Here is a 57,671-nt window from a genome sequence, read left to right as displayed (position 1 = left end):
TGGTTATCACCTTTGGCGCATGATTGGTGAAGGGGCTCACCTGGCGGTGGGTATCGATCCGATGCAACTGTTTTTGTGCCAGTTCGAAGCCATTCGTAAGTTGCTAGGCGGCGATCAACGCGCACACTTACTGCCTCTGGGCATTGAGCAACTGCCTGAACTGGCAGCCTTTGATACCGTGTTTTCCATGGGCGTGCTCTATCACCGCCGCTCACCGCTGGATCACCTCTATCAGTTGAAAAATCAGTTGGTCAGTGAGGGTGAGTTAGTACTTGAAACGCTGGTGGTTGAGGGTGATAACCGCCAAGTATTGGTGCCCGGTGACCGTTATGCTCAAATGCGCAATGTCTATTTCATTCCTTCCGCACCGGCATTGAAAGAGTGGCTAGAAAAGTGTGGGTTTGTCGATGTCAGAATCGCGGATATGGCGGTGACCACCACTGATGAACAGCGCCGTACCGACTGGATGACCAGTGAGTCGTTAGCTGAGTTTCTTGATCCGCAAGACGCGAGCAAAACAATTGAAGGCTATCCTGCGCCGCTTCGTGCTGTACTGATCGCACGCAAACCATAACATCAGCTTATAAAAAACGGCCTCAGGTTGATCACCGAGGCCGCTAATATCGAGGTAGTTTCAAGTACGCAGGATCTAAGCACTCTGTGAAAGCGGTGCACCCATCACCAACAAACTCTTCATCGCCTCCACCACTTCGCCATCAACACAATAATGTGCAAACTCATCCACATCACTGTCGGCGCACATAGTCACACCGGCCTTGCGATACTTCATGCTAGATGGCATTGAACGGCCTGCCGAACTGTGCAACTCTTGAATGCCTGCATCAATAAACTTCTGCATATTGGTCAGGCGAACCCCCGCTCCTGCCATGATAACAGGCCCATGAGACTGAGTGGCGGTCACTAAATCTTTCAGCAAGGCCAGTCCCAACTCAGCATTTTGCTGCTGACCCGAAGTTAGAATTCGTGCCACATGCAAATCGGTGAGTTGCTGTAAGGCCACCATCGGATTCTGGCACATATCAAATGCGCGATGGAAGGTGACGGCTAAGTTACCACTGATAGACATGATTTCCCGCATTCGTGGCATATCAATATGTCCGTCAGTATCAAGCACCCCCACCACAACACCGGCGAAGCCCATATCGCGGATACGTGCAATATCATTTTTGATGATAGCGAAATCATTGTTGCTATAGCAGAAATCACCACCTCGAGGGCGTACGATCGGATGTACCGGGATCGTAACGGTTTCTCTGGCTTGCATTAATGCGCCAACACTCGGTGTTAACCCTCCCTCGGACTGACCGCAGCATAATTCAATCCGGTCGGCTCCTGCCTTTTCTGCTACTTGTGCGCAATCGACGCTATAGCAACAAATTTCCAATGTCGTCATTCTCTCCCCCGTTTGATGGATGCCACTGCGGCAGTTATTTTCACCCGTATTTTTGGGACATATATCGCTCACATAGATAGCGAGGCACAGCTATCACCGTAGAATTTAAAAATTCCATTATTCAATAATTGGGATGCTTAATATATCAATCACAGCAAAACAAAATCGAATCAGCGATACAATTCACTTACTATGGCACTCATTTTGAGTCCATGAGTAGATGTTAGTCACAGCGATAACCATAAGTGATCATCAAGGATGAAATAAATAACCTATTGACGTTAGTTGTTGTGCTCACTCTCTATTATTTGTCGCAAAGTATAAGGGTGAAATTTAATCGTTATCTCACCATCACTCACGGCGAGAGTGGGATTGGCTAAACGCTCATGCTCCCCTTGCGGCGAACTAAATTTTTCCGTCATCCCCACCGGTAACTCAGCAGGTAATAAAGCTCTGGCTCGCTGCCTCAGGGTTTGTGGGCCGCCAGGTATCACCAATTCGACATGCTCCCAGCCCTGATGGGGGTAATGGGTTTTCCCCGGATACGGCAGTTCAATGCAATCTATCTGCCATGGCCCAATGGATAAGGGATGGACTAAATCGAACAGGCAAATTGGCCGACCATTAATTTGCGTCTCGGACATTAAATAACCGCATTGCAATAGTCCACTGCGCCAGCGCTCAGCCGTTTCGGTTTGATAGCAGCGTAATGAAATATGATCAGCACTGAACTGTGTTAAATCCAAATTTAATTTGGCGGAGAAATTAGCGAGTTTTTGCTCAAAAATCGGTAAGTCGATAATTAAGTCCTGCAATTGAGCAATATCTTTCAGGCTGCGCATCTGGCTCTCCGTTTAAGCAATGATTTCAGTCAAGCGGCCATAATCTACCGTTATTAGTCCATAACAGCCATATTTTATCCGCTCAATTAATAATGTTTTTCTCATCATTGCTAATAAAATAATCAGTTGATCTATTTGTAGGTATTCTTCACCGCAACCGCCGCCCTGATGCTGACGTCGGAGGGCAAATATGATATAAATCCTGCCATCTTGCGACTAACTCGCTGTCAGCCCGCCTCACTACTGTTCATTTTTGTCGTGCTCGGCGCTGACCCCGTTTGAATTAACTGGCACAGAGATTCTTTTGTGCGTCATTAATGTCTCTTTCGTGCGTAATTAAGGTAACCCGGTGAATATTCAGGCTCTTCTCTCAGACAAAGTCAGCCAGGCGCTGATTGCAGCAGGTGCTCCAGCAGGTAGCGAAGCTCAAGTTCGCCAATCTGCTAAAGCGCAATTTGGCGATTATCAAGCGAATGGTGTTATGGCCGTCGCCAAAAAACTGGGCATGCAACCCCGACAACTGGCAGAAAAAGTCATTGAACTGCTCGATCTTGCAGGTATTGCCAGCAAAGTTGAAATTGCCGGCCCTGGGTTTATTAATATCTTCCTCGATCGTCAATGGGTGGCCAGTCAAGCGGAACACGCGCTCACTGCCCCTAAATTAGGTGTTTCACCGGTAGAACCGCAAACAATTGTGGTTGATTATTCTGCACCCAACGTGGCCAAGCAAATGCATGTCGGTCACTTACGCTCAACCATTATTGGTGATGCCGCAGTGCGAACATTGGAGTTCTTAGGACACAATGTTATTCGTGCCAACCACGTCGGTGACTGGGGTACGCAGTTCGGTATGCTGATCGCCTATCTAGAAAAAATGCAGAATGAAAGTGCCAGTGATATGGACTTATCGGATCTTGAGCTTTTCTATCAGCAAGCCAAGAAAACCTATGATGAAGATGAAGCCTTCGCCCTACGCGCTCGTGCTTACGTGGTTAAATTGCAAAGTGGCGACGAGTATTGCCGCCAAATGTGGCGCAAGTTGGTGGATATCACCATGGCGCAAAACCAAATTGCTTATGATCGCCTCAACGTCACGTTGACCAAAGACGATGTCATGGGTGAGAGCCTGTACAACGCCATGTTGCCCGGCATTGTGGCTGACCTGAAAGCCAAAGGTCTGGCAGTAGAAAGCGATGGCGCTACCGTGGTCTATCTGGATGAGTATAAAAATAAAGATGGCGAGCCCATGGGCGTCATTATCCAGAAAAAAGATGGTGGCTACCTCTACACCACCACAGACATTGCCTGTGCCAAGTATCGCTATGAGACGCTGGGTGCAGATCGCGTACTGTATTACATCGATACCCGCCAGCATCAACATCTGATGCAAGCTTGGACTATCGTGCGTAAAGCCGGTTATGTGCCAGAATCTGTGCCGCTAGAACACCATATGTTCGGCATGATGCTCGGCAAAGATGGTAAGCCATTTAAAACCCGCTCAGGTGGCACCGTTAAGCTCTCCGATTTGCTGGATGAAGCGATTGAACGCGCCGGTAAACTGATCGCCGAGAAAAATCCAGACATGCCTGCCGATGAACTGCAGCAAGTGGTGGAAGCCGTGGGTATTGGTGCGGTGAAATACGCTGACTTATCTAAGAGCCGCACTACTGACTATATCTTCGATTGGGATAACATGCTGGCACTGGATGGCAACACGGCACCTTATATGCAATATGCCTATACCCGCGTCGTTTCAGTGTTTAAACGTGCTGGTATAGATGAAGATAGCCTGACATTGCCGCTGGTGATCACTGAAGATCGCGAAGCTGCACTGGCCACGCGTCTGCTGCAATTTGAAGAAGTGATTACGATGGTCGCCCGTGAAGGAACGCCTCATGTGATGTGTTCTTATCTGTATGACGTAGCGGGCTTATTCTCCAGTTTCTACGAACATTGCCAGATATTGAATGCTGAAAGTGAAGAAATTCGTCAAAGTCGCCTGAAACTGGCGATGTTGACAGCAAAAACCCTCAAGCAAGGTTTAGATACTCTGGGTATCCGCACGGTAGAACGGATGTAATTGCTCTACCTGCTGTCGTGAACGGTGAGGAGGACAGGTAGAAGAGTAAAGCGTCCGCGCCAAGGATGGCGCGGCTCGAGCCATCAAGGATGATTTTACGGCGTCTTTACGATCTGCTTGTCCTCTCCGCAATGAGTACTTTGTCAGCTATCTCAACGGCCCTAATAGGGCCTTTTCTTTTTGCGCTGTCCAGCGCTGGTATAGCGTCATCAATTCGTTCGTCGAGCAAAATCCCGCACTCTGAATCCGAGTAACGCCAACGCAGCAAAGTAGGCAATAACCCCCGCCACCACCACCGCGGATAAGCGTAGTAACCGATATGCCATCCCACCGATATCCCATGCAGGCATCACCCACAACAGCCCCAGCAACACCCCTGACATGACGATGACGCCAACAACCAATTTAGTCAGAAAAATGGCCCAACCCGGCTGCGGATGGAAAATCTGCTGCTTGCGCAATTGCCAATAAAGCAAACTGGCATTCAGGCAAGCCCCTAGCCCAATCGACAACGACAGCCCTGCATGCTTAAGCGGCCCAATGAAAATCAGGTTCATCACCTGAGTCAATATCAAGGTGATAATGGCAATTTTCACTGGCGTTTTGATGTTCTGGCGTGAGTAAAACCCCGGCGCTAAAACTTTGACCACAATCAATCCCATCAAACCCACGGAGTAAGCCACCAATGCCCGTTGGGTCATGGCAGCATCAAAGGCGCTGAATTTACCGTATTGGAACAGTGATACCACCAGCGGTTTAGCTAAGATCCCCAATGCCACTGCGCTGGGTAATGCCAGTAAGAAACATAACCGCAGACCCCAATCCATCAGTTTCGAGTACTCGTCATGGTTGCCGCTGGAGAAGCTTTTTGCCAGTGAAGGCAACAAAATAGTGCCTAACGCCACACCCAAGACACCAGAGGGGAACTCCATCAAACGGTCAGCATAGTACATCCAAGAGACGGAGCCTGACACGAGGAAAGAAGCAAAAATGGTGTTGATAATCAGCGAAATTTGGCTAACTGACACCCCGAGGATCGCGGGCCCCATTAGTCGCATCACTCGCCAAACACCCGCGTCATGCAGCGATACGCGCGGCAGAACCAGCATTCCAATCTTTTTCAGATGAGGAAGCTGATACCCTAATTGCAGCACGCCCCCTACCACTACCGCCCACGCCAGCGCCATCACTGGCGGATTAAAGTAAGGGGCGGCAAAGAGCGCAAAACCAATCATGCTGATATTCAAGAAGGTCGGCGCAAAGGCAGGAATGGAAAAGCGGTTCCACGTATTGAGGATCGCCCCCACCAGCGAAGCCAATGAAATCAGTAAAATATAAGGGAATGTCACGCGCAGCAGTGCAGAGGTTAACGCAAACTTATCGGCGTTATCGGTAAAACCGGGGGCCGTCACAAAAATCACCCAAGGCGCGGCTAGCATACCCAGCACGGTAACAACCGCCAGTATCAGGGTTAACAGACCGGAGACATAAGCCACAAATGTGCGAGTTGCTTCTTCGCCCTGTTGGCTTTTATATTCCGCCAGAATCGGCACAAAAGCCTGTGAGAATGCACCCTCAGCAAAAATACGCCGTAGGAGGTTCGGTAATTTGAATGCCACAAAGAAGGCATCCGTCGCCATACCCGCACCAAAAACTCGCGCCACAATAGCATCGCGAGCGAAGCCCAATACGCGGGAAAACATGGTCATTGAACTGACGGCTGCCAGTGATTTCAGTAAATTCATAGGTTTTCTGATCTGGGGTTGTGATCTGTTTTCCGATCAATTTTTTGATCTGTTCTTCAAATACGCCGTAAAGAGTAACGCCTGCAATCCGCAGGCGCTGCTTCTACCCAATAGTGGCCATTAAATAACCGTGGCCTTAACACGATATAGAACAGCCGCTAGTCTACGTAACCGGCCGTGAATAGCCATCGTAAAGTGTAACAACTTACTGAAGCGGCTGAATATTTACTCATGTTCACCTCACCCGCCGCTTACCTTGCGGCTTGAGGCTGCAACATCGCTTCTATCATGCGTTGTGCATAAATCGCTTTTTCGCCCGAGACTTGGGGTGCCGTTTGGTTATTCACCGCCGTGATAAAGTGACGCACAGCACCGACGAACCCTCGTTGTTCCAGCGTAGTTTGCCAACTGGGCACCGGCAAACTGATAATCTGCCCCTCAGATTCCTGTTGCCACTGGTGCATATTGTTGATCTGGTAACAGCTGCCGGGGCTGATTGCTTGCACACTTTCGCGTTGAGTACCCGCATCACGGTGCATACTGGTGGTTATTGAACACTGCCCTGCCTCGAAATGATGCTCCGCGTACAGCATTTGACCTTGAGCATTCGTCTGTAACGTGCCAGTCGTTAATTTTGCCGGCTCGCCCCCGAGCCACAGTGCCGTATCCACCACATGAAGGTAATCATCAAGTAACGTGAAACGGGCATCATTGGGGCCGATACCGTTCTGGCGATGCTTTTCCATCCGCAACGAGACTGGAGAAGCCAGTTGTTGTTTTAACTGCTGATATAACGGTGCAAAACGGCGGTTAAATCCAACCATTAACGCTAAACGTTGTTTTGCTGCCAGCGCGATCAACTGTTCAGATTGCGCCAATGTTTCGGCCAATGGTTTATCAACATAAACATGGATGCCAGCCTGTAGCAACTCACTCACCACTTGAAAATGGCTGGCAGTACTGCTGTGGACAAAAATGGCATCGCATTGTTCGGCGAGTGAATCTAAACGCGAAAAATAGCGCATACGATAGCTGTCGCACACCGGTTGCGCCTTAATTTGATTGGGTGAAAATGCCCCTATCAACTGCCAGTCCAATGCTTGGGTCAAGATAGGTAAATAGGCTTTCTGGGCAATCCCCCCGAGTCCGACGATACCCACACGCAGTTTTTTCATATCATCCTTATCAATCATCTAACTGGATCAAAACTTCATCCAAACGACGCGTCAGCGCCATCACTTGTTGCTCCAACTGCGCAACTCGCGTTTCAAGGGCGCTGGTTCCACCAACGGTGGTGTCTTCATCTGGCGTTGCTGGCGCAATATCGCCACTGAACAAATGCATGTAGCGGCTCTCACGCTTACCCGGTTCACGAGCTAAACGCACCACAAATGGTCCGTCCTCACGTAGAGAGAGTTGATTCAGAATGTCTTCTGTCTCAGCCACATCAGCAAATTCATGCATCCGATTTGTGCGAGTGCGTAACTCACCGGGAGTTTGCGGGCCGCGTAATAATAGCGTGGTGATGACCGCCAATTCCGCAGGTGAAAATTTAAGATTACCAAACTCGGAATTACAAAAACGATGTTCGTACTTCATGACCCGGTTGCCACTTTGAGTCCGGATAAGATGTTTTTTTAGCAGAAAATCCAGCGTTTGCTGCACGTCGGAATCAGATAACTCCATCACCGGCTCACGATTGGTTTTTTGATTACAAGCAACCGTCACACCATTGAGCGACATCGGATACTGCTCAGGCGTCGTGACTTGTTTTTCCAGCAAACAGCCTATCACTCGGGCTTCGAGCGCATTTAGAGTGTGTTTCATCCTAACCTCAGCGAGTGGGTGTCCATTCTTTGTTAGTCAAGGCCGTCAGCACATGATCTCGCCACTGACCGTCGATCAATAAATAATCCTTCGCGTAGCCTTCACGCTCAAAACCTAGCCGTTCAAGTAAACTGCCGCTGCGATGATTATGCGGCATATAATTAGCCATAATACGGTGCATCCGCTCCTGCCGTTGCATGTAGCGAATCAACGGTTGCAACGCTTCAAACATTAACCCCTGCCCTTGCCAGCGCTCACCTAATGAATAGCCCAAAAAACAGGCATGAAATGAGCCGCGCAGAACATTGCTAAAGTTTGCGACACCGCGTACTTCTTTCTCTTCAGGGTCTAACAAAATGAAATAGTAGGCACTGCCTTGTTTTTGCAGCTCCATGATCATTCCTAACCGCGCCTGCCAGCCTGACGGCATGCAGTGGCTTTGATCGCGCACTGGCTCCCACGGCTTGAGAAATGTCTGATTTTCAGCGTAATACTCCGCCATGCGATAAGCATCACGCTCATGGACCAGCCGCAATGACATACGATCAGTGGTCAAGCGTATTTTAGGTGTTGCTGAATGATAGCCGAACATCTGCTCCCCTTGGCGGTATGCTGCACATTACGTAGCATTTAGCGGGTTCAATATACCTGTTACGTAGGCGCTGCGTAACACTACGCTCACGATCTTTTCCTACATCAATACAGTAAAATCACACTGCTGAAATGCTAATAATTCATTTTATTATGAATCTGTTGCTGAGGTAACGCATTGACGATAAAAAAATATTATCAATCTAACCCCTATCGTTTCTGATGATTTGGGTACAAACTGTATTCGCTACAAATCATATGCGTAGTTTCTATTCCCTCCTTAGATAATTTCTGACGGTGAAGCATGGCCTTGGTATCGCAAGCTCGGAGCTTGGGTAAGTATTTTTTATTGCTTGATAACTTATTAGTGGTGTTGGGCTTCTTCGTTGTATTCCCACTCATTTCTATCCGATTTGTCGATCAAATGGGTTGGGCAGCATTGATCGTGGGTCTTGCCTTGGGTTTAAGGCAACTGGTCCAGCAAGGACTCGGTATTTTCGGTGGAGCCATCGCTGACCGTTTTGGCGCGAAGCCCATGATTGTGACTGGCATGCTAATGCGCGCGGCAGGCTTTGCGCTAATGGCCATGGCCGATGAACCTTGGATACTCTGGCTCGCCTGTGCTTTATCCGGTTTAGGTGGCACCTTATTCGACCCACCCCGTACCGCATTGGTGATTAAGCTCACTCGCCCTCATGAACGCGGCCGTTTTTACTCGCTACTGATGATGCAAGACAGTGCTGGCGCTGTTATTGGCGCACTGATCGGGAGTTGGTTGCTGCAATACGATTTCCATTTTGTTTGCTGGACCGGTGCGGCAATCTTCGTCCTAGCCGCAGGCTGGAATTTGTGGTTGCTACCAGCTTATCGTATCTCTACCGTACGTGCCCCCATGAAAGAAGGGCTGATGCGGGTACTGCGTGATCGTCGCTTCGTCACCTATGTGCTGACACTAACCGGCTATTACATGCTCGCAGTACAAGTGATGCTCATGCTGCCAATCATGGTCAATGAAGTTGCCGGCTCACCCGCCGCAGTAAAATGGATGTATGCCATTGAGGCTGCGCTTTCCTTAACATTGCTCTACCCCATTGCCCGCTGGAGCGAAAAACGTTTTAGCCTCGAGCAGCGTTTAATGGCTGGATTGCTGATCATGACACTGAGCTTGTTCCCGATCGGCCTGATTAGCCATCTACAAACACTCTTTATGTTTATTTGCTTCTTCTATATCGGCTCGATTATTGCCGAACCGGCCCGTGAAACGCTGGGGGCATCACTGGCCGACTCACGCGCTCGCGGCAGCTATATGGGCTTTAGCCGTCTTGGATTGGCGCTGGGAGGGGCATTAGGTTATACCGGTGGTGGCTGGATGTACGATACCGGTCGAACGCTTGAAATGCCGGAATTGCCGTGGTTCATGTTGGGCGTGATTGGTTTAGTGACCTTATTCGGATTGTACTGGCAATTTAATCAACGCCGGATTGAATCCGCGATGTTGAGCGGCCAATGAACCACGTGAAAACTTATTCAGGGTTATCTGATTGGCAATAGGCCAACATTGCCGCACTATCGCGGCAATTTCACATTCGGGTTGCACCTTCGCGCCCAAACAAAACGTCAATTATGAATACAAAGCGATAGATGAACCGGTTATTATCGGGAAAATTCGTTTTTTATGATGTGATTGTGCATATTGCTATGAGGCTTTGATGAAGAAAATAATGTGGGGCGCGGCGGCGCTGCTGGCAACTGCAACACTGGTCGGCTGCAACCAACTGACGCAATACACCCTAACTGAGCAGGAAGTGAATGACTACCTGCAAAAGCATAATAACTACGAGAAACAGATTGGCATTCCGGGTCTGGCTGACGCCCATATCACCCTCACGCAGTTGCAGAGCCAGATTGGCCGTGCGGAACCAGGCAAAGTCACATTAACGGGTAATGCCAAAGTGGATATCACGTCTATCCTCGGTCCACAAAGTGCCGATTTGACGCTGACATTAAAAGCGCAGCCGACGTTTGATCGTGAAAAAGGCGCTATCTTCCTCAAAGATATGGAGTTAACGGATTACACCGTTAAACCGGAGAAGATGGACTCTGTGATGAAGATGCTCACGCCTTATTTGAATCAGTCACTGAAGTCATACTTTGATCAGCAACCTGCTTATGTATTAGATGGCGATAAGAGTAAAGCAGAAGCAATGGCGAAGAAATTGGCGAAAGGGTTAGAAGTGAAACCAGGCCAATTAGTCATCCCACTGACTGATTAACCAACCCTGTTCAAGCCTATCAACTCAACGTTATTGGCCTGACAATGTGTGAGCAAATTCCGTTGAGCCGCTATTCTGGTGAGGAATCATCGCCAGAATAGCGGTAGCGCCAATAACGGAGGCCATATTACTCTTCCGAACTGCCCATTTCTGATAACTCATCCCACAAGGCCTGCAACGCCTCACGGCTCAACTGCGCCAATGTGCGATAAAAGCCCGTGGTCGCATGCGCTTCTACTTTGCCAAGAAAACGGCCACACCATGGTAGTAGAAACTCATCAAATAGTTCAGTCTGTGCGGCAACTTCATCTTCCGCTGCCTGATCTTCCAACCAAGATGCCGCTAATAATAGCCCGCCAAAATGGTCTGTCGGGGCATCACCTAATGGCATACCGCGTTGTTGCAAAAAGGCTCTGACATCGGCTTCTGGGCGCGCATCATCATAATCAGAACCATAAGGCGAGACACTGCGGTCATCACCCACGAACATTGCCTGATAGTCTGCTGCCAGCACATCAGGTTGATATTCTTGCTGCAAACGGGCCAGTAGCTCACCTTGTTCCAGCGGCCAATGTTGTTCCAATTTGCCCTGACTGATCAGCGTAAACAGCGGTTCCAGTAGCGGGTCTTGTGGCTGGCGATAGAAGAGCGACCCAAGGATCCGGCATACCAGAGAGAAATCATTCATTTACATCTTCCTGTTTTTTATCAAGCTTGAAAATCAGCAGTGACAACGTCACTAAAATATTATAAATCGGCTAATTCAGGGATGGCGGGACGGCCTCGTTGCTCAAGAAAATTCAGCAAACGGCGCGGGCTGACATTTAAAATACGCGCTTCTGGGAAATTCACATCCGCAATAATGCGTTCGCAATGCTCGAAAATACCCAATGAATAAGCGATATGAGAGTCGGAACCTAAGGCCAACCAGCCACCAGCATCACGCACAGCTTCAGCGATCGCACGGCAATTCGGCTCACTGCCTTTGCGTGAATGGCTAAATGAAGAGTTATTCAGCTCTAAGGCTACATTGTATTTAGCCGCTGCTGCTGCGATGGCGGGAATATCAACCGGGTATTTAGGATTACCTGGGTGGCTAATAATATGCACATTGCCTTGCGCCATCGTGGCAATCATCGCTTGAGTATTGGCGGCCTTATCTTGTGGCGGGAAAACAGGCTCATGGAAGCCCGCAATCAGCAGGTCAATGGCATCAAGCATCGGGCCAGTACAATCGATGTCACCATCCAAATTCTTAATATTAGCCTCGATACCGCGTAAAATACCCACCCCATCGACCAAGCGCGGCCAAACTCGCATATTCATAAAATGCCAGTAATGTGGCGCATCCGCCATGTCAGGGCCATGGTCGGTGATGGCGAACAGCTTGATGTTTTTGAGCTTAGCCTCGGCGATGTAATCGTGCAACGTACTGTAAGCATGGGTGCTAGCAATGGTATGCATATGTAAATCAACAGGATACATGACTACTCCACAAAGTCTTTTAACGCGGGGAACATTTAATTGCAGGCAAAATATAGCCCGCTAATGATAGCAGGAATTCTTCTCATCAACAGTGCTAAAAACCTTGCTTGAGAAATACCTGTCCCCGCCCTACAAACCTCAGAAATCGCCATAGCGTGCTAAATCAATCATTTCACACTCAATTAGTAGCCCCGCGCGACATCAACCAACCCAACCGGCTCCCTACCCGCTTCGATGGCTCGGATATTGGCCACGACTTGATCCATTGCGGCCTCAGGCAGAGTGACGGCGGCAATGTGTGGTGTGATAGTGATACGTGGGTGGCTCCAGAAAGGGTGCATGGAAGGCAAGGGTTCCTCAGCAAACACATCCAAGGTCGCCGCAGCAATTTTCCCTGCATTCATGGCGGCTAATAAGTCACGCTCAAGCAAATGTGCTCCGCGAGCAATATTGATGATATAGGCATTGGCATTCAGTTGTGAAAAGAGCGAGTGATTCAAAATACCGACAGTTTCAGGGGTATTCGGGAGCAAATTAATCAATAGTTGCGTCCCTTGAAGGAAAGCAGGTAACTTTTCTTTGCCGGCAAAACTGGCCACGCCATCTATCTGTTTTGGCGTGCGGCTCCAGCAGCGTACCGTGAAACCAAACTCGGCGAGCTTGTGCGCCACGCTTTTGCCTAAGACTCCCGCGCCCAGTATCCCAACGATGAATTTGTCGTGCTGATGTGGTTCCAAGGGCTGCCAGATTTTCTGTTGCTGTAACAGATGATACTCATCCATTCGGCGAAAATAGCGTAAGACGCTGGAAACAACATACTCCTGCATCTGCAAGGACATCCCCGTATCTTCCAACCGAACTAACGGCACGCCCGCAGGCAATGTCCCAGGATGGCGGCGTTCTTGATCTAAAATGGCGTCAACACCGGCTCCCAGTGCGAAAACTCCTTTCAGCTCAGTGCGTTTAGCCAGCATCTCCTGTGGTGGCTGCCAAACCAGCGCATAATCCGCGGGTTGTGTATCTCCCCGTCGCCACTGCCTGATATTGGCGGTCGGTAAGCGGGACTTAATCCCTGACAACCACTGTTTTGCTTCAAAAAACGGGTGATAAAAAATAATATTCATTATTTGCCAGCTCCTTGCGAAAGTACCTGCTAGATTTCCGCGATTAACGGCCAGATGCAAGTGCTACCCGCAAGAAATGCCGATGAAATCAGCAAACTGATGTAACTTTAGCTGATCCGTAATAAAGGCAACATAAGAGGGTTGACGCTGAACACACTTTTGCCTACATTACGCCGGTCGAGCACGTTTAACGTGGTTGATAACCTACGGTGAGGTGTCTGAGTGGCTGAAGGAGCACGCCTGGAAAGTGTGTATACGCGTAAGCGTATCGAGGGTTCGAACCCCTCCCTCACCGCCATATTAAGTCGCTACAATGTATGCAGTAAAATTGAATAGCGGCAGCAAAATTAAACGGCAATTGACACAAATCAGGCGTATCTCCCTGCATTTGAAGTTCGATTGCCGTTTTTTTATTTCTTTTGGCTCCCTTTCTGACATCCGATATTGGCGGTACATCCCTTGATTTGCCTGCGTTTCACCCTATCTGAGTGCAGAATAAGCAGATGAATGGCAACGAATAAATTCTGCTTGACCATCAAGCCGCGTATCCCTATAGTACCGCCCCGTTGCAGTGCTTAGCGCAGCAACGTACGGTGAGGTGTCTGAGTGGCTGAAGGAGCACGCCTGGAAAGTGTGTATACGCGTAAGTGTATCGAGGGTTCGAACCCCTCTCTCACCGCCATATTTGAGCGAAAGGCTCTGACGAAAGTCAGGGCCTTTTTCTTTGATGCGATATTTGGTGCGATATATTGCTACATCCTAAATCATGCTGATTTGCGGCGACGCTTTTCTCGAGTCATACGATCTCCCAGCGGCGAGAATGGCATTAATCGGCTGTAAACCACCTGATTCCTGCCCTGTTTTTTTGCCTGATAAAGGGCATCGTCAGTCATTTTCATGGCTTTTAGCATCGACATCCCGGGTAAATACAGCGAAGCACCGATGGATATCGTGGCGCAGGTTGTGCGGCCATCAGATAATTCCACGCTTAATTTCTCAACCTGTTGGCGAATGCGCTCAGCGACCCCTTTAATATCGTCTGGGTCATGGCTGTGGGTAATGATAATAAATTCCTCGCCACCAAAACGCCCCACGAAATCCTCGTCGCGAACACTGGCCGTTAATAACTGTCCTATTGCCATCAATAATAAGTCTCCGCCTTCATGTCCGTAGGAGTCATTCACAGATTTGAAATGGTCAATATCCAGAATCATCAAGCCGCAAGCTTTTCGGCTGTTATGGATCGCGGCCAAGCGATAATCCACACTTGCCCGATTATTCAGTTGAGTCAGTTTGTCGATATTCGCCCGATTCTTCATCGTGAAATAAGCGTCAATATGGCGCTCTTTAAAATTGAGTGCATGATAACAAATCGCTAAACAAAGGGCGGAAATCAGTTGATACACCACTATCGGTGTCCAGAGTAATTTATCAGGCACGATGAGAACTGCGACCACCATTCGGTAAATAGCGATTAAGATAATGGTGGTGTAAAAGACACGATTATTCTTTTTCGTCCAAACTTTTGAGAGTAACAGTGAAACAAAAATGATAGTGATTAGGCCATTATCTAATGTCAGCCATCCAGTAAAGGCAATATTGATAATTAAGGCCGTCAAACCACTCAACCAACCGCCATAAAACGTGACCAACACAATTGGGATCATTTCAAAGCTGTAGAAAAACGAACCTGAAATAGTCCACTGATCCTGATTGAGATAAAGCGAAACCAGCCCCGCAACCAAACCAAAAACGACACGTTTCCACACCTCCCCGCGATAGGAGAAGGCACTGCTTTTACTTAAAACAAAATAACTAATTGAGAGCGTTGCATAGGTTACGCAAGTATCTCGGTACAATGTAGAGAGATATTCTAATTCGTTCATGGCGTATCGTCAGTCCTTTGAATTCTCACGGTTGTTTTTAACCAACGTTGGCGTGAACGATTGCCCATTGATGTTAAGTTATATTTTAGACTGATGCTTTTCATCGGAATCCCTAAACATTTAACGTGATTATTACCCTAGTTTCTAACTTAAATAGTAGCCATGGAATAGGCTTTATTGCGGAATAATTTCATTCTGAGATCTATCCATATTTTCGGAAAACGCACCGCCACTTAGAATCACAGTTTTCCTGCCAAATAACGGCCCGTTTCGTCGATAGATTAATGTTCCATTTCCAATGTTTAGTCCAAAAAATACTGGCTAACCCCGATAAATATCATTTTCTGTTTAACCATAAGTGAAATTCACACAGCCACCATGAAACTGTCTACTTAATACCCACTTTAAAAGGGACAGTTATCTCCATTCCGGTACAGATTGATATACATCTAGATCTCAGTCACCGATTTGGCGTATCGTAGTTATCTACCACTCGAGACGGACCCTTATTGGCCCGCCATTTATTTTGTCTTTTCTTTATTTGGTTTAGACCTTAGATGAAAACGCACGGAATTAACGGCATTAGGCCGTTCAGCGCGATAATTGACGCTTGCTGGCGAGAAACCTATACATTTCAACGACTTCTCAAAGATATAATTGCCGGTGTTACTGTCGGCATTATCGCCATCCCATTGGCGATGGCACTGGCAATTGCCAGTGGTGTCCCGCCGCAGTACGGCTTATATACTTCTGCTATCGCAGGGATTGTTATTGCCGTTAGCGGGGGCTCCCGTTATAGCGTCTCTGGCCCAACAGCGGCCTTTGTCGTTATTCTCTATCCGGTATCACAGCAATTCGGGCTGGCTGGGTTGTTAGTCGCAACCTTAATATCTGGCCTATTCTTGCTTTGTATGGGCTTAGGCCGACTTGGCCGCTTGATAGAATATATCCCGCTATCAGTCACCTTGGGGTTTACTTCAGGGATCGGTATTACCATTGCCACTATGCAGGTGAAAGATTTCTTTGGTTTACACCTAAGCGAAGTACCCGAAAATTATGTCGGTAAAGTCGGTGCTTTGGCACAAGCCCTACCTACCATCAATTTCAGCGATACGTTAATTGCCACCGTCACACTAATGGTATTGATCCTTTGGCCACGGTTGAAATTAAAGTTACCGGGTCACTTACCGGCATTGGTTGCGGGGACGGCGGTCATGGGTGTGCTATCGCTATTCGACCATCAGGTCGCCACTATCGGTTCACGTTTTGGTTATTTGCTGGCCGATGGCACTCAAGGGCATGGCATCCCACCTATCTTGCCGCAGTTTGTTTTACCTTGGCACCTACCGGCCGCAAATGATCAAGACTTTGTCTTAAACTGGGCAACCCTTTCTGCGCTACTGCCAGCCGCTTTTTCGATGGCGATGCTAGGGGCGATTGAATCACTTCTCTGCGCCGTCGTGCTTGATGGTATGACGGGGCAAAAACATCATTCAAACAGTGAATTAGTCGGTCAGGGTTTAGGGAATATGGTCGCGCCTTTCTTCGGTGGGATCACGGCGACAGCGGCAATTGCCCGCTCTGCTGCAAACGTCCGTGCTGGTGCGACCTCGCCAGTATCGGCCATTGTTCATGCCCTACTGGTGCTGCTGGCTTTGTTAGTGCTAGCGCCCATGCTGTCTTATCTGCCTTTAGCAGCCATGGCCTCGCTACTGTTGATTGTGGCTTGGAACATGAGTGAGGCACACAAAGTTGTCGATTTGCTGCGCCGTGGGCCTAAAGACGACATTATTGTGATGTTGCTGTGTATGAGTTTAACGGTGTTGTTCGACATGGTGATTGCCATTACGGTAGGGATTGTCTTGGCCTCGTTGCTCTTCATGCGGCGCATTGCCCGTATGACGCGGTTAAGTGAGATACCCGCGGCGGTCAATGCGCAAACGCTGATATTGCGTGTTAACGGGCCATTGTTCTTTGCCGCTGCTGAACGAATATTTAGCGAGTTGCTGGGCCGCAGTGAGCATTATCAGACTATCATTCTGCAATGGGATGCCGTGCCCGTTCTGGATGCCGGTGGCTTGAATGCGTTTCTGCGTTTCACTGAGGCGCTGAATGAAGATCAGCAACTCATCATTACCGATATTCCTTTCCAGCCATTGAAGACGCTGGCAAGAGCGAGAGTTAAGCCTATCGAAGGTAAGCTGAGTTTTTATACCAGCCTGCCGGAAGCCTTGGAGGCGCTGTATTCAAAATAGCGGCGCTGTATTTAAAACACAGATTTCAGCGTTCTAAAAAAGGCAGCCAACAAGGCTGCCTTTTACTTTTCATGCTCAAGTTACTTTTCATGCTCAGGATAAGCGCAATAGCTAACGCCACTAGCAATACCGCATGAAATTGGATTACTTGCTAGTATCCAGCTCAGGGAAACTCTTCACCAAATCGTCGATGGCTTTCATCTGCACCAAGAATGGCTCGAGTTTCGCCAATGGCAATGCTGATGGGCCGTCACACTTGGCACTGTTAGGTTCTGGATGCGCTTCGATAAACAGTCCTGCCAGGCCCACCGCCATACCCGCGCGGGCCAGTTCAGCCACTTGAGCACGGCGACCACCGGATGCGGCACCGAACGGATCACGGCATTGCAGCGCATGGGTCACGTCGAAAATAACCGGATGCCCACCAGTTGCTTGCACCATCACGTTGATGCCCAACATATCAACCACTAAATTGTCGTAACCAAAGTTGCTGCCGCGATCGCAAAGAATCACTTGGTCGTTACCCGCTTCTTTGAACTTCTCGACGATATTGCCCATTTGACCAGGGCTAACGAATTGCGGTTTTTTCACGTTGATCACAGCGCCAGTACGGGCCATGGCTTCAACGAGATCAGTTTGACGAGCCAAGAATGCGGGTAACTGGATAACATCAACCACTTCGGATACCGGTTGCGCCTGACTGGCTTCATGCACGTCAGTGATGATTTTTACACCAAACTGCTGTTTCAAATCTTGGAAAATTCGCATCCCTTCTTCCAAACCAGGACCACGGTAAGAATGAATGGAAGAACGGTTGGCTTTGTCGAACGAGGCTTTAAAAACGTAAGGGATGCCCAATTTTTGGGTCACGGTGACGTAATGCTCACAAATACGCATCGCCAGATCGCGAGATTCAAGCACATTCATGCCGCCGAACAGCACGAAAGGCAAGTCGTTCGCGACCTTGATGTCACCAATGTTAACCACTTTCTGTTTCATACAAATACCTTTATAAAGGGTAAACCGAGATTAGTTACAGCAAATTATGTCTACAGGCACTGGCCATACAGATAATCGTTATCTTGTTGTTGCGACACAACCTTGATAGTAAAACGATCAATGCAATGTCACCCGCTGCTGCTCAATGGAGTGGATCTGCATTTTTATCATTTCAGCAATCGGGTCTTCGGGGCACTGTTCGACAAAATAGCTTAAATCAGAAATAGCAATGTGATTGCAATCTAACTGAGCATATATCAAGCCGCGATCACGGATCTCATAGGGGTCATCGGGGTCAAACGCCAATACCGCCTCGCTAGCACGCAATGCCAGCTCCATCTGTTTCTCTTCCATTAATGCCGCTTTCAGGGTATCGAGCATTTTCCGGACAATAATGGTGTTTTCTGCTTCCTCTAAATCTTCGTCTTCCAGCTCAGCGCTCAACCCTAAATTACCTTTGATCCACACTTCGAGCATGTGCTCGTTTAGTGTTTCACCATTTAACGGGTTAATCAGCCACATCTCTTCATCAAGCCAATCGGCACGAAGAATCAATTGAGTGGGGAAGATGACGGGCATCAACGGTAAATCCAATTGATGGGCAATATAGAGGAAAATGACGCCTAACGACACGGGTGTCCCTTGCCGCTTAAGCAGAACTTTATCCAACCAAATGGCATCAGAGAGGCGATAAACACCACTTGCACCACCAAATTTCCATTGGCGGTAAAACAGATCAATAAGCACTTCTAATTGCTGATCTTGATTGAGATCGGCAGGCATAGCAGCCCGCGCATCATCGACTAGCTGTTGCAGTTGGTTGCGGACATCAGCTAGTGGAAAATCTTGTCGAATCTCCTGGGTCACCAGTAACACCCCATCACACAGGGACGCATTGTTAAATTCGAAATCAGCAATACTACTCATAAATATCCCATCAGCAGTGGTAACTTAGTTGTTGCCAGTTTGATAATTAAATACAGGCAACCCAATGCGAGTATAAATGCAAGCCAGCGACGACTCTGGCTGCGGGTTCGCTTACCTAATGCGACATAGCCAAGCAGGATATAGATAATAACGCCAAACAGCTTTTCAGTCAGCCATGTTCCTTGCGGACTGAAAGGATAAAATCCGGTAATAAAGATTAAAACGATACCACTAACAAACAACAGCGTATCGTTGATATGCGGCGTTATCTTTACCCAGCGTTTGTCCAACATCGCTGAGCCTCGACATTTCCAGAAGAAACGTAATACAAACAGCATAATACTGATGACCACAGTCAGTAAATGCAAATACTTCATGGCGATATAGTCAACCCACATGGCGCTTGCTTCCTTATTATATTTTTCTTCGTTTGCATGGCTGCATGAATTTCATGTACACCGCGAACATGCTTGATTAAACAGCCCATTGCCCCAAAGTCACACGCTCATTATTACCATAATCTTTATGGGTAATTACAGCACTAAAACCCGAATTTTTAAGGTGTTTTTGTACTGCCTGCGCCTGCTGCCATCCGTGTTCCAACATCAACCACCCTCCCGTCTCCAAATAAGCAGGTGCCTGACGGATGATGTCGGCCAAATCGGCCATCCCTTCATCTGAGGCGACCAGCGCACTCTGCGGCTCATAGCGAACATCGCCTTCATTAAGATGAGGGTCATTGGCATCAATGTAAGGAGGGTTACTGGCAATCAGCGTGAATTTACCGCTCACAGATTGAAACCAACTGCCTTGTTGAAAATGAACGTTTAACAGCGCGAGTTTCTCAGCATTGTGCCGTGCCAAGGCCACAGCATCACTTTTAATATCTACGCCGATAACTGTACAGTCGGGCCGTTCGCTAGCCAGAGCCAACGCAATTGCCCCCGTTCCTGTGCCTAAATCCAAAATACGACAAGGGGTGGATGGCAGATGCGCGAGCGCCTGCTCAACGAGGCATTCTGTGTCAGGGCGAGGGATCAATGTGGCGGAAGAAACACTCAACGGCAGCGACCAAAACTCTCGCTCGCCAACCAGATAAGCTATAGGTTCGCCCTGCTCACGACGCGCGAGCAGGGGTGCTAACGCGGCTAGCTCTTCGGGGGTCAATAGGGTTTCACCGAAAGCCAGTAGATAGGTCCGCGCCCGCCCTGTGACGTAGCTCAACAAGATTTCCGCATCACGCTTCGGGCTATCGCTTTGGTTAAAACGGGCTGCCGCAAGCGACAGCCACTGCTGGTAATCCATTAATCTTGCTCAGACAATGCAGAGAGTTGGTCCGCTTGGTATTCCTGCACAATCGGCTGGATCAGCATGTCTAACTTGCCTTCCATCACTTCATCCAAACGGTACAGCGTCAGATTGATACGATGATCAGTCACGCGCCCTTGTGGGAAGTTATAGGTACGATTGCGATCAGAACGGTCGCCGGTACCGAGCAAGTTGCGCCGCTCAGAGGCTTCTGCCAGCTGGCGTTTTTGCATTTCGGCAGCACGGATACGCGCACCCAATACCGACATCGCTTTTGCTTTGTTCTTATGCTGTGAACGCTCATCCTGACATTCCACCACAATCCCCGTTGGGATGTGGGTAATACGGATAGCGGAATCGGTGGTGTTTACGTGCTGACCACCCGCACCAGAGGAGCGGAAAGTATCAATACGCAAGTCACCAGCGTTGATTTCAGGCATTTCGGCTTCAGGCACCGCAGGCATCACCGCCACCGTACACGCGGAAGTATGAATACGCCCCTGTGATTCGGTTTCTGGCACACGTTGAACACGGTGACCACCGGACTCGAATTTTAGCTGCCCAAAAACACCGTCACCGGAGATTTTAGCGATCACTTCTTTATAGCCACCATGCTCGCCGTCGCTGGCACTCATGATTTCCACTTTCCAGCGGCGAGATTCAGCATAACGGCTGTACATACGGAACATATCACCCGCAAAAATAGCCGCCTCATCACCACCGGTCCCAGCACGGATTTCCAAGAAGCAATCACGCTCATCGTCAGGGTCTTTTGGCAGCAGCAACAGTTGCAACTGTTGTTCCAACTCTTCACTGCGTGTTTTGGCTTCTTTCAGCTCTTCCTGTGCCATTTCCCGCATTTCAGGATCTTCCAGCATCATTTCTGCCGCTTCGAGATCATCTTGCACGCTACGCCACTCTTTAAAACAGCGAGTGACGTCGGTTAATTGCGCATATTCACGAGATAACGCGCGGAAACGGTCTTGGTCGGCAATAACGCTGGCATCGCCAAGGTGCGCTAGGACTTCTTCATGGCGCTCTTGTAACGCTTCCAGTTTGGCAACAATAGAAGACTTCATCCGTGGTTTTAAACCCTGTAATTAGAGGAAACTAATGCTGATCCAGCCCAAGGCTGTCGCGTAATAATTGCAACCGCTCCATATCGCCATCGCTAGCGGCTTGCTGGAGGGATTTGGTGGGTGCATGAATCAAGCGGTTGGTGAGCTTATAGGCTAGTTCATTCACCACCTGCTCGACATCCGCCCCCTGCTCAATGGCGGCTAATGCTTTCGCGGTCATCTCGCTACGCATCTGTTCGGCCTGAGAACGGTAATCACGAATCGTTTCTACCGCCCCCTGCGCACGCAGCCAGGTCATAAAATTCATGCTTTCCTGTTGGACAATCGACTCGGCCTGAACAGCGGCAGCCTGACGTTGCGCCATGTTGTGCTGAATGATCGTTTGCAAATCATCAACACTGTACAAGTAGGCGTTGGACAGTTTACCGACTTCAGGCTCAATATCGCGAGGCACGGCAATATCCACAAACAGCATTGGCTGATTGCGGCGGCTTTTCAGCGCCCGCTCGACCATCCCTTTACCAATAATCGGCAACGGGCTGGCGGTTGAGCTAATGATGATGTCAGCATCGGCCAAACGCGCGTCGATTTCTGGCAAAGTAATGACTTCCGCCCCCACTTCGGTCGCCAGCGATTGCGCTCGTTCGCGAGTACGGTTAGCGATAATCATATGTTTGACTTGGTGCTCACGTAAATGCCGTGCCACCAGCTCAATAGTTTCACCCGCACCGACGAGCAACACATTGAGCTCAGACAGTGATTCAAATATCTGCCGCGCCAGTGTACAAGCAGCAAACGCGACCGAAACGGCACTGGCACCAATTTCTGTTTCAGTGCGGACTCGTTTGGCTACCGAAAATGATTTCTGGAACAACCGTTCTAATTCACCAGACAGTGATTGACCCCGCTGAGACTCAGCGAACGCTTTTTTCACCTGCCCTAGAATTTGCGGCTCACCGAGGACCAGAGAGTCCAGACCACTCGCGACGCGCATCAAATGACTGACTGCGTCATTGCCATGATGCCAGTACAGGCTTTTCCTGACTTCTTCCTGACTGAGCTTATGGTAGTTACACAACCAAGCAATGAGTTGTTCGTGCAGATTCTCTTGCTGTTCGACGCTGAGATACAACTCAGTTCGGTTACACGTAGACAATACAACACCGCCCTGCACCAACGGCTGTTGGAGCAAGCTAGCAAGTGCCTGATCGATCGATTCCGGTGAAAAAGTCACTCGTTCACGTAACGATACAGGCGCAGTTTTGTGGTTAATGCCTAATGCAAGCAGAGTCATGGGAACGGCTTCGAGTAATACTGGTGTTAGTATGGATTCTCTTCTGAACCGCATTCTACTTGATGCGCGGGTTCAATAAAAGTCACAGTGTCATATCCTAGGTATTATCATAAATTATGATCAGAAATTGCTTATCTGCTGTACAACAAAGTTACTTACTCTCATGACAAAACAGGGCAAAATCTTGACGCGCCAGCTTCAGCCCGTTAGCGTGAGCAGCAATAAAGCCCATTATTACTACGCATCCATGGGATTTGCTTTATCATAAAGCTGCTTTATAAAAATGTACCCTCAGTGCAAACCCTGCGACCGATAGGATTTATACCCATGCCTCAGCGCAAAATCAGTTTTTATCGCCTGCTTCCTTTAGCGACTTTGCTGCTGGCAGCTTGTAGCACCACGCCGCCACGTGGCCCTGCAACTAGCCCTACGTCGCCACAGTGGCGTCAGCATGAACAACAATTACAACAATTAAGCCAATTCCAGACTCGCGGTGCTTTTGCCTATATTTCTGAAAAACAGAAAGTTTATGCCCGTTTCTTCTGGCAACAAACCGCGCCAGAGCGCTATCGCCTGCTGCTAACCAATCCATTGGGCAGTACCGAACTTGAATTGCTTGTCCAACCGGGCGTCACTCAGTTGACTGACAATCAAGGTAAACGTTACGTCAGTGATAACCCGCAAGAAATGATTCAGAAACTGACCGGCATGGCGATTCCGTTAGATAGCTTACGTCAATGGATTCTGGGCTTACCTGGAGATACTACTGATTTCACTTTGGATGATAAGTACCGCCTGAAACAGCTAACTTACACGCAAGCAGGCGTCACCTGGAAAGTGGATTATCAAGAATACAATACTCAAGTCACGCCAGCATTACCTAGCCGAATGGAATTGAGCCAAGGTGAACAACGAATCAAACTGAAAATGGATAACTGGACGGTCAAATAACATGGCTACCCTCAATCAACATGTGTGGCCGTCACCGGCAAAACTGAATTTGTTTATGTATATCACAGGGCAGCGCGCGGATGGATATCATCAACTGCAGACGCTGTTCCAGTTTCTCGATTACGGTGATGAACTGACCATTGTGCCGCGTCACGATGACCAGATACATTTACTGACACCGATCGCGGGTGTGGCAAACGAAGATAATCTGATCATTCGTGCCGCACGCTTGCTACAAAAACAACCCTGTGCGGCAAATACACCACGGGGTGCCGATATCAGTATTAACAAAATTTTGCCCATGGGGGGGGGATTGGGGGGCGGTTCGTCCAATGCCGCCACGGTGTTAGTTGCCCTCAATTCGCTCTGGCAATGTGGCCTGTCTGATGAAAAATTAGCCGCCCTTGGGTTAACATTAGGGGCCGATGTACCGGTATTCGTTCGCGGACATGCGGCTTTTGCCGAAGGGGTTGGGGAGAAATTGCAGCCGGTCACTCCTGAAGAGAAGTGGTATTTGGTCGCCAATCCAGGCGTTAGCATCCCAACACCGATTATTTTTTCTGATCCTGAATTAAAAAGAAACACGCCCATTCGCCCGCTGGCGGCGCTTTTAAGCGCTCCTTACGCAAATGATTGCGAACCGATCGCAAGAAAACGTTTTCGCGAGGTTGAACAGGTTCTTTCATGGCTGTTAGAATACGCTCCGTCACGCCTGACCGGAACAGGTGCTTGTGTGTTTGCTGAATTCGACACTGAGTCATCCGCCCGGCAGGTGTTAAGTATTGCCCCTGAGTGGTTGCACGGTTTTGTTGCTCGTGGTGTGAACGTTTCACCACTGCACCGTGCCCGCGCAGGGATTGAAAGCAGTGAGCACAGATAACGATTTACAACGTTACGGAAGGTCGAAGTAATGGCCCCACTGACCTTGGGTTCTGAAAATACCTGTCTCACTTGATTGAAAGCCGGTACATAATGCTGTTTATACCGAATACAGTTCAAAATGCAGGAAGGCGGCAGGCGAGAGCAGTCATCACCCCCGCGATTTGAAAATGACGGTTATAGTTTAACTGTGTTTTGGCTTTAAATACCCGTATGTATATTGCAATCAGTATGATTAATCGCCCCTGATTACTGATATGACAATATCTTCTCTGGACGCATGCCTGAGGTTCTTCTCGTGCCTGATATGAAGCTTTTTGCTGGTAACGCCACCCCGGAACTAGCACAACGTATTGCCAACCGTTTGTACACCAGTCTTGGTGACGCCGCTGTAGGTCGTTTTAGCGACGGCGAAGTGAGCGTGCAAATCAACGAAAATGTACGCGGTGGTGATATTTTCATCATCCAGTCCACCTGCGCACCCACGAACGATAACCTGATGGAACTGGTTGTCATGGTTGATGCCCTGCGTCGCGCCTCCGCAGGACGAATTACTGCTGTTATTCCTTACTTCGGTTACGCTCGTCAGGATCGTCGTGTGCGTTCCGCCCGTGTGCCGATCACTGCCAAAGTTGTTGCCGATTTTCTCTCAAGTGTTGGGGTTGACCGCGTATTGACAGTGGACCTTCATGCTGAACAGATTCAAGGCTTCTTTGATGTTCCGGTTGATAACGTATTTGGTAGCCCAATCCTGCTGGAAGATATGTTGCAGCAGAATTTGGAAAACCCAATCGTTGTCTCACCAGACATTGGCGGCGTCGTCCGCGCCAGAGCCATCGCAAAACTGCTGAACGATACTGATATGGCGATTATCGATAAGCGTCGTCCACGCGCAAACGTTTCACAAGTGATGCATATCATTGGTGACGTTGCGGGTCGCGACTGTGTGTTAGTTGACGATATGATCGATACCGGTGGCACTTTGTGTAAAGCGGCTGAAGCATTGAAAGAACGTGGTGCGAAACGCGTGTTTGCTTACGCGACTCACCCGATCTTCTCTGGTAATGCGGTTGAGAACATCAAACACTCTGTCATCGACGAAGTGATTGTGTGTGACACCATCCCACTATCAGCAGAAATCAAAGCATTGAAAAATGTACGTACTCTGACGCTGTCTGGCATGCTGGCTGAAGCCATCCGCCGTATCAGCAATGAAGAGTCGATCTCTGCGATGTTTGAGCATTAATCAGTATCAGGCTATGACTATTCCTGCGGTGAATTTTAGCCGCAGTTAGCCATTCAGTTTTTGCGTGATGGACCACTCTGTGGGCATTGCGTAGGATATTTGTGGCCTGCTGATATGATGCAATAAGTGAACTGAAGCAGATAAAGAAAAACCCGTTGAAGCAGTTGCGACAACGGGTTTTCTACTCTTGGTCAATATTACCTAAATCAATGGATTTTTGAGCCGTCATTTCTCCCTCCTGTATATCAGCTCAATTTAACAACTGAGAAGACAGGTTTTATTTTGGCGACAACATCTATTGGCTACCTTTCCTCACTTCATAATGAATAGCCGTTAGAAACTAATAACTGTTATAGGTGAATCACTTAACGTCACTACTCGTTATGAATGACGCTGATTACGAGTACAACGTTTATCGAAGTGTTTGACCCACCAATAGCGGTCTGCCACTTCTTCTCGTCCACCGATACGAGCACCCACTAACCACAACAATGCTCCAACAAAAATACTCATTACCGCTCCATGGGCGAAAAATTGCGGTAAACCGAGTTGCGTGACTTCAGTCAGGATTGAGTAACCGACACCGACTACCATGGTCAGCAAACCTAACCCCATCAGCGCATTACCCAGTCTTGCAGCAGTTTTACGTTTCATATACCACCTCCACTTCGGTTTCCAATAAATAATCACCCAGCCGAACGATGAAACTGCTTGCTTAATGTGATTATCTGTGTCCACTTAATAACCTAGTATAGTCAGGCTAGCGAGGATGGTATTGCGCGTGTGATCACAACTGACAAATATAATCCAACAAATCTTTACACTTTCCAGACATTTAGCACCGTAATTGAATTATAAGCTGAAGCGATTATTCACTTTGTTAACCATTATGACTAAATTACGTTCTTAATATGTCGTCTGAATATTCTTATTCAGTCAATATAACCCCTCGCGATCCTTGTCGCCAAAAAACAAACTATCCCTATGGGTTCTCGTTTACAGAACCTAAACCTTGGTTTTGTCATTACGGGCCATGACAGGTAAACTGTGGCACCTAAATTCCTTTCGTAATAGCGAATGACGACGTGAGCAGTATTAAATTAATCGTTGGGCTGGCAAATCCAGGCGCTGAATATGCCCAAACTCGCCATAATGCGGGTGCTTGGTACGTAGATTTATTGGCCGAACGCCACAACCAATCACTTAAAGAAGAAGCGAAATTCTTCGGCTATACCGCACGATTGAATCTGGCAGGTCAGGATGTTCGCTTGCTAGTACCCGCTACATTTATGAATCTCAGCGGTAAAGCTGTGGTCGCAATGGCAGGATTTTACCGAATCTTACCAGAAGAGATTTTAGTCGCACATGATGAGCTGGATATCCCTCCCGGTGTGGCAAAATTGAAGCTAGGCGGCGGCAACGGCGGTCATAACGGGTTGAAAGACATCCAAAATAAACTCGGCAATAATCCTAATTTCTACCGTCTGCGTATTGGTATTGGACATCCGGGTGATAAAAGTAAAGTTGTCGGTTTTGTGCTGGGCAAGCCCCCTGCCAGCGAACAAACCCTGATCGATGATGCCATCGATGAATCTATCCGTTGCACCGAAGTATTGATGCAAGACGGCATTACCAAAGCGATGAATCGCCTGCATTCTTTCAAGGCGACGGTATAAGACCTTATCCCACTCGCCTGAGATAACACTCCCCTGCGAATAGCATCTGCTGGGGAGTTATCCTTATAGCTGACTCTCATTCATTTTTGTTGCACAGCGCATTAATCCCCTGCTGCCCTTCGTTGGTCAATACGACACCAGAAACAATTACCCTTACCTGCCCAAGAAAATTGTTACTCTCACCGTCATATTCATCAGCAATATCGCTCAGTTTGTCAGTACAAAAAAGCGTATCCCATGCCGAGGCTTTAGTTTTATTCTCTGACAACTCATGGCTACGCTCGAATTTGTCTGTTGTGGCCGTGAATGTCAGTTGAACGCTATCGAAATCCTCATAAAGAGTCTTTTTTTTGTAGCCCACATATCTGACACTTTTACCTGAATGGTTTTCTATTTCTATGCCATATTGATCAACTAATTGCGCGAAGGTAGGACCCGTTGGCTCAATATCTGCCGTTATAAAACGCATTCCCACAATACCGACTACCCCACCCAGCAAAATTACTATTAGCCATTTATAGACGCTCATTTCCATTGGGATAATCCAGACTAAAAATTAAGAATGTCATATTTAGTTATCGGACATTGACCGGAAAACTTCAGATAGCAGAAGCGTGAGCTCGCACACAGAGTTTGCAAAATCAATTACCTACCGTCCATGACAAAGAAATTACCCGACGTAGAGAAACTGCATGATCGAGATAAATCATCAATATGTGTATAATGGCGGCATAAATTTTGATTACATCAATTTGTTAACCCTAACGGATTGATTTTTAAGTTATTTAAGGTGATATAAAACATGGGATTCAAATGCGGTATTGTGGGCCTGCCTAACGTAGGTAAATCCACCCTGTTCAACGCGTTGACACAAGCGGGCATCGAAGCAGCTAACTTCCCGTTCTGTACCATTGAGCCCAATACGGGTGTGGTGCCAATGCCGGACCCGCGTCTGGACCAACTGGCAGAGATTGTTAAACCACAACGCATTTTGCCAACAACCATGGAATTCGTTGATATCGCAGGCTTGGTGAAAGGCGCGTCTAAAGGCGAAGGTCTAGGTAACCAATTCCTGACCAATATCCGTGAGACAGAAGCGATTGGTCATGTCGTGCGTTGTTTTGAAAACGACAATATTATCCACGTCGCAGGGAAAGTCGATCCGGCTGATGATATTGATACCATCAATACTGAACTGGCACTTTCTGATCTGGAAACCTGTGAACGCGCCATACACCGTGTGCAGAAGAAAGCCAAAGGCGGCGATAAAGACGCGAAAGCTGAACTGGAAGCACTGGAAAAATGTCTGCCACATTTAGAAAACGCAGGTATGTTGCGTTCGCTGAACCTGACCGATGAAGATAAAGCTGCGATCCGTTATCTGAGCTTCCTGACGCTGAAACCGACCATGTACATTGCTAACGTCAATGAAGATGGCTTCGAAAATAACCCGTATTTGGATCAAGTCCGCGCTATTGCCGCGGCAGAAGGTTCTGTGGTCGTTGCTGTTTGCGCTGCCGTTGAATCTGATATCGCTGAGTTGGAAGATGCCGACCGCGCTGAATTTATGGCCGAGCTGGGCATTGAAGAACCGGGTCTGAACCGTGTTATCCGCGCGGGTTATGAATTGCTGAACCTGCAAACGTATTTCACTGCCGGTGTTAAAGAAGTCAGAGCTTGGACCATTCCAGTTGGCGCAACCGCCCCACAAGCCGCCGGTAAAATTCATACTGACTTCGAAAAAGGCTTTATCCGCGCCCAGACTATCGCTTTTGATGACTTCATTACCTACAAAGGTGAGCAAGGTGCAAAAGAAGCCGGAAAAATGCGTTCAGAAGGCAAAGAATACATCGTAAAAGATGGCGACGTGATGAACTTCCTATTTAACGTCTGATTCGCTTCTGTTGTTTCGTGAGATTTCAGTAAGCCTCATGAAAGCTGGCAAACACTATAAGATCCACGCGCTTGCGTGGATTTTTCATTTTATAGCGTTTTTCCGAACCCGATCACACTTTCCCACCTCGTATATATCCCTATCAAAAGTATGTGTTATCATTCGCTCCGTAAATACCTTTCAACTCAACCCGAGGCTTTGATGCTGGAGAATGTAATCATCCGATAATCAGCTTATCGACCTTTTCAGGACGGACTGATTATCAATGCGCCGAAATCGAATGCGGACACCGCTGTGTGTTTGCACGTTTTGCACATGATGATTAAACAGGTTTTCCAGTATGAATTTATCCCGTCAGGAACAACGTACCTTACACGTTCTCGCTAAAGGTGGCCGTATTGCGCACGTCCGCGATTCGTCAGGCCGCGTTACCGCCGTTGAATGTTACAGCCGCGAAGGGCTGCTGCTCACCGACTGCACGCTCGCCATCTTCAAAAAACTCAAAACCAAAAAACTGATCAAGTCAGTCAACGGTCAACCCTATCGTATCAACACCACTGGGCTGAATAACGTTCGCGCTCAGCTCGATAATCGCTAAGGAATGCATGATGGATATCAGCACCATTATTTCAACATCTCGGCACATACAACTGTCAGCAGAAGAAAGCAAAATCCCTTGGGACGAACCGGCTTTTAGCCAGCGCATGCTGGAGAACCATTTGTCGCAGGATCACGACTGGGCCAGCCGTAGGCAGGACGTCATTGAGCAGCAGGTGGCGTGGATCGCCAGCCTGTTACCCGCTGGCGCACATATCCTCGATCTCGGCTGCGGTCCTGGTTTTTATACTCACCGGTTAGCGGAAAGAGGATTTCATTGCACGGGCGTGGATTTCTCACCAGCATCGGTGAGTTGGGCCCGCCAGCAGGCGCAGAATGCGGGTTTGAATATCGACTATATTCAGCAGGATATCCGTACCTATTGCCCAAGTAAGCCGTTCGATTTCATCATGATGACATTTGGGGAACTGAATGTGTTCAGCACAATGGACGCGCACTCACTCATCAGCCTCTGCGCGCAGTGGCTGGTACCGGGCGGCAAGCTGCTCACTGAAGTACATACCTTCGAAGAAGTTAAGCGTCAGGGAATGGCCGAAGCAAGCTGGCAACGCTGCCCAGACGGGCTGTTTCTTGGTGTCCCTCACCTGCTGCTGACGGAACACGGCTGGGATGAAGAAACCCAGATCAGCTCAACGCAGTTCTGGGCAATCGAGGCAAACGGAGACACCACCCGTTTCGGCAACCAGATGACGGCTTGGCGCGATGGAGAATACGCGAGCCTGCTCGGTAATGTCGGTTTTACCGTACTGCCCTCCCCGGAACGTCACCTCTGGCCGGTCAGCGAGACATTTGAGGGAAAGCTGTTTGTTCTGCTGGCGGAGAAAGCAAAAACCGCAGAGGAACTTCCCCTTAATACTCAACACATTCAAAGGAATTCAGCATTGGATATTCCACGTATTTTTAACATCACTGAAAGCGAACACCGCATCCATAACCCCTTCACGGCAGAAAAGTACGCCACACTGGGTCGTGTGCTACGCATGAAGCCGGATACCCGTATTCTTGATCTCGGCAGCGGCTCGGGCGAGATGCTCTGTACTTGGGCGCGAGATCACGCCATCACCGGTGTCGGTATCGATATGAGCCCACTGTTCAGCGAGCAGGCCAAACTGCGCGCTGAAGAGCTTGGCGTTAGCGATCAGGTACATTTCATTCATAACGACGCCGCTGGATATGTTGCAGAACAAAAATGCGATGTGGCCGCCTGCGTCGGTGCAACATGGATTGCAGGGGGTTTTATCGGAACTGTCGAGCTGCTGGCTAAGAGCCTTAAGCCGGGTGGGATCATGCTTATCGGCGAACCCTACTGGCGTCAATTACCCGCAACGGAAGAGATAGCCAAAGCATGTGGGGCCAATGCACTGGCCGATTTTCTGACGCTCCCTGAACTTGTCAGTGTTTTCGATGAACTCGGCTACGATGTGGTGGAAATGGTGCTGGCAGATCAGGAAGGCTGGGACAGGTATGAGGCCGCGAGATGGCTGACAATGCGCCGCTGGCTGGAAGCTAATCCTGACGATGACTTCGCAGAAGAAGTCAGAGCTTTGTTAACGGTATCACCGAAACGTCACGTGATGTACACGCGGGAATACCTAGGTTGGGGCGTGTTCGCACTCATCGCTAGGTAACATCAAGTTTTCCCGGCATTTCCGATAAAAGATGCCGGGAACGCGATGCGTACTTCTTGGTATGCCAACCCACGTTGAGCATAAGCGAGAGAGTGATATGGTTGTCACTTATTCCCTATCAAAAAGGCTATAAACATGAGTAGTGTGATTCGAAAAAATTATCCTGAGCTAGGTGAAGTAAAGGCTCCTTACGTCCATTCAGTAAAGCATGGCAACACGCTCTACATTTCCGGATTGACTGCATTTGGCACTGCCGCTCAACATGGTGGTATCACCGAGCAGGCTGAAGAAATATTCAGTCAAATCAGGAAAATCGTCAGTGTAGAAAATACTGATTTTTCAGCACTTATTAAAGTGACCATATTCATTACCTCATTTGAGGAAATCAACGAGTTACGCAAAGTGCTCTACCAAAATTACGGTGATCACTTGCCTGCTAGTTCACTTGTAGAAGTCAGCCGCCTTTTTTCGCCTGATCTCTACATAGAAATTGAGGCTGTATTTGGCCTTTAATTCTTTTTTCATAGCCGGATAGTAATAGCTATTCGGCCCTAAAAGACTTGCCGTAAATGGATAAAAGTTAGGATTGGTCACTTATCAACAAAGTCGCTTATATTTATCTGCAATACCGAAAAAATAGAGAAATATACAAAGCAGTACAAACCTCATGAAATATGAGAAACCCACCAACCATCGATTACTAATACTCAATAATTTTTTATTTGAAGTAATAGCCTCGCTTTAATCTTCAAATAAAAAACTAATTAGATGTCTTTAAATCGGATGTTTCTTACAAAAATCTTATCTTACGTATGACATATCCTACGGAATATGTGAGTTATTTCTTATATTTTCTTATATTATGAAAACACATTGAAAATAACTTTCATGTGGGCATAATGCGCCGAAATATTATTTTAGCCATTATTCCTGCCCCAGCCGGGCAATATTGTGGCCGATGCCGGTGCGCCCGCCGGTCAGCAGCCGACTATCATCAGCAGTGCCAACGGCACGCCGCAGGTCAATATTCAAACGCCCAGCATTACCTTGTTGTCGCGATAGGTATAATACCAGGTGTTGGCGATGCAGCGGGCAAAGCGATTAAAGCAGCGGAAGCGGCGCTGAAGAAAGGTGATGTTACAGAAGCATCTAAGCTGATTAACAAGGCCAGCGGTGAGATATCGGCACAGAACTCAGCCAACTACTCGAAGTTGAAAGATGATTTAAGGCAACAGAACCTCAATAATATTGCGAAGCAAGATCCTAGATTGGAGATTGCACTTAAGGGTGATGGCTCAGGGAAAGTTGATTTTGGCATGGGGCAGGATCACGAGCAGAAGCTGATAGACTCGGAATGATTTGGCTGGGTGATGGAGCAAAACAAACAAGCGATGGTGGATGGATCAGTGCTGATGGCACTCGTGGTTATCGGCCGCCATCAGCTAAAGACTCATCTTTTGCGACAACGGGGACACAAGCAAACTTTGAAACCTATGAAATCACTTCATCAGGAAAAGCTGTCAAAGTGGGAAATGGGCATCTAAATATTTCGGATTAAAAATGAAAGCAAGATTAAAAAGTATTGATTGTGTTCACCATGATCTTCACTCTTATACGCCCGATAATGATGAAACAGCATTAACATTAACATTAACTATCGGTTCTGCTGATTCAGTAAGAGGAGATAACTTTGATGTGTTTATTTGCACACCTGAGTGGCTCTGTAAACATCAGTGGGTGCCTGAGTTGATGCGCCATACTTTACTGGTTCGCAAGTATGATCTTGATGAGATCACCAAAACGATTACAGATTATATTGACCAGTGTGAAGGTAATAACTGGATGGAAATAGCACAAAAACTTTCGCGCGTTTTTGCCTGGGAGTTCGAAGATTATCAGCCTTAACCATAAACAGTTTCTCCTGCCAAGGTTGAGATGACTGTATTTAGACCCTAAATACCTCCATTTCCCTACCGCTGCAACCAGATAACACCGGACGCAGCGGCCACTTTCAATACAACTGAAGACACTCGAAAGACGCCAGACAACATTGCTGGCGTTAATTATTGTTGGTAATGAGCGACTGTGATTCTCATCGAGAAAATAATCACGCAGAACAGTTTAACGTATCCGCTATCCAATAAATCCCAGTTTAAACTGTGCCTTACCTGCCAGTGACATCAATTCAGGGTTCTCTGGATAGGAGGTTAATAGCGGGAAGAATACAGAACCGCCAATAATACTCCGGCTATTGGATCCTGCTGGTCGCAACCCCCATATATTCTGATAGGTCATCGGTACATTCTGCCCGTTAATCACCGTGTTACCGATATACAACATGATATGCCCCGGAATATAGACCAGCGTGGTGAATGGCTTACCGTGCTCCGTGAGATAACGGATCCTTGCGCTGGTATCTTCGTTACTGAGGTCAACAACACGGGTTGCAGCCTTTATCTGGTTAGCCGAGTTTCTGGGAAGAAATATACCGAAAGGCATCAGTAAGCTGCGTATTTCGGCAGAACAGTCGTTATAGAAATTATAATTTCCCCAACCATAGGGTCTGCCTTTCATCGACTTCATCAACGTTGCAATATTACTGGGCGTCATATTCCAAGGCATTGCAATGAACTCACTTTCTTTCAGGTTGACCCACCGAATTTTTGCGCGGCCGTCAACGTCACTTACTGGTATTGCGGTCAGAAAAAGGTCCGACTGTTTATGCCGAAATGGCAATATGGTGCCGGGACGAGCCGTGAAATAATACTTCCCGTTTTCATGGACGGAAACCGGCTCTTTAATGAACGCGCCCAAGTTTTCTCTCGCCAGCGTCAGCCATTCGGTGACAAATTGCTGATCCACCCCTGCGATATCTTCGCTGTGAACCCATCCAGTGACCGATGGGGATATGACGTATTTCCAACTCCCGTCGCGGCTATCGGCAAGGACGTACACGGGGGCACCGGGACGGATGGACGAGTCCTGTAAATTGTCAAATGGGTATCCCTGCCCTGCTTTGAGAGGATCGTCATAAGCCGGATCGACAGTCGGGAGAATCCTGACCAGTGCCTCCTTGACGGTAATACCTCGAGCATAGGGGCGATAAACCGAGTCAATGTTGGTATTCGCGTTATCTCTTATCGCCTGTTTCCAGTCATCAGAATGGACCCTAAAGTTTTCTCCCCAAGAAACACTGCTTTTACTGAGGTACTTATTAAGGTTGGCATCTCGGGTACTTTCAGCTTCATGACTCAGAATTGAACTGATGTGATGAGGGTTCCAAGGCGATTGTTCATCTTGCCCCATACCAAAATAGTGGGATTGTAGGGCAGAAAAATGCCGTTGCTGCGTGGCGGCATCGATGACTGGAACATGCATTTCAGGGCCAGGAGGGAGCCATTTATCGACAGACTGCGAATAATTATCCAGCGGGAAAAGCGATTTGGTCGGGTCAATGTTTTCTGCTGATACAGACATCGTGTTGTGCACTTGCGATTGGAATGGAGGGGTGTGGCATGCCGATAACAGCAGAGGAATCATCAAATAAAGGGGCTTCACGCCGTCAGACAGCTGAATTCTTTTCATACCGTCTCTCCGGTAATATCCTGCTCAGTCAGCCTGCGACACAGCAATGTCCGGTATCGAATGCATGTATTATCTATGCGACCAGCGTGCAGTTTTTCTGTCCATGCCTGTATTTTCATCTTCATCTCCGTGAAAGGTAAAATTCCTTTTTACTATTACCGATGATGTATGTGATGGATACAGAAAAGCCCCAGTGGTTAATTCCCGGTTTAAGAATTGGGACGCTTATAAGGAGGAATAAGAAGGTCATCACATGACCTTCTTATTGTTATTGCGCCACCTATTAGCGCCTAAAATATTTTTGCAGTTTGCTATTGAGTATTTCGCTTTACCCCAATGGTGTAAACATCGGCAATAATAACGAAAGTTTGATGACAATCGCGTTGGCTATATCCAAGAAGAATGCACCAACCATCGGGACAATCAGAAACGCCACATGTGAAGGGCCGAAACGCTCGGTAATCGCCTGCATATTAGCAATAGCGGTTGGTGTCGCCCCTAAACCTAACCCACAATGCCCTGCAGAAAGCACTGCCGCATCGTAATTTTTACCCATCACCCGATAAGTCACGAATATGGCATACAGCGCCATCGTCAGCGTCTGCACAATTAAAATCGCCAACATGGGCAATGCCAAAGAAGCCAACTCCCATAATTTTAGACTCATCAGTGCAATGGCAAGGAAAAGTGAAAGGCTGACGTTACCCACCACCGAAACCGCGCGATCAAATACCTGATAAAATCCAGTATAAAGAAGTAAGTTACTGAGGATAACCCCAATAAAGAGCACATATACGAATACCGGCAATGCGAAAATAGTCTCTGCCAATAATCCTGCAATATAGCGCCCCGCCATCAAACAAATGGTAATCATGGCGATAGTTTCGACCAAGACCAATGCAGTAATCACTCGCCCAGACTGAGGTTTTTCGAACGTCGTCGGTTGCAAGCTATCTTCCGCCCTCCCCTCTGGCGTAGCAGAGTGCTTGATAAGATAAAGTGCGACTGGGCCAGCAATCAATCCGCCCAAGACTAAACCGAATGTTGCGCAGGCCATAGCAACTTCGGTTGCGTTACTTAAACCGTAATCATCGGCAAAAACAGCACTCCACGCCGCACCGGTTCCATGCCCACCCGAGAGGGTGATGGTGCCGACCAGCAGCCCCATCAGCGGATCCAGTCCTAGCAAGGTCGCCATACCGATACCCACCATGTTTTGCAGCAACAATAGCCCTATCACGACGACAAAAAATCGAACCAAAACCTTACCGCCCGCCCGTAAACTGGCCAAATTTGCATTCAGCCCAATGGAGGCAAAAAACGTTAGCATTAATGGGTCACGCAGCGAGGTATCAAAGTTGGCTTCCCAACCTGTGGTCTGATGAATAAACAAAAAGAGTAATGCGAGTAATAATCCCCCCGCAATGGGTTCGGGAATGGCGTATTTTTGCAAGATAGAAATGTGCTTGACGCATTGCCGTCCAAGCAATAACACCAGCGAAGCGATAACGAGCGTGCCATTGGCATCAAATTGAAACATATCTAAGCCTCACCTATTTAAAATAATGATCTGTTATTTGAGTTTTTGGATAGGTTTAACAAGTTGATATAGGAGGAATCATCGTGAGGCTCCTGAAATCCTAGGGATAGGAAACATATTCATGGCATAGCTTTATCAATAAACATTATCGCGTTTAAACGTGACTCATTAATAATAAGCGTCGAGTTATTACACTCGACGCTGACAAACAATTACTTCACAAGCAATTATTTCACAAACAATCATCTCACAAGCAATTAGCTCACAAACTCAACCGCACCGCCATTGAGGTTGTACATAGCGCCAACGATTTTAATTTTCCCTTCTTTCTCTAATCCGCTAAGGATCTCACTTTGTTTGCGTATTTCATTGATGGTATGCAGCACATTGCTTTTAGCGACAGCATCAACAAACTCAGCGTTTTTGCCGGTTCTTTCACCGCTAAATTCAGTCTTAGCAATGGCAGGTTTAATTTGGTTCAACAGCCCAGTCAAATGACCAAGCTCTACACCATCGATAGCCCCACGTACTGCGCCACACGCAGTATGCCCCATCACCAGTACAACTTTTGCTCCCGCCGCGGCACAGGCGAACTCCATGCTACCGAGTAAATCATTATTGGAAACATTACCGGCAACGCGGGCATTAAATGTTTCACCAATCCCAGTATCAAAAATAATTTCAGCCGGTGCACGTGAATCAATACAACTTAAAATGACTGCAGCCGGAAATTGACCTTCAGCACTGGCACGTTTTTGCGCCAAATAGTCATGTTGTTGCATCTTGCCACTTCTAAAACGAACGTTACCTTCCTTCATTCCGGCAATAATTTGATCCGGCGTGAGTTTATCGCGTTCCTCACGCGTTAATGCTGCCGCATAAGATATCCCAGGCACGGCTAAAGTTAACCCGCTGGCGATACCCAGTACAGACATGCCGACTGCACCTTTTAATAAGGCACGACGTTGTTTGGAATGTTTGCTATCTGTTTGACTGATTGGGGATTCTGACATTCTTATCTCCTCAAATATTATTTTTGATACATCTTTGTGTAGACACTATAGCGAATAACGAAAAGTGACTATGAAAAGTAGTCGATTATTAAGTAACGCTTATTATTTTCAGATGTTTCTTGTCTATATTAATGAGAGATCCCGCGTGTGCGGCCTGGATAAAATTCACAGAATCAGTATGTTGTGGTTGAGATTATAGTTGATAGTTTTCTTATTATTTATTCTACAAAGTCTCGGGAAAGGCAAGATTAATCTTGTTAATAGGAGGGAGGTAAGCGCTAACTACATAATAATATTAATTAAAATATCCCAGCCGCAATATCTCACATAAAAATATTTGTGATAAATATCATTTTAATTAATCTGGTCAAGCTCTGTTTTCAATTAGTGTTTCGACATCTTTTTATTGTTCTTGATTAATTGACACAATATTCCACTATGATTGTATGGTTATACCTCGTCTACACGATTTTCTTTTATCAAAAACAGAAAAAGGCGCCTTTTATCTGATACTACTGTCATCTTCGTGGCATCAGGCCGTTACACCTAACACCACAATATTGTTGATAAAACTGAGTTGTTAATAGAGCCCAGTTGTTGATAAAACCTAGCTGTTGATAAAACCTAGGCCGTCATGCTTTGTATTAGGACCCAATCGTTTTTCCGAAGAACTGATCTAACTTACCCATAGCTTGATTGACGTATTCCGGTTTCCAATAGGTTTCAATGTGAGTTGCCCCCTCAATAAGGAATAACTCTTTGTCTTTCGCATTGGCTGCATTTTTAAAGGCTTTTTCGGTCATATAGAGGGAATCAGCTTTACTGCCGGCCATCATCAGTAGTGGCTTATCAATTAAGTCCATATTACTGGCCGCATCGAATCTCATTAAGTCGAGCAAACTACTGGCGGTATATCTGAAGGTTGAATTAGGATGGGCATGCGTTTTGCCGTAGTACTCAAAACCTTGGCGATACAAATCAAATGGTAATTTGGCAATTTGCTCATCGGTCAGTTTGGCATCGCCAATGTAGATGACTTCTCCGCCCGCCGCTTCTTGCGCTCGTGCATCAGAAGCCTGTTTTAAGCGCTCTTGAATGGTAGAAATCTGTGAGTCCTGATAGCCGTTACGTCTCACTAAACCAGAATCAAACATACTTAACGTGGCAATAGCGCTAAATCGCTTGTCGGTTTGCGCCGCTTTAAGTGAATAACCGCCACCGCCACAGATACCCAATAGACCTAGGCGGTCAGGATCAACACCGGGGTATTGGGTGATAAAGTCGGCCATGCCGTGAATATCCTCAATGCGATAAGAAGGTTTGTCTACATTACGGGGCTGCCCCCCACTCGCCCCTTGATATGCCGCATCCGCCGCGATGGTGATATACCCTTTTTCGGCTAAACGCTGGGCATATAGACCCGCAACCTGTTCTTTCACGCCACCATTAGGGTGCGCCACCACGACTGCTGGGTATTTTTTGGCTGGATCATAATTCGCTGGGGTATAGACGTTAGCTGAAATATCTAAACCATTTAGTTTATAAGTGACCGGATGAATATTCACTTTGCCTTTCACATTTTCAGTAATTGCGCCGTCATAAACCAACGTGAAGGGATTTAATGTGTAATCTGCTGCCATAACGCCTCCCGATGAAAGACTCATTATCGCTGCTAATAATGTCGACTTGAAAATAGTGCATTTCATTTAAGTAGCCCTCTAAATATTTAGAATAAACAGATAATTATCTAAACATTCCGCTTAATTATATTAAGGGAACTCAGACTTTCAAATAGTCTAAGGAGGATTGACTGACATCAGCATGACCAGCGGATAACATTTCTGTCAGTTAGCTAAATAGCTTTTGTCCGTTAGCTAAATAGCTTTTTGTCAGTCAGCTAAATAACTTTCCTGACAAAATTGTCAGGAAAATGTCAGCGAGCTGTTAGGCCTGTTCCGTTAGAATGAAGGTAATAAGACGTTTATGACCCATCGTGCTATTAAAGGAGTGACAAACATGCGACTGCTCTTGGTTGAAGATGAAGAAAAAACATCTTCCTATATCAATCGCGCACTCAGCGAACTGGGGTTTACTGTCGATGTTGCTGCTAATGGTATGGACGGATTATATCTGGCCCTCGAATACGAATATGATGCAATTGTATTGGATGTGATGCTGCCCAGCATGGATGGTTACGGCGTGCTTGAGGGACTTCGAGCCAGTAAACAAACCCCCGTGTTGATGTTATCTGCTCGCGGTTCTGTCGATGAGCGCGTCAAAGGATTGCGGCTTGGTGCAGATGATTATCTGCCAAAACCCTTTTCACTGATTGAGTTAGTTGCCCGTATACAAGCGTTGCTCCGTCGCCGCCCCAGCGATGGCGCGGATGTCACTCAGTTATCGATCAGCGATCTGCATCTCGACTTATTGGCAAGACGCGTCACACGAGCAGGTGAACGTCTTGAACTCACCGCAAAAGAATTTGCTCTGCTCAGCCTGTTAGCCCGACATCAGGGCGAGATCCTGTCAAAAATGATGATTGCGGAACAGGTCTGGGACATGAATTTTGACAGTGATGCTAATGTCGTCGAGGTGGCGATAAAACGCTTACGCGCCAAAATGGATACGCCCTACCCAGTCAAGTTGCTGCATACCGTACGAGGCATGGGATATGTCTTAGAAACCCGCCCTGAGCAGCAGATTAAAGGGAGGGCAACCCCATGATCAAACGCTCTATTTCAGTACGGTTGGCACTGATGTTCGCCCTTGCTTCTGTTCTGATCATTTCAGCCGTTGGTATTGTGCTAAGAAGTTCTCTGCATGATTCATTGCAAAAGCAAATGCATAACGAATTGCGGTTCAGGGAATCGCTCATGGCTCCGTGGATCCTTTCGCGCACCACCTTGGATGGCTGGCAAACACTGTCGAGCAAATTTACCGATTTGGCGACTGCGGAAGGGGGACGAGTGCAATACTGGCTACTCAGTGATAACCCCCAGCTTCAGATTGGGGGCCCTCCCCCCATTGGCGTTCAGTGGGGTTCACTGAAAAGTGGGTTTAGCAAAGTTCCCGGTGCAACAGAGGATTCATGTTCATTATTTATCTTTGTGGCAGAAATCCCTGCCGAAGGTGAACGCCCCGCACTGCGCTACGTCGTCGCGATCGATTCCACGCCCTATATGGGGACGCTGAATGAATTTACTCGCACGCTGGTGATTATTGCCATCATTGGTGTCTTTTTGATCGCGCTGTTGGGATTTGTCATTGCTCGAATCGGTATGCGTCCGGTTAACAAACTCAGCGAGCAAGCCCACCATCTCGCACCAGGGGATCACGGGCAACGCTTGGATACCGCAACACTGCCAGATGAGTTGCAAAAACTCGCTATCGCCTTCAACGGGGTACTTGAGCGGCAAGCGATCGCCTGGCAACAACTTGAGAGCTTTAATGCCGACGTTGCACATGAATTAAGAACGCCGCTAACGAATCTGATGGGACAAACACAACTGGGTTTATCGCGAACCCGCGAGATTAGCGAGCTTGAGGATTTGTTGGCCTCAAATTTGGAGGAACTCGAGCGGATGACGTCTATCGTCAACGATATGCTGTTTCTATCTCATGCTCAGGCGGGCGATCATGCGATCCAATTAACGGAAGTTTCACTTCGAGAAGAAAGCTATAAGACTACTGAATATGTCGAACCCTCATTTGCCGAGAAAAACCTCGTTATTCAGGTGAATGGGGATATTTCTGCTCAAATTGATCGCCGATTGTTCCACCGTTCACTGGCAAATCTACTGGAGAACAGTGCCCGTCATGCGATCGATGGCAGTACCGTCACCGTGACGCTCACCCGCGAAAATAATTTCGCGTCCATTGCTGTGACTAACGTAGGCGAACCTATTGCCGCAGAGCATCTCACACGTTTATTTGAGCGTTTTTATCGCGCGGATACTGCCCGCACACACAGTGCCACTCATCATGGATTAGGGCTTTCTATCGTCAGGGCCGTGGCAATAATGCATCGAGGTGATGTGTTTGCCAGCAGCAATAACGGGATTAATACCTTTGGCTTTACCCTTGCCCTGAGCAAGCCCACCGATAACGCGCCCAGTGATGAACCTAAATGTAGCCCTCATTCTGACAGTCATGTCAGTGAGCAGTCAGCATAGTGACATCAATCATCACGTAAACTTAAGGTGATCTTCACTTCATCTCATTGATTGAGCGTACTCACATTAACGGATTGATTGAATATGAAAACATTGCTTATCGCGCTGGCGACCCTGTTGTTGCCAACAACACAAGTCACTGCTGCGACTCAGGATGATATCACCGTCACACCGTCAGGCTCACCGCCCACGACCATCGGCGCACCCAAAAACTTTACCGGTACAGCAAAAGTTGACTCGCGGTTTCAACGCAGCGCACCGGCACGTGTTGGCGGCGGTATTGTTTCATTTGATGCGGGCGCTCGGACAGCATGGCATACCCATCCTCTTGGCCAGACACTCATCGTGACATCGGGTACAGGGTGGGTACAAAAATGGGATGGTGTGGCCCAACAAATCAAAACAGGTGACGTCGTATGGATCCCGCCTCAGGTAAAACACTGGCACGGCGCATCCGCGAATGAACCCATGACCCACATTGCCGTATCAGAATCGTTAGAAGGCAATACGGTGACCTGGATGGAACACGTCACCCAAGAACAGTACCCAGATTGAGCAAAAACAGGGCGATTGATTAAAATGAGTACCATAGCCAACACCTCTCTTTTGTCGATATCGCCATGCATGACTCATTTATTTTGCATAACTGCCCCGTATTTATAACAGGAGTAACCGTTGAAAACTTCACTTAAAACATTTACCACCTGTATGTTAACTGGAGGACTATTAGCAGGTGGATTGTTCATTCAGCCTGCTGTTGCTGCCTCAACAGAACCCTTAGTCATCCAATCGCAAGGAAGTTTTGCCGCAGGTGGAACGATGACGACAGCGCCAGGGCAATTTGATCCGAAGAAACCCCTAGACCCTGCTGGTCAGACTTATCACGGCGATCACGCCGCTGTGTTTTATCAAATACCTGAAAACCCGTATCAGTATCCCATTGTGATGCTCCATGGCGCAGGACAATCATCTCGTACATGGGAAAGCACCCCCGATGGCAGGGAGGGATTTCAGAATATTTTCCTGCGCCGCGGCTACTCGACTTATCTAGTCGATCAACCCCGTCGCGGTCAAGCGGGTCGCAGTATGGTAGAGGGCACAGTCAAACCGACGCCAGATGAACAATTATGGTTTAACCAGTTCCGTCTGGGGGTTTGGCCTGACTTCTTCGATGGCGTGCAATTCTCACACAACAAGGAAGCATTAGATCAGTATTATCGCCAAATGACACCCAATACTGGTCCCTATGATATTGGTGTCATTTCGGATGCTCTCTCTGCTGTCGTAGATAAAAGCGGCCCTGCTATCCTATTTACCCATTCTCAAGGTGGAGGCCCGGGTTGGTTCACGGCGATAAAAAACGCCAATGTAAAAGGGATTGTGGCGTTTGAACCCGGTAGCAGTTTTGTCTTCCCCGAAGGTGAAGTTCCGCCACCGATGAAAAATGCTTTCGACACTGTCACAGGGGAATCAGTCCCTTTAGAGCAATTCAAAGCGCTCACTAAAATCCCCATTCTGATTATTTACGGTGACAACATCCCAGATAAGCCTGCCGCCATGCCAGCACAAGATAGCTGGCGCGCCAGACTGGCTGTTGCCCGCCAATGGCGGGATGTCGTGAATAAGCATGGCGGCGATGTTACGGTTGTTCATTTGCCGGAAATTGGCATCAAAGGAAACACTCACTTCCCGTTCTCTGATTTGAATAACGTCGAAATTGCTGATCAGGTATCAAAATTCCTAAAAGAGAAAAATCTTCAGTAATCCCTCATGAATGGCGTAATTTTTACGCCATTCATGAATTCAACTAATAAAGTCATGCCGATTATTGTGCCTAATCATATGAGTCTGTGTGCGCTATTCTTTTCCTGCTAATCAAGGTAAATCGTTAATCACGCTAAATCTTAAATCAGAGAGCATCACATGCAAAAACGTATTCTTGGTCATTCGGGGCTTGAAGTCTCAGCATTAGGATTAGGCTGTATGGGACTGAGTTTTGGTTATGGTCCTGCGACTGATACCAAGCAAGCGATAGAATTAATTCGGGCTGCTGTAGACCGTGGTGTCACCTTTTTTGATACGGCAGAAGTGTACGGCCCCTACATCAACGAAGAGGTTGTCGGTGAAGCACTGCAACCCATGCGAGATAAGGTGGTTATCGCCACTAAATTTGGTTTTACCTTTGGCGATGACAACAAACAACAGATTCTAAACAGTCATCCGGCACATATTCGGCTCGCCGTTGAAGGTTCTCTCCGACGGCTGAAAACGGATGTTATCGACCTGCTGTATCAACACCGTGTCGATCCGGATGTCCCGATTGAAGATGTTGCTGGCACGGTAAAAGACCTTATCGCGGAAGGGAAAGTGAAGCATTTTGGCCTGTCAGAGGCGGGCGCGCAGACCATCCGCCGCGCTCATGCTATTCAGCCGGTGACTGCATTACAAAGTGAATATTCGCTATGGTGGCGTGAGCCGGAACAAGAGATCCTGCCAACGCTTGAGGAACTGGGTATCGGTTTTGTGCCTTTTAGTCCATTGGGTAAAGGGTTCCTGACCGGAACAATCAAAGCAGATACCACGTTTGGTCATGATGATTTCAGAAGCAAAGTACCCCGTTTTTCACCTGAAGCGCTGGATGCAAACCAACAGTTGGTGATGCTACTCAATGGTATTGCCAGCGAAAAAGGTGCCACTCCGGCGCAGATTGCGCTTGCTTGGTTATTGGCGCAGAAACCTTGGATAGTGCCCATCCCGGGTACAACGAAACTCTCGCGACTGGAGGAAAACCTCCATGCAACTCAGATAGTATTAAGTGAAAACGACTTGCAAAGTATTGCCGCTACATTGGAAACCGTTCGTATTCAAGGGGAACGTTATCCGGCTGCATTGCAGGCGCGAGTGGGTCGTTAAGTGATGAATGCTCGACGTTAATCGCTATTATCCCAACTCAACGTTGGGATAATATTTTGGTGCGGGTGAGCATTATTATTTAGTGCATAGCATCAGCAACCTGTTCTTCTTGCTGTAATTTTAGCAACAACAGCTCGCGTAACTGGAACTTTTTGATTTTACCCGATGCAGTACGCGGTAAACTATCCACCAGCTCTAGCCGCTCTGGGTATTTATATTTAGCGACTCGTTTACTGCGGAAAAAATCGAGCATCGCAGCAAACGTCAAAGGCTGCTGCTGGTCAGCCAGTACCACATACGCGCAAGCCCTTTCCCCCAGTCTGTCATCTGGCATGGCCACGACGCCGACATCCCGCACTAAAGGATGTGAAAGCAAGATCTCCTCCAACTCTCGGCTACTGATGTTCTCACCGCCACGCACAATAATGTCTTTCTTCCGGCCCGTTATTTTAATGTATCCCTCCTCATCCATCCGGCAGAGATCGCCGCTGTAATACCAGCCCTCTTCGTCCAGTGCGCGGGCGGTTAATTCCGGTTCGCCCAAATACCCGACAAACACATTTGGACCTCGGGATGCTTCTTCGCCCTCTTCACCATAAGGCACCGTTTGGCGGTCTTTATCGACGACTTTAATTTCCACGCCAGTGACCGCCGTGCCATCCGTATTGACCACACGAGATAAGGGATCATCGAGCTTCACCACCGCGTGTGGCGAACTCTCTGTCGCCCCATAAACGCTCATCAATTTGATGCCGACTTGTAAGCAATCGCGAGTAATTTGTTTAGGAATGGTGGTGCCGCCACATAAAAAGAATCGTAATGAAGAGAGGTCAAAAGGTTGCTGCTGCACGGTACACAATAGGTCATAAACGAACGGTGTTGCCCCCATTACACAGGTGCACTTTTCTCGTTCTAACAAGGTTAGGCAATCTAGCGGATTAAAAACATCTAACAGCACACTGCGCGCACCGATGATAAACGGAGCCGTCACGCCATGAAGAAAACCGGTCGCATGCCCTAATGGTGCGGGCATCAAAATGGTATCCATCCAATTCAGATTCAGCGTTGCACAATAGGCACGTTCACTCGACAGCACATTGTTATGGGCCAGCATGACGCCTTTCGGCACCCCCTCCGTACCCGATGTAAACAGCACCACCGCCAGTGCATCACCCTGCACCTTGACGCAATTTTCCAGCGGGGAATAGTCACGCAATAGTTGGCTCAGTGACGGTGATAACGTCGCAGGAGCCAATTTATCGACTGCCACCACCTGTTGTAGATGTGGAAGTTGGCTGCGCAACGGTGTCACCATCGCTTCCGGCGACGTATTTTTAAACAGGGTCGGGACAAATAAAATCCGCGCCTGACTCTTATTCAAAGTCCAAATAAGTTCAGTTTCACGATAAGCAGGAAGCAGCGGCACCGACACGGCCCCCGTTTTCAAACAGGCCAGATAAATCAGCGTAAATTCGCACCAACCGGGCAGTTGGAAGGCCACTCTATCACCGGGTTGAATACCACAGTCCACGAGATAAGCAGCAAGACATCCCGCAGCATGATCCATCGCAGCATAGGTGTAGGAAGTGCCTCGATTATCGAGCACAGCCATTTTATCCGGTGCCACTTGGACTGAATGATGCCAATAGTCAGCCAGTGAAGCATCTCCCCAATAGCCTTGTTGCCGATACGCATCCCTGCGTGCCTCGTTAATTTTAATCGTCATCGTCATTTGTGTTATCTCACTGATTAACCGCAACTGGCTGATTAACCAAAACGGAACTCAACACCAAACGTACCCTGAGGGTATTCCCACTTTTCAAGGATCGTATCGCCACACAGCACTCGACACGTGCCGCATTCCAGACATCCGGCATAGTCAAAATGAATATTTCCAGCGTCGTCTTGTTTGTAAAGGCCCGCAGGACAAGCGTTTATCAGCTTGCGAAACTGCTCACGGTCAGGGTTTTCAACCAAAACAATGTGCGGATTACCCTCATCCACATGGAATTTATTGATGCCTAATTTGACATCAACATTGACCTTATTTGGACTGTTCATAGCGCCGTTGCCCCCTTGATACCGTCCTTCAGCAAATTGATGATCCCCACCTTCTTCGCGCGATTAAAAATCTTCTTACGTATCGGTTTGCTCGGGCTACCATCGATAATGAACATATCCACCATGATGTCAGCGATCATGCGAGGGTACTGCGTAAACATCCGTGGGTTTTCCATCATTGCAGGCATCTTACGGAAATGATGCATCTCCTGTAGCACGAAGCCTTGCTCCAGTTTTTTCTTGTAGCTCATTAGCCCGCTAGCAGAAAAATCCTGCTGCTGTTTAGCCTCAATGGCGGTTAATGCAGCCGCTTCTGCGGAGGCAATCGCCATATCCATACCGCGCACGGTATAACCGAGATTCAGGCACAGCCCTGCGGCATCGCCAACAATCATCACACCGTCGCTCACCAATGGCGGCACCATCTCCAGCCCCCCTTCTGGTACGACATGTGCTGAGTATTCCAACAAGGTTCCGCCTTGGATCAGCGGTCGGATCGCAGGGTGCTGTTTGAAATCCTCCAACATTTGTGGAACGCTTTTCGTCGCATGTTCGATATCTGCCAACCCACACACCAACCCCAAAGAAACGGAATCCTGATTGGTATATAGGAACCCGCCCCCCATCAAACCGTTGGAGGGTGAACCCGCAAACAACCATGCCGCGCCTTCACCCGCCGAGAGATTAAAACGGTCTTCTATTTGTGTGGGTGACAGTGCAATAAGCTCCTTGACCCCGACGGCATAGTGATGAGGTGATGGCGGCGGCACCATGCCAATGGAGCGCCCGAGCAGCGAGTTAACACCATCGGCCAGAATAACAATGTTGGCTTCCAACGAGTCTTCACCCGCTTGTACCCCTGTGACGCGAGTGCCCTCCCTGAGCAATGCATCGACCCGAACGCCAGAGATAAATTGCACCCCAGCTTCTTCTGCCTTCTCCATCAGCCAAGGATCGAATCGATTACGCAGGACGGTGTAAGAGGCTTTGTGCGCAATGTCGGGCTGTTCGCTATGGAAATCTAAGGTCACGGCGCTTTCATCGGTAAGAAACGAAATCTTTTCCTTGGTGACTTTGCGCTCGACTGGAGCCTCTTGCGCAAAGCCAGGCATGATTTTCTCCAGACTGTGCGCGTAAAGACGGCCACCCGTCATATTCTTACTGCCTGCGGTATTACCACGTTCAATCACCAGCACATCTAGCCCCGCTTTCGCCATGACATAGCCAGCAATGCATCCCGCTACACCCGCCCCGACGACGATGGCATCAAACTTTTCATCTGACATTGTTTTGGCTCCTTACCCGCCGCAGCACCCATGATTGTCTGCGGCGAGGTGCTCTGGCGGTTAACGATTCAATTGTTCAATCAAGGCAGGAACCACTTTGTAGATGTCTCCCACTAAGCCGTAATCGGCATACTTGAAAATAGGCGCATTCTTGTCTTTATTGATGGCAACTATCGTTTTTGCACCATTACCGCCCACCATGTGCTGAATCTGCCCCGAAATACCCAACGTCAAATAGAGATCGGACTTCAACAGTACGCCGGACACCCCGATATAGCGCTCACGCTCCATCCAATGCTCCCCTTCGGCAATCGGTCGTGAACATCCCACTTCCGCGCCCAGCAGCGTCGCCAACTCTTGCACCATATCCAGATCAGATTGAGAGACCAAACCACGCCCGACACCAACCACACGTTTCGCTTTACTCAGGTCAACGCTGCTCAGCGATTTCGCACGACGTTCCTGACATAAAATTTCCTGACGTGGCGTCACATAGCTGGCCTGATAGACGGGGCAATCATGCGCTGGATTGGCCGCTATCGGCTCAACCGCACCCGGTGCCAAGGTCACAATGGCAATAGGTGTCAGCATTTTCTCCCGACCAAACGCTAGCCCCCCGTACATCCGATGCTCGGCAAAGGTGCCTTCATCACTGACGGATAAAGACGTGACATCATTCACAATCGATGCCCCTAGCAACACGCCCAATCTGGCGGCTAAGGCTTTCGCACGTTTAGTGGCCGGCAGCAAAATCAAGGTCGTTGGCGAGGACGAAGCCGAGGGTTTTTCTATCAAAGAAACCAGTGTTTCAGCATAATTTTCAATACGCTGCAGCGCAGATTTCTCTGCCAGAACATAGAGCGTATCAGCACCCAGTGGCTTTACGGCGGCGATCGCGTCATCACTCTGTACCACGGCGTTGACCTGCGCTCCCCACTGGCGCGCACCCGCTAGCAATTCGGTGTAGCGATCAAGATTGTCGCTGAACACCCAGACATTCGTTAATTTGCTCATTGTCATTTTTCTCCGTAACGGGTTAGTTCAGCGCTTTTTTCAAGTGTTCGGCTAATTCTGCAATGGTTTCTGGTGAGTCGTTTTCAAAAATAATGTGCTTGCGCTCAGCTTGTGGCGGTACACGAATTTGGCAGAGCTCGGTATATGGTTGCGCCAATGACCAACCAATATCGCTGGCCGTCCATTGCGTGACCGGTTTTTTCCCCGCGCCAAGAATGGCTTTCATTGAAGGCACTTTGGGAACATTTATATCTGAGGTGACGCACAGTACCGCCGGAAGGGGTAATACCAACACTTCTACTTCGTCTTCCAAGGTGCGTTCAATCAATACGCCACCGTCGACAACTTGGATGCTACTGACGGCATTAAGCGCGGGAACTTGCAACATCTCGCCCACTAATAGGCCAACTTGCTGCGCATATAAATCGCCTGAACCTTCGCCAAACAACATCAGATCAAAGCCAATTTTATTCGCCGCAGCGGCAATAACCTGAGCAGTATCATTGGGCAGCGCGCGTTCTAAAGCAGCATCTTGAACTAAATAGAGTTCATGGGGGCCACGTGATAAGACATCTTTCCGTACTTTCGTATTATCTAAGAATTTCCCCCCCACACTGAGTGCCATGACTTGACCATCTTCACCCGATAATTGCACCGCCGCCTCTATCCCATTGAGATCGAATTGACTTATTTTGGCATCGGCACGTTCAAAGTTGAGTGTCTGCTCGGCAGTGACGGCAATATCTTGTTCTTCTGGCACTAGCTTGAAGCAGGTGATAATTTTCATGAGATCTCCTATCGGCAATAACAAATATACAAGGCTGATGGAGATATATTGATATTTCAGGGGTAAAAAAACGACATGATAATATGTTTTAGTTACCAACTATCTTGCAAAAAAAACATGTTCTGCCTATCACTGTGAGCATCGCTAACTTTCCCGCTAACTGCATTGATAGATAATGAAGAAAAAATAAAATAAAAACGGCGTTCAGGTGAAAAGTTTCATAACAGCAATATTCTGTGATATCCATCATCATTATAAGGTGTGATTTTTTAACAGTGGCCTTCAAGAAACATGGTACAAATAAAATTGATTTTGCAATGTAAAAAACCTGTTTTCATTTTGTATATTATCAGTCAAATGAAATGATGAAATAACATGTGTAGACGTGACATTTGGATAGTGAGTGTGGCGTTTAAGCTGCTTTTCTGCCCACATATTATCTTGCACTGGAGGCAAACAATCTTGTTTTGGCTGGCTAAATTCATGGTATACATTAATGACTGCGGGGCATCTTAGGACTAAAGCGGGGGTCACCATGTATCAGCGTTGTTTGGACAATAATACCGATACCATTTTTGAGAATGGGTTAACACCGAAGCTCGCCAGATACGTTATTAGTGATGATCCCAACTGGGAATCAGGCCATCATATACATGAGGCCGAAACTGAGCTGATCTACGTGAAACAAGGCGTCGTCAAGCTGACCATTGACTCATCAAATTATGTTGCTCAGGCTGGCGATATTATTGTTATTGAACGTGGTTGTCTGCACGCTTTGGCCTCAGATATCAGTTCTCCCGCGACAACCTATGCTTGTGCTGTATATGGCTTCAAAATAAATGGGCTGGAAGAAAACCGGATTATGCAGCCTAACTCATACCCTATCGTCTCAGCGGTTAAAAATAAAAAAGAAATTCATGAAATCAGCCTATTATTGCCCCATAAAAAAGAGAACTTTTCATCTTCCATCTATGACGCCTTTGGTTATCTTTTGACAGTGATATTTTATGAAAATTTCAAGAATGCCTATCGAACCAATGCAGGGCATATCATTAAAGACGTTTTGGTAAAAGATATTCTGATTTATTTAAACAATAATTACCGTGAAAAAATCACTTTAAGCCAATTAGCAAAAAAATTCCGCGCCAGCGTCAGTTATATCTGCCATGAGTTTACGAAAGAATATCGAATCTCACCGATCAACTATGTGATTAAGCGGCGGATAACAGAAGCAAAATTTGCGTTGACCAATACTGAACGCTGTCTAAATGAAATCTCATTCCTCGTCGGCTATGAAAATGTCGATCACTTCACGAAACTGTTTATTCGGCACGTCGGCTGTTCCCCATCGGAATACCGTAAACAGTTTAAGAGTGATCTTAATCGCGTGGAGTCTCAACCTGAATTCAGCGCAAACGCTGAGATATTGAATTAAATAACGGGTAAAACTGACTTCCACGAATAAAAAATGCTGCTTATAAAATCCATCCGTTCACATTTAAGCCTGTGAACGGATGAGTCATGACGTTATTTATTCTGGTAATCTTTCAAGATCTGACGCCCCGCAATATAAATCATAATCTCGTCAGTACCACCGCCAATACGCTCGCAGCGCACATCACGCCAGAATCGAGAAACACGCGCATCATCGGTATAACCCAATCCGCCCATAATCTGTATAGCGTCATCAATCACTTCCAACGCAGTACGAGCACAATATAACTTGCACAATGCAGCACTGGTTCTGAGTGATTCATGCATATCAGCTTGCCAAGCCACTTTTAACACCATATTGCGCATGTTTTCAATTTTGATGGCCATCAGCGCCAGTTTTTCTTGGATCATTTGGTTATGCCCAATGGGCTTACCAAACTGAATCCGCTGGTTGGCATATTTCGCCGCATCCTCAAAAGCACACTCAGCAAAACCAGTGCTACGAGCAGCGTTAATTAACCGCTCCATCTCAAAGTTATACATGACATTGAGGAAGCCCATACCTTCCTCTCCGACCATGTCGCTTTCATCCACTTCGACATTATCGAGGTAGACTTCGCAAGTGCTCAGCATGTGCCAACCGATTTTACGCAATGGGTTAATCTTGATACCAGGGCTATTAGATTCAACCCACCAAAGCGTAAATGCCTTTTTCGGATCCTTCGGTTCAGGGTCACGAGCCAGTACCAACATATACGGATACTCTTTGGCGCCCGTGATGAAGGTCTTCTGGCCATTGAGGTACACTTTGCCGTTCTTGCGCGTGTAACTGGTGGTCGCACTATTATTGTCTGAACCTGCGCCAGGTTCGGTCAGGGCTAATGCGTAGGCAGGGTCACCAGTGGCAAGTGTACTTTCTGCCGTTTTCTTTAATTGTTCTGGCGAACCGAATCGCAGCATACTGTGAATACACTGCCCATTCGTTATCAAAAATGCCGGTGCACCGCATTTTGAAACTTCCATTAAGGCCAACATTTGCGTCACGTAATCTGCTGGGATGCCATTATATTCTTCAGGAACACCCAGTAAGGAAATACCACTGTCCGATAACGCCCTCATAAATTCTTTGGGATAAGTTCCGTTTTGGTCGCAGGTCCTGAAATACTCTTCCGGGAAATCACTGGTAATCAGTTCCCGAATACTCGCGAGCAATAACTCTTGCTCTTCGGTTAAGCTAAAGTCCATATTCTTTACTCCCCTTAATTATTTTCCTTCCGGCAAAATAAATCCCATGACATCATCGTAAAACATTCTTTCATCCATTAATTTCAAGTCACTCGAAATAATGGGCGTAAAGTCCATTTGAGAGAGAATGTCCCTTTCCAGATCCACGCCAGGGGCAATTTCCACCAGATGCAATCCATCTTCTTTTAATGTAAACACGGCACGCTCAGTGATATAGCGAACATCTAAACCTCGTTCTAATGCTATTTTCCCACTGAATGTTATCTCCGGAATTTCCTTAATGAATTTTTTAACTTTACCTTCCTGAATAATTTTCAACGCGCCATCGCCAACCGTGGTTTTCAAACCTGCAGCTGTTAATGTTCCGCAAAATATAATTTTCTTTGAGGTGGCACTGATATCAATAAAGCCCCCTGTCCCCATAATTTTGCCGTTAAACTTATGGACACCCACGTTGCCTTGCTGGTCTATTTCAGCAAAACTCAAATAGCAGACATCCAAACCGCCACCATGGTAAAAATCAAACTGCGAGGTCATATCAAGAATGGCTCGGGTATTCACGTTAGCCCCGAATGCAACGCCCTGTGTTGTAATCCCGCCAATCGGGCCCGTTTCCACGGTGAGGACAAACTCATCAGCACAGCCTTCTTCCCTAGCGACCAAGCCAATTCCATCGGCAATCCCGACACCTACGTTCCCGACAGCGCCTTTGCGCATTTCAAATAGTGCGCGGCGGGCGACGAGCTTGCGTTGGTTCAGCGGAATGTCCATTTTGGTACTGTCATCCAGCACAAAATCACCGGATATAAATCGGTTGACCGGTGCGCCGCCATAAAGTTGGGTTTGCGCGGGATCCACCACTACAATATCGACAAGATAACCGGGGATCCTGACTGCTTTGGGATGAAGGGTCGCTTTCTTGACCATCTTCTGCACCTGCATCATCACAATGCCGCCATTGTTATGTACAGCTTGGGCGATCACTAAAGCATCGAGATACATCACTTCATCTTCGAAAGAGGCATAACCTTCGCTATCGCAGGTTGTGGCGCGAATAAACGCCACGGTCGGAGCAATGGCTTTGTAGAAGAGATATTCCTGATTATCAATCTCGATTAATTTAATCAGCTCTTCTTTGGTCACTTCATTGAGTTTTCCGCCTTGTTGGCGCGGGTCAACAAAGGTGCCGATACCAATGTGACTCAAGATGCCGGGCTGATGTGCGGCTGATGCTCGAATGACTTGTGTCAACACACCTTGCGGATAGTTATAGGCACTTATTTTATTTTGTTCTGCTAGCTCTGAAATACGCGGGGATTGTCCCCAATGCCCGCAAAGTGCCCATTTAATTAAACCTTCTTGTGCCAATGGGCTAATACCTCTATCCGCTCTATCACCCAATCCTGTTGGACTAATGAGTGATAAATTTTTTGGAGAGTGGATATTTTTATATTGCTCAGCTAATGCAGTAATTAAGGTCGTCGCTTCAAGAATCCCACCGCCTGCACCTAATACACACAGCGTCGCTTCATCCGGGATATATTTTACTGCATCCTCAGCGGATAAAACGGGAACCCGACCATTAATACGTTTCGGTCTTTCCAGTTTCATAGGTACTCCTAATTATGACTGAATTTATTTATATTCATTCAATAGATAAAAGGCCTTAATAGCCATTAAGGAATGTCAAATAATAACTCGGTATATTGGCTCAGAAATCAATTTAATTTCTGAGCCATGGCTTAATCAATATTGGATTAGGACTGATGTATTATTGTTAAAGCAGATCTCAAATCTTTAATATCTATCTGCCCAGGAGCAGAAGCCTTTTTCAACGCGCCAAAAGTGGCCGCTGAACCGAAGACTTCGCCCGATAAGCGAGAAATAATACCCAGCTTGGACATCGACATCGTAATAATCGGCCGGTCAGCATATTTCTCATGCATTTCCAACGTGGCGGCCAGCAGTGTCAGCACATCACTTTTGTTTTGCGGCATTAACGCAATTTTTGGAATATCAGCGCCAAGTTCTTGCATTTTACGCAAGCGCTTAACGATCTCTTCTTTCGGCGGCGTTTTATGGAAGTCGTGATTCGACATGATCACTTTGACACCTTTGCTATGAGCATGTTCTATTATGTCGCTAACGGCTTGATCACCCGTAAAAAGCTCCAAGTCAATCATATCCACCTGGCCGCTATCGATGAGTGTTTTATTCAACGTAAGATAATCTTCAGTAGATATCGCTTTTTCGCCCCCTTCTTTCGCGGTGCGGAAGGTAAAAAGGATCGGCTTATCGTGAATAATACTTCTCAGTTGTTGGGCTGCATCAAGAATAGCCGCCATATTGTTCACATCATCAAAATGGTCGATACGCCACTCTAAAATATCAAAGTCGAACGCTTGGTAATATTGCGCTTCTGAATGGATGGAGGACACCTCTTTACCCATCAATGACACGATGATTTTGGGTGCGCCTTCACCTATTTCCAGACCTTTCACTGTTACGGTTTTCATTCTTTCCCTTCCATTCATACCTGATAACGGGTGACCGTCCGTCTGATCCCGCAGAGGATAATTACGCGTTGAACCCCATCACCTTTTTAACATGCTCCAGCGGGAATTCTTTACCGGTCCACAGTTTAAACTGCTCAGCCCCCTGCCATAACAACATTCCATACCCATCAACCGTTTTACATCCAGCATCCATGGCCATTTGTAATAACTTGGTGATGTGCGGGTTGTAGACACACTCAGAAACCAGCAGCTCTGGGCGTAGCATAGCAATATCACTGACAATACTTTCATTTTCCAGTGGTTTCATTCCCACTTTTGTTCCGTTGGTCAGAATATCTGCACCGGCAATCGCATTGGCAAAGGCTTTCTGGTTCGCTAAATCGTTAACGGTCACTGTGCAATCGGTATTGTCATTGACACGTTTAGCAAAGGCGAGTGCTTCTTCGTAAAACTCATCCCGCCGATTAAATAACATGATTTCTTTGATGCCTTCAATGGCGGCCTGAGCACCAATGGCTGTCGATGCCCCACCTGCACCCACCAGCACCATTTTTTTACCTTTGATATCAAAGCCCGTTTCTTTGATGGCCCGAATATGGCCCGTCCCATCCGTGTTGTATCCCCGCAGAAAACCGTTGTCGTTGACGATGGTATTAATGGCCCCAACCAATTTTGCCGCTGGTGTTAATTCGTCAACATATTGGCAGGCCAATTGTTTATTAGGCATAGAGACACCGGTGCCGCGCATTTTTAATGCTTTTAGACCTTCAATCGCTTTACCAAAAGTCGAATTATCAACCTCAAAAGCCATATAGGTATAAGGTAAACCGGCCTCTTCCAGCGCTTTATTCTGCATTTCAGGCGATAAACTGTGTCTGATCGGATAAGCCATTAAACCGATCAGTTCATATTTTGCGGTAACATCCATTTGCAACTCCTCACTCTATTGTTATGCCTGATTGATGCCCATTAATATTCTGTGGCAGAAACGCTATTCGATAAGTAGCCAACCCTACCGTATAAAATAATGGGCATTTTTATTGAATTAAAATATTGCGGTCAGTCTTATTCATGACTGCCGTGTCTCTAATTATTGAAAGAACCGCTCACCGAAACGAAAATCAGTTTTAGGGATCTTGAAGACTTTATAGTAGCGAACGAACACAACCAGTGCGGCGATTAAGGCGACTACCGCGAATACAATATCCAGCAATATGATATATTGCAGACCAATAGTGGATAAATAACCGGTTATGAGTGGAATAATGAAGTTGGCTAATCCTCCCATCATCATATAAACACTGGTGACTTTGGCTTTGCTCTTTGGGAAAAACTCTGACATGACAGAGACACCCAGTTGTAATATCCCACCGGCGGCAGAGAAACCAATCACAAATGCACCAACATTACAAACCAGTGGCGAGGGATACAGATAAATCACCGTGGCCGCAATAACCGCCAATCCCGTATTAAATACATTAGCCCAGACGGGGCGTACCATACTTTTAAGCAGAAATGCGAAGAGGAACACGCACACTAATGAACCCAAACTGTAGTAAGAGATGGTTTTTAGCGCTTCAGCTTCGGCCATTCCGGCAAAAGCCATAGCGTATTTCGGCATCCACACCACAATGACATAGAATGTTGAAAACGCAGCAACGCCAAAGATGACTGAGGCTACACCTTCCAGCCAAGCCAAGGGTTTACTACTCATCTGAGGTAAGTCTTTGGCGATGGCAGCATCGACAATCTGACTCGGGAATTGACTTCTCATGACCAATACGGTGACCAAAATAAACAGTAGACCGGGAATGACCATGGCATAGCCGAACCAGAGTTGGCTGACCAACAAATAGCTGACTAACATCGGATAGAACATCTGCCCAAATGAAATTGTCGCCTTAAGCAGGATGACAGCCGAACCTGACGTTTTGGGGTAGCACTCCATCAATGCAGGATAGCCACCGGTATCCAATGCCGCATTCGCAGCACCGACACAAAACGCCAGTATAAAAGCAACAATCAGATTAGGGCTGGCGAGAATACCAAAGAAGAACACGATATATAATGCGATACCCATCAAA

Annotated in this window: 53 protein-coding genes, 2 tRNA genes and 1 pseudogene (2 of these 56 running past the window's edge); 24 read left to right on the top strand and 32 right to left on the bottom strand. The window is 47.4% G+C overall.

The features are described 5' to 3' along the window. A protein-coding gene (gene cmoB, locus BN68_RS03760) for a tRNA 5-methoxyuridine(34)/uridine 5-oxyacetic acid(34) synthase CmoB (RefSeq protein ID WP_019209816.1) crosses the window boundary here: on the top strand, positions 1 to 574 show its 3' portion. It extends 398 nt beyond the left edge of the window; only the last 574 of its 972 coding nucleotides appear in the window; its start codon lies off the left edge, out of view; it ends in the stop codon at positions 572 to 574. Positions 575 to 649: 75 nt separating this feature from the next. Here cmoB and cutC read toward each other — a convergent pair whose 3' ends face one another. Next, the gene (gene cutC / locus BN68_RS03755; protein WP_019209815.1) at positions 650 to 1,414 is read right to left on the bottom strand and encodes a copper homeostasis protein CutC; all 765 of its coding nucleotides are present in this window, start codon (positions 1,412 to 1,414) and stop codon (positions 650 to 652) included. A gap of 281 nt (positions 1,415 to 1,695) precedes the next feature. Beyond that, complete coding sequence (locus BN68_RS03750) at positions 1,696 to 2,256, bottom strand: VOC family protein (RefSeq protein WP_019209814.1); 561 nt, start codon at positions 2,254 to 2,256, stop codon at positions 1,696 to 1,698. A 349-nt stretch (positions 2,257 to 2,605) separates the two neighbouring features. Here BN68_RS03750 and argS point away from each other — a divergent pair, with 349 nt between their 5' ends. Continuing rightward, positions 2,606 to 4,336, top strand: a complete 1,731-nt coding sequence (gene argS / locus BN68_RS03745; protein WP_019209813.1) for an arginine--tRNA ligase — start codon at positions 2,606 to 2,608, stop codon at positions 4,334 to 4,336. A 209-nt stretch (positions 4,337 to 4,545) separates the two neighbouring features. On the opposite strand, the gene murJ is transcribed toward argS, so the two are convergent. The 4 genes from murJ to rimJ all read right to left on the bottom strand — a co-directional run bounded on the left by murJ (position 4,546) and on the right by rimJ (position 8,500). After that, positions 4,546 to 6,081: a murein biosynthesis integral membrane protein MurJ gene (murJ, locus tag BN68_RS03740; protein ID WP_019209812.1), complete on the bottom strand. Its 1,536-nt coding sequence runs from the start codon at positions 6,079 to 6,081 to the stop codon at positions 4,546 to 4,548. A gap of 251 nt (positions 6,082 to 6,332) precedes the next feature. Next, positions 6,333 to 7,274: a Gfo/Idh/MocA family protein gene (locus tag BN68_RS03735; protein WP_019209811.1), complete on the bottom strand. Its 942-nt coding sequence runs from the start codon at positions 7,272 to 7,274 to the stop codon at positions 6,333 to 6,335. Further along, entirely contained in the window at positions 7,267 to 7,908 is a 642-nt protein-coding gene (locus tag BN68_RS03730; RefSeq protein WP_019209810.1) for a YceH family protein, read from the bottom strand. Before BN68_RS03730 ends, BN68_RS03735 begins: the two co-directional genes overlap by 8 nt. A gap of 7 nt (positions 7,909 to 7,915) precedes the next feature. Next, a complete protein-coding gene (gene rimJ, locus BN68_RS03725; RefSeq protein WP_019209809.1) occupies positions 7,916 to 8,500 on the bottom strand; it encodes a ribosomal protein S5-alanine N-acetyltransferase in 585 nt (194 codons plus the stop codon). A 303-nt stretch (positions 8,501 to 8,803) separates the two neighbouring features. On the opposite strand from rimJ, the gene mdtH reads away from it, so the two are divergent. Further along, entirely contained in the window at positions 8,804 to 10,009 is a 1,206-nt protein-coding gene (gene mdtH / locus BN68_RS03720) for a multidrug efflux MFS transporter MdtH (protein ID WP_019209808.1), read from the top strand. Between the two features lie 199 nt (positions 10,010 to 10,208). Further along, on the top strand, positions 10,209 to 10,772 hold the full coding sequence (locus BN68_RS03715; RefSeq protein WP_042806389.1) for a lipoprotein: 564 nt from the start codon (positions 10,209 to 10,211) through the stop codon (positions 10,770 to 10,772). Between the two features lie 127 nt (positions 10,773 to 10,899). Here the strand turns inward: BN68_RS03715 and BN68_RS03710 are convergent, their stop codons facing one another. The 3 genes from BN68_RS03710 to ghrA form a co-directional block, all read right to left on the bottom strand. After that, the gene (locus BN68_RS03710) at positions 10,900 to 11,460 is read right to left on the bottom strand and encodes a TorD/DmsD family molecular chaperone (protein ID WP_019209805.1); all 561 of its coding nucleotides are present in this window, start codon (positions 11,458 to 11,460) and stop codon (positions 10,900 to 10,902) included. Between the two features lie 59 nt (positions 11,461 to 11,519). Then, on the bottom strand, positions 11,520 to 12,257 hold the full coding sequence (locus tag BN68_RS03705) for a phosphatase (protein WP_019209804.1): 738 nt from the start codon (positions 12,255 to 12,257) through the stop codon (positions 11,520 to 11,522). A gap of 182 nt (positions 12,258 to 12,439) precedes the next feature. Further along, positions 12,440 to 13,381 (bottom strand): glyoxylate/hydroxypyruvate reductase GhrA, encoded by a 942-nt coding sequence (gene ghrA, locus BN68_RS03700; RefSeq protein ID WP_019209803.1) that lies wholly within the window; start codon positions 13,379 to 13,381, stop codon positions 12,440 to 12,442. A gap of 208 nt (positions 13,382 to 13,589) precedes the next feature. Here ghrA and BN68_RS03695 point away from each other — a divergent pair. Together BN68_RS03695 and BN68_RS03690 are read left to right on the top strand one after the other, a co-directional pair. After that, positions 13,590 to 13,679: transfer RNA gene (locus BN68_RS03695), tRNA-Ser, on the top strand. Between the two features lie 294 nt (positions 13,680 to 13,973). Further along, positions 13,974 to 14,063, top strand: a tRNA-Ser gene (locus BN68_RS03690). Between the two features lie 82 nt (positions 14,064 to 14,145). On the opposite strand, the gene BN68_RS03685 is transcribed toward BN68_RS03690, so the two are convergent. Then, complete coding sequence (locus BN68_RS03685) at positions 14,146 to 15,267, bottom strand: GGDEF domain-containing protein (RefSeq protein WP_019209802.1); 1,122 nt, start codon at positions 15,265 to 15,267, stop codon at positions 14,146 to 14,148. Between the two features lie 557 nt (positions 15,268 to 15,824). On the opposite strand from BN68_RS03685, the gene dauA reads away from it, so the two are divergent. Then, positions 15,825 to 17,522 carry a C4-dicarboxylic acid transporter DauA gene (gene dauA, locus BN68_RS03680; RefSeq protein ID WP_019209801.1) on the top strand — a complete coding sequence of 566 codons (1,698 nt, stop codon included), beginning with the start codon at positions 15,825 to 15,827 and terminating at the stop codon, positions 17,520 to 17,522. Positions 17,523 to 17,666: 144 nt separating this feature from the next. On the opposite strand, the gene kdsA is transcribed toward dauA, so the two are convergent. The 6 genes from kdsA to hemA all read right to left on the bottom strand — a co-directional run bounded on the left by kdsA (position 17,667) and on the right by hemA (position 23,129). Next, positions 17,667 to 18,521, bottom strand: a complete 855-nt coding sequence (kdsA, locus tag BN68_RS03675) for a 3-deoxy-8-phosphooctulonate synthase (protein ID WP_019209800.1) — start codon at positions 18,519 to 18,521, stop codon at positions 17,667 to 17,669. A 117-nt stretch (positions 18,522 to 18,638) separates the two neighbouring features. Beyond that, positions 18,639 to 19,448, bottom strand: coding sequence for an invasion regulator SirB1 (sirB1, locus tag BN68_RS03670; RefSeq protein WP_019209799.1), 810 nt, complete (start codon positions 19,446 to 19,448; stop codon positions 18,639 to 18,641). Beyond that, positions 19,445 to 19,846 (bottom strand): SirB2 family protein, encoded by a 402-nt coding sequence (locus BN68_RS03665; RefSeq protein ID WP_019209798.1) that lies wholly within the window; start codon positions 19,844 to 19,846, stop codon positions 19,445 to 19,447. Before BN68_RS03665 ends, sirB1 begins: the two co-directional genes overlap by 4 nt. Before the next feature lie 76 nt (positions 19,847 to 19,922). Continuing rightward, entirely contained in the window at positions 19,923 to 20,753 is an 831-nt protein-coding gene (prmC, locus tag BN68_RS03660) for a peptide chain release factor N(5)-glutamine methyltransferase (protein WP_019209797.1), read from the bottom strand. Further along, positions 20,753 to 21,835 (bottom strand): peptide chain release factor 1, encoded by a 1,083-nt coding sequence (gene prfA, locus BN68_RS03655; RefSeq protein ID WP_019209796.1) that lies wholly within the window; start codon positions 21,833 to 21,835, stop codon positions 20,753 to 20,755. Before prfA ends, prmC begins: the two co-directional genes overlap by 1 nt. A gap of 31 nt (positions 21,836 to 21,866) precedes the next feature. Next, positions 21,867 to 23,129 carry a glutamyl-tRNA reductase gene (gene hemA / locus BN68_RS03650; protein WP_019209795.1) on the bottom strand — a complete coding sequence of 421 codons (1,263 nt, stop codon included), beginning with the start codon at positions 23,127 to 23,129 and terminating at the stop codon, positions 21,867 to 21,869. A 327-nt stretch (positions 23,130 to 23,456) separates the two neighbouring features. Between hemA and lolB the strand changes: the two genes are divergently transcribed. From lolB to prs, 3 genes are all read left to right on the top strand, one after another. Further along, the gene (lolB, locus tag BN68_RS03645; protein WP_019209794.1) at positions 23,457 to 24,080 is read left to right on the top strand and encodes a lipoprotein insertase outer membrane protein LolB; all 624 of its coding nucleotides are present in this window, start codon (positions 23,457 to 23,459) and stop codon (positions 24,078 to 24,080) included. 1 nt (position 24,081) lies between these two features. Beyond that, entirely contained in the window at positions 24,082 to 24,960 is an 879-nt protein-coding gene (ispE, locus tag BN68_RS03640) for a 4-(cytidine 5'-diphospho)-2-C-methyl-D-erythritol kinase (protein ID WP_019209793.1), read from the top strand. 297 nt (positions 24,961 to 25,257) lie between these two features. Then, a complete protein-coding gene (prs, locus tag BN68_RS03635; protein WP_004390739.1) occupies positions 25,258 to 26,205 on the top strand; it encodes a ribose-phosphate diphosphokinase in 948 nt (315 codons plus the stop codon). A 381-nt stretch (positions 26,206 to 26,586) separates the two neighbouring features. Here prs and ychH read toward each other — a convergent pair whose 3' ends face one another. Further along, positions 26,587 to 26,859 (bottom strand): stress-induced protein YchH, encoded by a 273-nt coding sequence (gene ychH, locus BN68_RS03630; protein ID WP_019209792.1) that lies wholly within the window; start codon positions 26,857 to 26,859, stop codon positions 26,587 to 26,589. A 431-nt stretch (positions 26,860 to 27,290) separates the two neighbouring features. Between ychH and pth the strand changes: the two genes are divergently transcribed. After that, positions 27,291 to 27,881, top strand: coding sequence for an aminoacyl-tRNA hydrolase (gene pth / locus BN68_RS03625; RefSeq protein ID WP_019209791.1), 591 nt, complete (start codon positions 27,291 to 27,293; stop codon positions 27,879 to 27,881). 76 nt (positions 27,882 to 27,957) lie between these two features. Here pth and BN68_RS03620 read toward each other — a convergent pair whose 3' ends face one another. Further along, positions 27,958 to 28,416, bottom strand: coding sequence for a hypothetical protein (locus BN68_RS03620; protein ID WP_019209790.1), 459 nt, complete (start codon positions 28,414 to 28,416; stop codon positions 27,958 to 27,960). 267 nt (positions 28,417 to 28,683) lie between these two features. On the opposite strand from BN68_RS03620, the gene ychF reads away from it, so the two are divergent. The 7 genes and pseudogenes from ychF (at position 28,684) to BN68_RS03585 (ending at position 33,926) form a co-directional block, all read left to right on the top strand. After that, positions 28,684 to 29,775, top strand: coding sequence for a redox-regulated ATPase YchF (gene ychF, locus BN68_RS03615; RefSeq protein WP_019209789.1), 1,092 nt, complete (start codon positions 28,684 to 28,686; stop codon positions 29,773 to 29,775). A gap of 340 nt (positions 29,776 to 30,115) precedes the next feature. Continuing rightward, positions 30,116 to 30,373, top strand: coding sequence for a YjhX family toxin (locus tag BN68_RS03610; protein WP_019209788.1), 258 nt, complete (start codon positions 30,116 to 30,118; stop codon positions 30,371 to 30,373). 7 nt (positions 30,374 to 30,380) lie between these two features. Next, positions 30,381 to 32,021: a class I SAM-dependent methyltransferase gene (locus tag BN68_RS03605; protein WP_145579388.1), complete on the top strand. Its 1,641-nt coding sequence runs from the start codon at positions 30,381 to 30,383 to the stop codon at positions 32,019 to 32,021. Positions 32,022 to 32,156: 135 nt separating this feature from the next. Continuing rightward, positions 32,157 to 32,534: a RidA family protein gene (locus BN68_RS03600; RefSeq protein ID WP_019209786.1), complete on the top strand. Its 378-nt coding sequence runs from the start codon at positions 32,157 to 32,159 to the stop codon at positions 32,532 to 32,534. Positions 32,535 to 32,969: 435 nt separating this feature from the next. After that, a pseudogene (locus BN68_RS24560) lies at positions 32,970 to 33,080 on the top strand (filamentous hemagglutinin N-terminal domain-containing protein); the annotation flags it as partial. 295 nt (positions 33,081 to 33,375) lie between these two features. Then, positions 33,376 to 33,579 carry a hypothetical protein gene (locus BN68_RS24245; protein ID WP_019209784.1) on the top strand — a complete coding sequence of 68 codons (204 nt, stop codon included), beginning with the start codon at positions 33,376 to 33,378 and terminating at the stop codon, positions 33,577 to 33,579. A gap of 2 nt (positions 33,580 to 33,581) precedes the next feature. After that, entirely contained in the window at positions 33,582 to 33,926 is a 345-nt protein-coding gene (locus BN68_RS03585; protein ID WP_019209783.1) for an immunity 8 family protein, read from the top strand. 228 nt (positions 33,927 to 34,154) lie between these two features. On the opposite strand, the gene BN68_RS03580 is transcribed toward BN68_RS03585, so the two are convergent. The 4 genes from BN68_RS03580 to BN68_RS03565 form a co-directional block, all read right to left on the bottom strand. Continuing rightward, complete coding sequence (locus BN68_RS03580) at positions 34,155 to 35,606, bottom strand: SH3 domain-containing C40 family peptidase (protein ID WP_019209782.1); 1,452 nt, start codon at positions 35,604 to 35,606, stop codon at positions 34,155 to 34,157. Between the two features lie 328 nt (positions 35,607 to 35,934). Next, positions 35,935 to 37,146: a sodium/glutamate symporter gene (gltS, locus tag BN68_RS03575; RefSeq protein ID WP_019209780.1), complete on the bottom strand. Its 1,212-nt coding sequence runs from the start codon at positions 37,144 to 37,146 to the stop codon at positions 35,935 to 35,937. A 257-nt stretch (positions 37,147 to 37,403) separates the two neighbouring features. After that, complete coding sequence (locus tag BN68_RS03570) at positions 37,404 to 38,159, bottom strand: carbonic anhydrase (RefSeq protein ID WP_019209779.1); 756 nt, start codon at positions 38,157 to 38,159, stop codon at positions 37,404 to 37,406. Positions 38,160 to 38,803: 644 nt separating this feature from the next. Beyond that, entirely contained in the window at positions 38,804 to 39,823 is a 1,020-nt protein-coding gene (locus tag BN68_RS03565) for an alpha/beta hydrolase (protein WP_391592560.1), read from the bottom strand. 352 nt (positions 39,824 to 40,175) lie between these two features. Here BN68_RS03565 and BN68_RS03560 point away from each other — a divergent pair, with 352 nt between their 5' ends. From BN68_RS03560 to BN68_RS03540, 5 genes are all read left to right on the top strand, one after another. Continuing rightward, complete coding sequence (locus BN68_RS03560) at positions 40,176 to 40,883, top strand: heavy metal response regulator transcription factor (protein WP_019209777.1); 708 nt, start codon at positions 40,176 to 40,178, stop codon at positions 40,881 to 40,883. Next, entirely contained in the window at positions 40,880 to 42,331 is a 1,452-nt protein-coding gene (locus tag BN68_RS03555; RefSeq protein WP_019209776.1) for a heavy metal sensor histidine kinase, read from the top strand. The genes BN68_RS03560 and BN68_RS03555 overlap by 4 nt, the downstream gene beginning before the upstream one ends. Before the next feature lie 84 nt (positions 42,332 to 42,415). Beyond that, positions 42,416 to 42,886 (top strand): (R)-mandelonitrile lyase, encoded by a 471-nt coding sequence (locus tag BN68_RS03550; protein WP_019209775.1) that lies wholly within the window; start codon positions 42,416 to 42,418, stop codon positions 42,884 to 42,886. Positions 42,887 to 43,006: 120 nt separating this feature from the next. Next, on the top strand, positions 43,007 to 44,095 hold the full coding sequence (locus BN68_RS03545; RefSeq protein WP_019209774.1) for an alpha/beta hydrolase: 1,089 nt from the start codon (positions 43,007 to 43,009) through the stop codon (positions 44,093 to 44,095). 159 nt (positions 44,096 to 44,254) lie between these two features. After that, the gene (locus BN68_RS03540) at positions 44,255 to 45,244 is read left to right on the top strand and encodes an aldo/keto reductase (protein WP_019209773.1); all 990 of its coding nucleotides are present in this window, start codon (positions 44,255 to 44,257) and stop codon (positions 45,242 to 45,244) included. A 79-nt stretch (positions 45,245 to 45,323) separates the two neighbouring features. Here BN68_RS03540 and fadK read toward each other — a convergent pair whose 3' ends face one another. From fadK to BN68_RS03515, 5 genes are read right to left on the bottom strand one after another with little or no spacing between them, the layout of a single operon-like run. Next, complete coding sequence (gene fadK / locus BN68_RS03535) at positions 45,324 to 46,976, bottom strand: medium-chain fatty-acid--CoA ligase (protein WP_019209772.1); 1,653 nt, start codon at positions 46,974 to 46,976, stop codon at positions 45,324 to 45,326. Between the two features lie 35 nt (positions 46,977 to 47,011). Further along, complete coding sequence (locus BN68_RS03530) at positions 47,012 to 47,305, bottom strand: ferredoxin ydiT (RefSeq protein ID WP_019209771.1); 294 nt, start codon at positions 47,303 to 47,305, stop codon at positions 47,012 to 47,014. Then, positions 47,302 to 48,591, bottom strand: coding sequence for an FAD-dependent oxidoreductase (locus tag BN68_RS03525; RefSeq protein WP_019209770.1), 1,290 nt, complete (start codon positions 48,589 to 48,591; stop codon positions 47,302 to 47,304). Before BN68_RS03525 ends, BN68_RS03530 begins: the two co-directional genes overlap by 4 nt. Before the next feature lie 60 nt (positions 48,592 to 48,651). Then, entirely contained in the window at positions 48,652 to 49,605 is a 954-nt protein-coding gene (locus BN68_RS03520; protein WP_019209769.1) for an electron transfer flavoprotein subunit alpha, read from the bottom strand. Positions 49,606 to 49,627: 22 nt separating this feature from the next. Then, the gene (locus BN68_RS03515; protein ID WP_019209768.1) at positions 49,628 to 50,392 is read right to left on the bottom strand and encodes an electron transfer flavoprotein; all 765 of its coding nucleotides are present in this window, start codon (positions 50,390 to 50,392) and stop codon (positions 49,628 to 49,630) included. A gap of 535 nt (positions 50,393 to 50,927) precedes the next feature. Between BN68_RS03515 and BN68_RS03510 the strand changes: the two genes are divergently transcribed. Beyond that, positions 50,928 to 51,827: an AraC family transcriptional regulator gene (locus BN68_RS03510; protein ID WP_019209767.1), complete on the top strand. Its 900-nt coding sequence runs from the start codon at positions 50,928 to 50,930 to the stop codon at positions 51,825 to 51,827. 92 nt (positions 51,828 to 51,919) lie between these two features. Here the strand turns inward: BN68_RS03510 and BN68_RS03505 are convergent, their stop codons facing one another. The 5 genes from BN68_RS03505 to BN68_RS03485 all read right to left on the bottom strand — a co-directional run. Next, the gene (locus tag BN68_RS03505; RefSeq protein WP_019209766.1) at positions 51,920 to 53,071 is read right to left on the bottom strand and encodes an acyl-CoA dehydrogenase; all 1,152 of its coding nucleotides are present in this window, start codon (positions 53,069 to 53,071) and stop codon (positions 51,920 to 51,922) included. An 18-nt stretch (positions 53,072 to 53,089) separates the two neighbouring features. Continuing rightward, on the bottom strand, positions 53,090 to 54,682 hold the full coding sequence (locus BN68_RS03500; protein WP_019209765.1) for an acyl CoA:acetate/3-ketoacid CoA transferase: 1,593 nt from the start codon (positions 54,680 to 54,682) through the stop codon (positions 53,090 to 53,092). A 146-nt stretch (positions 54,683 to 54,828) separates the two neighbouring features. Beyond that, positions 54,829 to 55,587: a type I 3-dehydroquinate dehydratase gene (gene aroD / locus BN68_RS03495; RefSeq protein ID WP_019209764.1), complete on the bottom strand. Its 759-nt coding sequence runs from the start codon at positions 55,585 to 55,587 to the stop codon at positions 54,829 to 54,831. Between the two features lie 61 nt (positions 55,588 to 55,648). Beyond that, the gene (ydiB, locus tag BN68_RS03490; protein ID WP_019209763.1) at positions 55,649 to 56,515 is read right to left on the bottom strand and encodes a quinate/shikimate dehydrogenase; all 867 of its coding nucleotides are present in this window, start codon (positions 56,513 to 56,515) and stop codon (positions 55,649 to 55,651) included. A gap of 162 nt (positions 56,516 to 56,677) precedes the next feature. Beyond that, a protein-coding gene (locus tag BN68_RS03485; protein WP_019209762.1) for an MFS transporter crosses the window boundary here: on the bottom strand, positions 56,678 to 57,671 show its 3' portion. Its footprint extends 242 nt past the window's final position; the window shows 994 of its 1,236 coding nt (coding positions 243-1,236); the start codon falls outside the window, past its right edge; its stop codon occupies positions 56,678 to 56,680.

This window comes from Yersinia massiliensis CCUG 53443 (genome assembly GCF_000312485.1).
Taxonomy (GTDB): Bacteria; Pseudomonadota; Gammaproteobacteria; order Enterobacterales; family Enterobacteriaceae; genus Yersinia; species Yersinia massiliensis.
Note: the sequence above shows the minus strand (reverse complement) of the source record. Positions and strands in the feature narration are given on the sequence as shown.

Coding starts and splice junctions, on each gene's coding strand:
- BN68_RS03500 (WP_019209765.1), bottom strand. CDS start 54,682: ATGAAACTGGAAAGACCGAAACGTATTAATGGTCGGGTTCCCGTTTTA.
- BN68_RS03520 (WP_019209769.1), bottom strand. CDS start 49,605: ATGAGCAAATTAACGAATGTCTGGGTGTTCAGCGACAATCTTGATCGC.
- mdtH (WP_019209808.1), top strand. CDS start 8,804: ATGGCCTTGGTATCGCAAGCTCGGAGCTTGGGTAAGTATTTTTTATTG.
- BN68_RS03515 (WP_019209768.1), bottom strand. CDS start 50,392: ATGAAAATTATCACCTGCTTCAAGCTAGTGCCAGAAGAACAAGATATT.
- ydiB (WP_019209763.1), bottom strand. CDS start 56,515: ATGGATGTTACCGCAAAATATGAACTGATCGGTTTAATGGCTTATCCG.
- BN68_RS03710 (WP_019209805.1), bottom strand. CDS start 11,460: ATGAATGATTTCTCTCTGGTATGCCGGATCCTTGGGTCGCTCTTCTAT.
- fadK (WP_019209772.1), bottom strand. CDS start 46,976: ATGACGATGACGATTAAAATTAACGAGGCACGCAGGGATGCGTATCGG.
- ispE (WP_019209793.1), top strand. CDS start 24,082: ATGGCTACCCTCAATCAACATGTGTGGCCGTCACCGGCAAAACTGAAT.
- murJ (WP_019209812.1), bottom strand. CDS start 6,081: ATGAATTTACTGAAATCACTGGCAGCCGTCAGTTCAATGACCATGTTT.
- BN68_RS03585 (WP_019209783.1), top strand. CDS start 33,582: ATGAAAGCAAGATTAAAAAGTATTGATTGTGTTCACCATGATCTTCAC.
- prfA (WP_019209796.1), bottom strand. CDS start 21,835: ATGAAGTCTTCTATTGTTGCCAAACTGGAAGCGTTACAAGAGCGCCAT.
- gltS (WP_019209780.1), bottom strand. CDS start 37,146: ATGTTTCAATTTGATGCCAATGGCACGCTCGTTATCGCTTCGCTGGTG.
- ychF (WP_019209789.1), top strand. CDS start 28,684: ATGGGATTCAAATGCGGTATTGTGGGCCTGCCTAACGTAGGTAAATCC.
- BN68_RS03735 (WP_019209811.1), bottom strand. CDS start 7,274: ATGATTGATAAGGATGATATGAAAAAACTGCGTGTGGGTATCGTCGGA.
- kdsA (WP_019209800.1), bottom strand. CDS start 18,521: ATGAAACAGAAAGTGGTTAACATTGGTGACATCAAGGTCGCGAACGAC.
- cutC (WP_019209815.1), bottom strand. CDS start 1,414: ATGACGACATTGGAAATTTGTTGCTATAGCGTCGATTGCGCACAAGTA.
- ghrA (WP_019209803.1), bottom strand. CDS start 13,381: ATGAATATTATTTTTTATCACCCGTTTTTTGAAGCAAAACAGTGGTTG.
- BN68_RS03555 (WP_019209776.1), top strand. CDS start 40,880: ATGATCAAACGCTCTATTTCAGTACGGTTGGCACTGATGTTCGCCCTT.
- BN68_RS03665 (WP_019209798.1), bottom strand. CDS start 19,846: ATGTGGGTTGACTATATCGCCATGAAGTATTTGCATTTACTGACTGTG.
- ychH (WP_019209792.1), bottom strand. CDS start 26,859: ATGAAACGTAAAACTGCTGCAAGACTGGGTAATGCGCTGATGGGGTTA.
- BN68_RS03530 (WP_019209771.1), bottom strand. CDS start 47,305: ATGAACAGTCCAAATAAGGTCAATGTTGATGTCAAATTAGGCATCAAT.
- prmC (WP_019209797.1), bottom strand. CDS start 20,753: ATGGATTACCAGCAGTGGCTGTCGCTTGCGGCAGCCCGTTTTAACCAA.
- aroD (WP_019209764.1), bottom strand. CDS start 55,587: ATGAAAACCGTAACAGTGAAAGGTCTGGAAATAGGTGAAGGCGCACCC.
- lolB (WP_019209794.1), top strand. CDS start 23,457: ATGCCTCAGCGCAAAATCAGTTTTTATCGCCTGCTTCCTTTAGCGACT.
- BN68_RS03510 (WP_019209767.1), top strand. CDS start 50,928: ATGTATCAGCGTTGTTTGGACAATAATACCGATACCATTTTTGAGAAT.
- BN68_RS03560 (WP_019209777.1), top strand. CDS start 40,176: ATGCGACTGCTCTTGGTTGAAGATGAAGAAAAAACATCTTCCTATATC.
- hemA (WP_019209795.1), bottom strand. CDS start 23,129: ATGACTCTGCTTGCATTAGGCATTAACCACAAAACTGCGCCTGTATCG.
- BN68_RS03600 (WP_019209786.1), top strand. CDS start 32,157: ATGAGTAGTGTGATTCGAAAAAATTATCCTGAGCTAGGTGAAGTAAAG.
- BN68_RS03715 (WP_042806389.1), top strand. CDS start 10,209: ATGAAGAAAATAATGTGGGGCGCGGCGGCGCTGCTGGCAACTGCAACA.
- BN68_RS03505 (WP_019209766.1), bottom strand. CDS start 53,071: ATGGACTTTAGCTTAACCGAAGAGCAAGAGTTATTGCTCGCGAGTATT.
- BN68_RS03525 (WP_019209770.1), bottom strand. CDS start 48,591: ATGTCAGATGAAAAGTTTGATGCCATCGTCGTCGGGGCGGGTGTAGCG.
- BN68_RS03570 (WP_019209779.1), bottom strand. CDS start 38,159: ATGTCAGAATCCCCAATCAGTCAAACAGATAGCAAACATTCCAAACAA.
- BN68_RS03565 (WP_391592560.1), bottom strand. CDS start 39,823: ATGAGTCTTTCATCGGGAGGCGTTATGGCAGCAGATTACACATTAAAT.
- BN68_RS03705 (WP_019209804.1), bottom strand. CDS start 12,257: ATGTATCCTGTTGATTTACATATGCATACCATTGCTAGCACCCATGCT.
- BN68_RS03750 (WP_019209814.1), bottom strand. CDS start 2,256: ATGCGCAGCCTGAAAGATATTGCTCAATTGCAGGACTTAATTATCGAC.
- BN68_RS03580 (WP_019209782.1), bottom strand. CDS start 35,606: ATGAAAAGAATTCAGCTGTCTGACGGCGTGAAGCCCCTTTATTTGATG.
- dauA (WP_019209801.1), top strand. CDS start 15,825: ATGAAAACGCACGGAATTAACGGCATTAGGCCGTTCAGCGCGATAATT.
- BN68_RS24245 (WP_019209784.1), top strand. CDS start 33,376: ATGATTTGGCTGGGTGATGGAGCAAAACAAACAAGCGATGGTGGATGG.
- BN68_RS03730 (WP_019209810.1), bottom strand. CDS start 7,908: ATGAAACACACTCTAAATGCGCTCGAAGCCCGAGTGATAGGCTGTTTG.
- BN68_RS03685 (WP_019209802.1), bottom strand. CDS start 15,267: ATGAACGAATTAGAATATCTCTCTACATTGTACCGAGATACTTGCGTA.
- BN68_RS03540 (WP_019209773.1), top strand. CDS start 44,255: ATGCAAAAACGTATTCTTGGTCATTCGGGGCTTGAAGTCTCAGCATTA.
- sirB1 (WP_019209799.1), bottom strand. CDS start 19,448: ATGAGTAGTATTGCTGATTTCGAATTTAACAATGCGTCCCTGTGTGAT.
- BN68_RS03610 (WP_019209788.1), top strand. CDS start 30,116: ATGAATTTATCCCGTCAGGAACAACGTACCTTACACGTTCTCGCTAAA.
- rimJ (WP_019209809.1), bottom strand. CDS start 8,500: ATGTTCGGCTATCATTCAGCAACACCTAAAATACGCTTGACCACTGAT.
- BN68_RS03620 (WP_019209790.1), bottom strand. CDS start 28,416: ATGGAAATGAGCGTCTATAAATGGCTAATAGTAATTTTGCTGGGTGGG.
- BN68_RS03550 (WP_019209775.1), top strand. CDS start 42,416: ATGAAAACATTGCTTATCGCGCTGGCGACCCTGTTGTTGCCAACAACA.
- BN68_RS03605 (WP_145579388.1), top strand. CDS start 30,381: ATGATGGATATCAGCACCATTATTTCAACATCTCGGCACATACAACTG.